The 43,226-nt window shown below is 73.6% G+C and carries 38 protein-coding genes, 1 tRNA gene and 1 riboswitch; of the genes, 21 read left to right on the top strand and 18 right to left on the bottom strand.

What is annotated here, in order from left to right; all coding sequences use genetic code 11:
• Both AC6EXY_RS27495 and AC6EXY_RS27490 read left to right on the top strand, forming a co-directional pair.
• Positions 1 to 1,308, top strand: a 1,308-nt coding sequence (locus tag AC6EXY_RS27495; protein WP_499842432.1) for a peptide deformylase, incomplete at its 5' end; no start/stop codon positions are given.
• Positions 1,309 to 1,858: 550 nt separating this feature from the next.
• A riboswitch (cyclic di-AMP (ydaO/yuaA leader) is annotated at positions 1,859 to 2,007 on the top strand.
• Positions 2,008 to 2,011: 4 nt separating this feature from the next.
• Positions 2,012 to 2,392: a transglycosylase family protein gene (locus AC6EXY_RS27490; RefSeq protein WP_101834083.1), complete on the top strand. Its 381-nt coding sequence runs from the start codon at positions 2,012 to 2,014 to the stop codon at positions 2,390 to 2,392.
• A gap of 195 nt (positions 2,393 to 2,587) precedes the next feature.
• Here the strand turns inward: AC6EXY_RS27490 and AC6EXY_RS27485 are convergent, their stop codons facing one another.
• Both AC6EXY_RS27485 and rlmB read right to left on the bottom strand, forming a co-directional pair.
• Positions 2,588 to 4,741: a hypothetical protein gene (locus tag AC6EXY_RS27485; protein WP_499817027.1), complete on the bottom strand. Its 2,154-nt coding sequence runs from the start codon at positions 4,739 to 4,741 to the stop codon at positions 2,588 to 2,590.
• 161 nt (positions 4,742 to 4,902) lie between these two features.
• Positions 4,903 to 6,033 carry a 23S rRNA (guanosine(2251)-2'-O)-methyltransferase RlmB gene (rlmB, locus tag AC6EXY_RS27480; RefSeq protein ID WP_101834079.1) on the bottom strand — a complete coding sequence of 377 codons (1,131 nt, stop codon included), beginning with the start codon at positions 6,031 to 6,033 and terminating at the stop codon, positions 4,903 to 4,905.
• A 659-nt stretch (positions 6,034 to 6,692) separates the two neighbouring features.
• Between rlmB and AC6EXY_RS27475 the strand changes: the two genes are divergently transcribed.
• From AC6EXY_RS27475 to AC6EXY_RS27465, 3 genes are all read left to right on the top strand, one after another.
• The gene (locus AC6EXY_RS27475) at positions 6,693 to 7,802 is read left to right on the top strand and encodes a PP2C family protein-serine/threonine phosphatase (RefSeq protein WP_101834077.1); all 1,110 of its coding nucleotides are present in this window, start codon (positions 6,693 to 6,695) and stop codon (positions 7,800 to 7,802) included.
• The gene (locus tag AC6EXY_RS27470; RefSeq protein ID WP_499818997.1) at positions 7,802 to 8,107 is read left to right on the top strand and encodes a hypothetical protein; all 306 of its coding nucleotides are present in this window, start codon (positions 7,802 to 7,804) and stop codon (positions 8,105 to 8,107) included. The genes AC6EXY_RS27475 and AC6EXY_RS27470 overlap by 1 nt, the downstream gene beginning before the upstream one ends.
• 67 nt (positions 8,108 to 8,174) lie before the next feature.
• Positions 8,175 to 9,608 carry an FHA domain-containing protein gene (locus AC6EXY_RS27465; protein ID WP_499842431.1) on the top strand — a complete coding sequence of 478 codons (1,434 nt, stop codon included), beginning with the start codon at positions 8,175 to 8,177 and terminating at the stop codon, positions 9,606 to 9,608.
• Positions 9,609 to 9,718: 110 nt separating this feature from the next.
• Here AC6EXY_RS27465 and cysS read toward each other — a convergent pair whose 3' ends face one another.
• The 5 genes from cysS to AC6EXY_RS27440 form a co-directional block, all read right to left on the bottom strand.
• On the bottom strand, positions 9,719 to 11,197 hold the full coding sequence (gene cysS / locus AC6EXY_RS27460) for a cysteine--tRNA ligase (protein ID WP_101834073.1): 1,479 nt from the start codon (positions 11,195 to 11,197) through the stop codon (positions 9,719 to 9,721).
• 47 nt (positions 11,198 to 11,244) lie between these two features.
• Complete coding sequence (locus tag AC6EXY_RS27455) at positions 11,245 to 11,637, bottom strand: PPOX class F420-dependent oxidoreductase (protein WP_101834071.1); 393 nt, start codon at positions 11,635 to 11,637, stop codon at positions 11,245 to 11,247.
• A gap of 103 nt (positions 11,638 to 11,740) precedes the next feature.
• On the bottom strand, positions 11,741 to 12,223 hold the full coding sequence (ispF, locus tag AC6EXY_RS27450) for a 2-C-methyl-D-erythritol 2,4-cyclodiphosphate synthase (protein ID WP_101834154.1): 483 nt from the start codon (positions 12,221 to 12,223) through the stop codon (positions 11,741 to 11,743).
• A gap of 32 nt (positions 12,224 to 12,255) precedes the next feature.
• A complete protein-coding gene (gene ispD / locus AC6EXY_RS27445) occupies positions 12,256 to 13,023 on the bottom strand; it encodes a 2-C-methyl-D-erythritol 4-phosphate cytidylyltransferase (protein ID WP_101834069.1) in 768 nt (255 codons plus the stop codon).
• A gap of 296 nt (positions 13,024 to 13,319) precedes the next feature.
• Positions 13,320 to 13,802: a CarD family transcriptional regulator gene (locus AC6EXY_RS27440; RefSeq protein WP_009741775.1), complete on the bottom strand. Its 483-nt coding sequence runs from the start codon at positions 13,800 to 13,802 to the stop codon at positions 13,320 to 13,322.
• 767 nt (positions 13,803 to 14,569) lie between these two features.
• On the opposite strand from AC6EXY_RS27440, the gene AC6EXY_RS27435 reads away from it, so the two are divergent.
• From AC6EXY_RS27435 to AC6EXY_RS27420, 4 genes are all read left to right on the top strand, one after another.
• A complete protein-coding gene (locus AC6EXY_RS27435; RefSeq protein WP_101834067.1) occupies positions 14,570 to 15,307 on the top strand; it encodes a copper chaperone PCu(A)C domain-containing protein in 738 nt (245 codons plus the stop codon).
• Positions 15,308 to 15,447: 140 nt separating this feature from the next.
• Positions 15,448 to 16,872 (top strand): DNA repair protein RadA, encoded by a 1,425-nt coding sequence (gene radA / locus AC6EXY_RS27430; RefSeq protein WP_207770502.1) that lies wholly within the window; start codon positions 15,448 to 15,450, stop codon positions 16,870 to 16,872.
• 126 nt (positions 16,873 to 16,998) lie between these two features.
• Positions 16,999 to 18,078 carry a DNA integrity scanning diadenylate cyclase DisA gene (gene disA, locus AC6EXY_RS27425; protein WP_101834065.1) on the top strand — a complete coding sequence of 360 codons (1,080 nt, stop codon included), beginning with the start codon at positions 16,999 to 17,001 and terminating at the stop codon, positions 18,076 to 18,078.
• 91 nt (positions 18,079 to 18,169) lie between these two features.
• Positions 18,170 to 19,054: an HhH-GPD family protein gene (locus tag AC6EXY_RS27420; RefSeq protein ID WP_207770501.1), complete on the top strand. Its 885-nt coding sequence runs from the start codon at positions 18,170 to 18,172 to the stop codon at positions 19,052 to 19,054.
• Between the two features lie 107 nt (positions 19,055 to 19,161).
• On the opposite strand, the gene AC6EXY_RS27415 is transcribed toward AC6EXY_RS27420, so the two are convergent.
• From AC6EXY_RS27415 to pstS, 5 genes are all read right to left on the bottom strand, one after another.
• On the bottom strand, positions 19,162 to 20,154 hold the full coding sequence (locus AC6EXY_RS27415; RefSeq protein WP_341477268.1) for a winged helix-turn-helix transcriptional regulator: 993 nt from the start codon (positions 20,152 to 20,154) through the stop codon (positions 19,162 to 19,164).
• A gap of 32 nt (positions 20,155 to 20,186) precedes the next feature.
• Positions 20,187 to 20,963, bottom strand: a complete 777-nt coding sequence (pstB, locus tag AC6EXY_RS27410) for a phosphate ABC transporter ATP-binding protein PstB (protein WP_101834063.1) — start codon at positions 20,961 to 20,963, stop codon at positions 20,187 to 20,189.
• 40 nt (positions 20,964 to 21,003) lie between these two features.
• Positions 21,004 to 22,068, bottom strand: coding sequence for a phosphate ABC transporter permease PstA (gene pstA, locus AC6EXY_RS27405; protein ID WP_101834062.1), 1,065 nt, complete (start codon positions 22,066 to 22,068; stop codon positions 21,004 to 21,006).
• Entirely contained in the window at positions 22,065 to 23,087 is a 1,023-nt protein-coding gene (gene pstC, locus AC6EXY_RS27400; RefSeq protein ID WP_101834148.1) for a phosphate ABC transporter permease subunit PstC, read from the bottom strand. The genes pstA and pstC overlap by 4 nt, the downstream gene beginning before the upstream one ends.
• Positions 23,088 to 23,249: 162 nt before the next feature.
• The gene (gene pstS / locus AC6EXY_RS27395; protein WP_243407953.1) at positions 23,250 to 24,359 is read right to left on the bottom strand and encodes a phosphate ABC transporter substrate-binding protein PstS; all 1,110 of its coding nucleotides are present in this window, start codon (positions 24,357 to 24,359) and stop codon (positions 23,250 to 23,252) included.
• 903 nt (positions 24,360 to 25,262) lie between these two features.
• Between pstS and AC6EXY_RS27390 the strand changes: the two genes are divergently transcribed.
• The 6 genes from AC6EXY_RS27390 to AC6EXY_RS27365 all read left to right on the top strand — a co-directional run bounded on the left by AC6EXY_RS27390 (position 25,263) and on the right by AC6EXY_RS27365 (position 31,048).
• Positions 25,263 to 25,607, top strand: a complete 345-nt coding sequence (locus AC6EXY_RS27390; protein ID WP_243407944.1) for a hypothetical protein — start codon at positions 25,263 to 25,265, stop codon at positions 25,605 to 25,607.
• Positions 25,608 to 25,746: 139 nt separating this feature from the next.
• Complete coding sequence (gene proS / locus AC6EXY_RS27385; RefSeq protein WP_101834058.1) at positions 25,747 to 27,153, top strand: proline--tRNA ligase; 1,407 nt, start codon at positions 25,747 to 25,749, stop codon at positions 27,151 to 27,153.
• Positions 27,154 to 27,357: 204 nt separating this feature from the next.
• Positions 27,358 to 28,260 (top strand): phosphopantetheine-binding protein, encoded by a 903-nt coding sequence (locus AC6EXY_RS27380; RefSeq protein WP_499818612.1) that lies wholly within the window; start codon positions 27,358 to 27,360, stop codon positions 28,258 to 28,260.
• A 164-nt stretch (positions 28,261 to 28,424) separates the two neighbouring features.
• The gene (locus AC6EXY_RS27375) at positions 28,425 to 30,107 is read left to right on the top strand and encodes a long-chain-fatty-acid--CoA ligase (RefSeq protein ID WP_499818611.1); all 1,683 of its coding nucleotides are present in this window, start codon (positions 28,425 to 28,427) and stop codon (positions 30,105 to 30,107) included.
• On the top strand, positions 30,104 to 30,562 hold the full coding sequence (locus AC6EXY_RS27370; RefSeq protein WP_101834054.1) for a hypothetical protein: 459 nt from the start codon (positions 30,104 to 30,106) through the stop codon (positions 30,560 to 30,562). The genes AC6EXY_RS27375 and AC6EXY_RS27370 overlap by 4 nt, the downstream gene beginning before the upstream one ends.
• 57 nt (positions 30,563 to 30,619) lie before the next feature.
• On the top strand, positions 30,620 to 31,048 hold the full coding sequence (locus AC6EXY_RS27365) for a hypothetical protein (RefSeq protein ID WP_101834052.1): 429 nt from the start codon (positions 30,620 to 30,622) through the stop codon (positions 31,046 to 31,048).
• 152 nt (positions 31,049 to 31,200) lie between these two features.
• Here the strand turns inward: AC6EXY_RS27365 and pyrH are convergent, their stop codons facing one another.
• The 3 genes from pyrH to AC6EXY_RS27350 form a co-directional block, all read right to left on the bottom strand.
• Positions 31,201 to 32,022, bottom strand: a complete 822-nt coding sequence (gene pyrH / locus AC6EXY_RS27360; protein WP_499818610.1) for a UMP kinase — start codon at positions 32,020 to 32,022, stop codon at positions 31,201 to 31,203.
• Positions 32,023 to 32,248: 226 nt separating this feature from the next.
• Positions 32,249 to 32,325, bottom strand: a tRNA-Pro gene (locus AC6EXY_RS27355).
• 51 nt (positions 32,326 to 32,376) lie between these two features.
• On the bottom strand, positions 32,377 to 33,264 hold the full coding sequence (locus AC6EXY_RS27350; protein WP_480014734.1) for a metallophosphoesterase: 888 nt from the start codon (positions 33,262 to 33,264) through the stop codon (positions 32,377 to 32,379).
• 209 nt (positions 33,265 to 33,473) lie between these two features.
• Between AC6EXY_RS27350 and AC6EXY_RS27345 the strand changes: the two genes are divergently transcribed.
• Positions 33,474 to 33,950: a GatB/YqeY domain-containing protein gene (locus AC6EXY_RS27345; RefSeq protein WP_499818609.1), complete on the top strand. Its 477-nt coding sequence runs from the start codon at positions 33,474 to 33,476 to the stop codon at positions 33,948 to 33,950.
• Positions 33,951 to 34,019: 69 nt separating this feature from the next.
• Here AC6EXY_RS27345 and AC6EXY_RS27340 read toward each other — a convergent pair whose 3' ends face one another.
• A complete protein-coding gene (locus AC6EXY_RS27340; protein WP_423748148.1) occupies positions 34,020 to 36,668 on the bottom strand; it encodes a penicillin-binding protein in 2,649 nt (882 codons plus the stop codon).
• Positions 36,669 to 37,363: 695 nt separating this feature from the next.
• On the opposite strand from AC6EXY_RS27340, the gene AC6EXY_RS27335 reads away from it, so the two are divergent.
• Positions 37,364 to 37,720, top strand: a complete 357-nt coding sequence (locus AC6EXY_RS27335; protein WP_101834042.1) for a WhiB family transcriptional regulator — start codon at positions 37,364 to 37,366, stop codon at positions 37,718 to 37,720.
• 252 nt (positions 37,721 to 37,972) lie between these two features.
• Here the strand turns inward: AC6EXY_RS27335 and bagB are convergent, their stop codons facing one another.
• Complete coding sequence (gene bagB / locus AC6EXY_RS27330; RefSeq protein WP_243407943.1) at positions 37,973 to 39,331, bottom strand: ArsA family ATPase; 1,359 nt, start codon at positions 39,329 to 39,331, stop codon at positions 37,973 to 37,975.
• Between the two features lie 4 nt (positions 39,332 to 39,335).
• Positions 39,336 to 40,463 carry an ATPase BagA gene (bagA, locus tag AC6EXY_RS27325; protein ID WP_101834041.1) on the bottom strand — a complete coding sequence of 376 codons (1,128 nt, stop codon included), beginning with the start codon at positions 40,461 to 40,463 and terminating at the stop codon, positions 39,336 to 39,338.
• Positions 40,464 to 40,584: 121 nt separating this feature from the next.
• Here bagA and sp36 point away from each other — a divergent pair, with 121 nt between their 5' ends.
• Genes sp36 through AC6EXY_RS27305 form a run of 4 tightly spaced genes read left to right on the top strand, consistent with a single transcriptional unit; the run spans position 40,585 to position 43,067 of the window.
• Complete coding sequence (gene sp36, locus AC6EXY_RS27320) at positions 40,585 to 40,752, top strand: Sp36 family protein (RefSeq protein ID WP_009741752.1); 168 nt, start codon at positions 40,585 to 40,587, stop codon at positions 40,750 to 40,752.
• Between the two features lie 32 nt (positions 40,753 to 40,784).
• Positions 40,785 to 41,225 (top strand): RidA family protein, encoded by a 441-nt coding sequence (locus tag AC6EXY_RS27315; RefSeq protein ID WP_423748147.1) that lies wholly within the window; start codon positions 40,785 to 40,787, stop codon positions 41,223 to 41,225.
• Positions 41,226 to 41,278: 53 nt separating this feature from the next.
• The gene (locus AC6EXY_RS27310) at positions 41,279 to 42,250 is read left to right on the top strand and encodes an NUDIX hydrolase (RefSeq protein WP_101834039.1); all 972 of its coding nucleotides are present in this window, start codon (positions 41,279 to 41,281) and stop codon (positions 42,248 to 42,250) included.
• A 4-nt stretch (positions 42,251 to 42,254) separates the two neighbouring features.
• Positions 42,255 to 43,067, top strand: a complete 813-nt coding sequence (locus AC6EXY_RS27305) for an MBL fold metallo-hydrolase (RefSeq protein ID WP_243407942.1) — start codon at positions 42,255 to 42,257, stop codon at positions 43,065 to 43,067.
• Positions 43,068 to 43,226 lie beyond the last annotated feature (159 nt).

Genomic DNA, 43,226 nt, shown 5'->3' with positions numbered 1-43,226 from the left:
GGCCAGGCGGGCGCGGCCGGCGGGTCCGACCCCGCCGCGCCGCCCGGTGCCGGCGGCCGGGGCGCGGCGGTCGCGGGGGGCCTGGTCGTCGAGGAGGACCGGGCCGAGCTGCGCTACGACGACGGGATGTACGTCGCGCACCAGCGGCGGCTGGTGCTGAACACCGGCGTCGAGCCGGTGACCCGTTACCTCATGCGAATCTCGGTCGACCGGTTCCCCGGCGACCAGGAACGCGCTGCCCGGCTCTACCGCCGCGATCCGCTGAGCTGGGACGAACTGCAGCTCAGCGCGCGCTGCGGCGACGAGCAGATGGCCTGCCAGGTGAAGACCGACTGGGACGCCCTCAAGGAGGTCTGGCTGCTGTTCGAGAACAGCCGCGGCCGATTCCCGCTCTATCCGGGCGAGTCGACCTGGATCGAATACAGCTACCGGGTGCGGGAGGAGAAGTGGGGCCCCTGGTTCCAGCGTGCGGTCCGCGTGCCGACCACCTTTCTCTCCGTGGTGCTGGACTTTCCCGCCGACGTCGACCCGGTGGTGTGGGGTATGGAGACGTCGATGACCGCGGACGCCTTCCCCTTCCGCACCGCGATCGCCCGGACCGACACCGACGACCGGCGGATCTTCACCTGGTCGACGAACAATCCGCCGCTGCACGCCCGTTATCGCCTTGAATGGAACTTCCGGGCCGCGGCGGCCGCCCGGGCCGGCGCCGCCGGTGAACCGGCCGGCGCGGGCGCGGCGGCGACCCCGGCTCCCCGGCCCAGCGAGCAGATGGCCGCCACCGGCATCGTCCAGGCCGGCGAGTCGATCCTGCGCCAGCCGGCGAGGTTCTTCGAGCTGCCGGGCGAGGCCGAGGACGCCCGCCGGGTCGTCGCCGAACTGTCGTCGGCGATGGAACGCGTCTCCGCGCTGCACACCTTCGGGAAGGGGATGGGCATCGCCGCCCCCCAGATCGGGATCAACCGGGCGGCCGCCATCGTGCGGTCCGCCGACGAAGACACGATCACCCTGCTCAACCCGCGGGTCATCGAGTCCTCGCCGGAGACCGACCAGCAGTACGAGGGTTGCCTGAGCTTCTTCGACGTCCGCGGCCTGGTCCCACGCCCGCTGGAGCTGCACGTCGAGCACACCGACATCTCCGGGCGCCAGCACATCACGGTCTACCGCCAGGGCCTCGCCCGGCTGGTGGCCCACGAGATCGATCACCTCTTCGGGCAGCTGTACACCGATCGGATGCGGCCCGGCACCGCGCCCATCCCGGTGGAGCAGTACCGCGGGACCGGCTCGGCCTGGACCTACAGCCCCTGAGAACGGCTCGCGGGGCGCCGCGGCGGCGGCCCCGCCTGCCGGGGCGCCCCGCGTCTCCCGATGTCCTCCGACTGGTCCTCGCAGCCGCCCGACCGGTGACGCTGCGCCCACCTCGCCGGCCGTCCGGAAGAACGGACACATCCCGCTAGTCCGGTTTCCGTCCACCGTGTCGTATAGTTCGGTCTCGCCGGAGAACTGTTTTTCCACGGCCGCGACAGCCACGGTTCACCGCGGCCGCGCCAATGCCACCGGCGATGGTCAAAAAGCACCACGCCGCCACGCCGGGAAAGGGATCTGCCACGGTCCGCGTTATTCTTTCGACTGCGCGCCGGAGCCGTCACAAAAAAGGTATTCCATCGACCTGGAACGACATCTACAATCGAGCGCGTGGGCGCGCGCGAAACCTCGATAACAAGGTCATGAAAAGAAGTTAGACAGCACTGTGTCCATCTTCACTTTCCCTTGCCTTACCGGCGTCACGCTCGGCTATGTTCGTCGCCATGCCGTCAACTGATGGCAGACGTCGGGTGGCACGCCGAATCCTGCCCCCACCCGATGAGAACCAAACCTGTGGCAGGAACGGGGGAACCAATTCCGGGCGTCGAACGCAGGCGTCCTAGGGGTGAAGCCACCAGCGGTGGCCGGGCATTCCCAGCCCGAACCCGACAGCTCACCTCGCAGGCGTGGGGAAGGGCACTACTACATGTCCAACGCTCGTACGCTCGGTCGGGGCCTCAACCGGATCAAGCTCAGCACCCGGGCCGCAGTTCTCGCCACCACTCTCGCTGCCTCCGTGGGCGGCGGCCTCGCGCTGTCCCAGCCGGCCAGCGCGGCCCCGAACGCCGACCACTTCCTGCGCGCCGTCGTTCCCTGTGAGTCCGGCGGCAACCCCCGCGCGGTCAACTCCATCGGCGCCGGCGGACTGTTCCAGTTCCTGCCAAGCACCTGGCACGGTCTCGGTGGCAAGGGCCTGCCGCAGAACGCCAGCGTCGCGGAGCAGTGGCAGATGGCGCGCAAGCTGTACGCACAGGCGGGCACCAGCCCGTGGTACGCGTCGAAGCCCTGCTGGGGTCACCGGATCTGAGGCCCCGAATCACCGCGCCGACATCCGCACTCGGCCGGTTCTGATCCGCACATGATCAATCGGATCGTGCTCGACAGATCGTGAGCCGACCGGCGCGAGGCGACGCGACCCAGCGCGCGGCTCCGGAAGCCCCGTCTCTCCCTCCCGGGAGGCGGGGCTTCCGCTCGTTGCAGCCCGGCACGCCTTTCGCTGGCGTCAGGCCGAGGCGGCGCGCAGCGGGCGCGGTTCGGTCGGCCAGCGCAGCTCCACGCAGAGCTGCCCGTCCTCGACATCGACGATCATGTCGATGTCCCGCCCCGCCGGGGCCGGCGGGAGCCGCCCACCAGGCCAGGGACAGGACAGGAAGAGACTGGCCGCGTCCGCGTCCGCGTTCACCGTGAGCAGCACCCGGCGGCTCGTCATCGCCCACAGCGCGTGGTGCAGCTGCTCGACGAACTCACCGCGCACCGGAGCCGGCAGCTCGTCCAGCCCACCGAGGATCTGGCTCGACACGAGCGTGCCACGCCGCTCGGCCGCGTCGATGACCTCGCCGATCGCCCCGTGCACGGCGACGTCGTCGTACAGCAGCCGCCGGATGGCCACAGCTCGGCGGCCGCAGTCCGTCCGCACCGCCTGCGCGCGCGGGTCAAGCCGGCCCGCGGCCACCTCGGCGAGCAGCGGCACGACGTCGCGCTCAACCGAGTCGAGCAGCCCCCGCCGCCGCCGGCGGGCCTGGTCGAGCAGCCGCGCGCGCCGGGCCAGCTCCTGCCCGGACCGACCCGCCCAGGTCCTGGCCTCGACCGTGTTCGACACCAGCGATCGCAGCACGACCAGGCAGCTCTGCATGAGCCACAGGTAGTAGAGCGCCATCAGCAGGTGGGACAGGGCGAGCGGATCCCCCGGGGCGACGGCCAGCGTCGAGATGATCATGATCGCGGTGACGAGGATGGTCGGCGCCGCCCAGCACCACGCCACGCAGGACACCGTCACCAGCATCATCAGCGGCGCGATCGCGGCCATCGGCCAGACCATCACCTGTCCCCCGCGGCCGCCGGCGTTCCACGCGCCGGCCATCGCGATCATCGCGCAGACGGCGACCACGGCGGCCACCTGGCCTCGCGCCAGCGGCGCCGAGCGCAGCCGCCGGCCCGCCAGGGCGACCGCCGCCAGCGGCAGGAGGAACAGCGCGACCGCGAGCGGCGCCGACCGCACGTACGGCCACACCCGGGCCGCCGGCGCCGCCAGCAGGAGCAGCCACAGCCCGGCCGTGCGGCAGGTGAGCCGGCGCAGCTGCGCGGTGTAGGCAAGCCGCCGCCCACCGGCGCCGGCCGCAGCCTCCACGCCGTTGTCGGCGCCGGCCGCTGTGTTCCCGCTCGTGTCTGGGCCGTCCCCACCGTCTGTGCCGTCTGTGCCGTCTGTGCCGGCGGGGCCATCCCCGTCGTCCGCGGGACCCGCGGCGATCTCGACCGCGACGAGCGACCGCAGCCGCTCCACGGAGATCACGGCGTCGCCGTCGGGGACGGCGCCGACGGCCGTGTCCTGCTCGCCCAGCAGCCCGCGCAGCGCGGCCGCTCCGTCGGCGCAGCGGCGGCGGGCGAGCTCCTCATCCTCGCCGCCGCCCCAGGCGATGCCGGTGAGGGTGTTGAGCACCGCGTTGTGGATCACCAGCTCCCGGTCCCGGCGGGCCCGCAGCAGCCGGCGCAGGTCGATCTCGACCGCCCGCGACTCGGCCACTGCGACGAGCTCGCGCTCCACGCTCTCGGCGAGCGCGCGCAGTTGGGTCAGCAGGTAGCGGGCCAACAGCGAGATCGTCACGATGATCACCGCCGACGCCGGGGACGGCGCGCCGGCCAGGGCCGTTTCGCCGGCCGCCACGCCCCCCGTCAGCGCCACGACCGCGAGGTAGCGACGCGGGGAGTAGCACCAGGCGGCCACCACCATCGCGTGCGACGAGGCGATCAGCACCCAGGACGCCGGGTCGCCGACGAGGTCGGGCGGCAACCACCAGCGCACCCCGGCGAGCAGGAACACCGCGACGACCACGCACGCGCCGGCGAGCGCCCGCCCCACGCCGCGGCGCAGCGCGACGACGATGAAGATCACCGACCAGGCGGCGGTCGCCGAGGCCGCGGCCAGAGCGACGGGATGACCGGCGTACCAGCCCCGCCAGAGCAGCACCAGTGCGACGTTCACGATCAGCGCGCACGCCCGCAGACCGGCGAACATCACCGCCACGGCCCGGCGCAGCGCGGTGGTGGGCAGCGCGGTGGTGGGCAGCGCGGCCGGCCCAGGGCCACCGACGGCCGTGAGCAGCCGCGGCAGCGCACGCGGCCGCGACGCGCCCATCCCCGGCCGCAGCCGCGGCAGCACGCGCAGCCACGCTGCCGGTCGCCACTCGCCTTGCACGTCGACCGTTACCCCCGCGACAGCCCGACGCTCGTCAGTCCGATGAGGCTACAGGGCGGTCGGACCGGGCCCGGTGGCTGCGCGGCACATGGTTCGGCTGCGTGACGGCCACGGCCCGGTTCGGGTCAGGTCTCGCGGCGGCGGCGCGCGATCTCCGCGAGCGCCACCCCGGCGGCGACCCCGGCGTTGAGCGACTCGACGTCCTCGGCCATCGGGATCCGCACCGTCACGTCGCAGCGCTCCTCGACCAGCCGCGACAACCCGCGGCCCTCCGAGCCGACCACCAGCACGAGGGGGTCGGTGGCCATCGCCAGCTCATCGATGCTGAGCCGCGCGTCCGCCGCCAGCCCGACCACGAACAGGCCGGTGCCGGCGTAGGCGGTGAGGGTACGGGCGAGGTTCGTCGCGCGCGCCACGGGCAGCCGCGCGGCGGCCCCGGCGGAGGTCTTCCACGCGGCGGCCGTCATACCGGCCGCCCGCCGCTCGGGCACCACCACGCCGTGCGCCCCGAACGCGGCCGCGCTGCGCACGACGGCGCCGAGGTTGCGCGGGTCGGTCACGCCGTCAAGCGCGACCAGCAGGCCCGCGGCGCCGGCGGGCACCCGCGCGGGCAGATCGTCCGGGTGCGCGTAGCGGAACGGCGGCACAGAGAGGGCGAGGCCCTGGTGCGGCGCGGTGCCGCACATGCGGTCGAGATCCGGCCGGCCCACGTCGACGACCGCGATGCCCGCGCGCGCGGCGAGCCGCCGGGCGTCCTCGAGCCGCTCGTCGAAGTCCAGGCCCGCGGCGACGAACAGCGTCGACGCCGGGACGCCGGCCCGCAGCGCCTCGACGACGGGGTTGCGCCCGACGACGAGCTCGTCCGCCTCGACCCGCCGCGACCGCGCGCCGGCGGGGGCCCCACCCGCGCCGCGGGAGGGCGCACCGCCCCCGCGCGCCTCGGCGCTGGAACCGGCCCCGGCCCGGTCCCGGGCACTGTCACCCCGCCGGGGCGCGTCGGGCCGCCCGCGCTCGGCGGGGCGGCCCGGTGCGGCCCCGGCCTGCGCGGCCCTGGCCTGCGCGGCCGCCCGACGCTGCGCCGGATGGCCGGGCCGCAGCTGCGCCGGCGGGGTCGCCCCGCGACCCTCCAGCGCCTTGCGCCCCTGCCCACCGCTTCCGGCGGCGGCCCCCTTGCGATGCGAACCCGACTTGCCGGCCCGGCCGCCCTGGCCACCGCGGGCGATGCCGCCGCCGCCCCGGCGCGCGGCGCCGGCCATCAGTACCACCGACTTGCGGGCGCGCTGGAAACGACCATGCGACCACGGTATACGGCCAATCTCACCGACCGGGCCCGCGCGCGGCGCCCGGCCCCCACCCGGCCAGGGGCCCCTGGCTGGCAGCGCGGGCCGGCCGGACCCTGCAACCTGCCCCGACATGGTCGTTCACGGGACCGCCGCGCCCTATTCTGAGGCGGCGGTCCTCCGCCGGCGGCCTGAGTGGTCCCGGTTGCCCTCGGCCGTGTCAGGAGGGTCCGGTGCGTGTCGTCGCCCGCTCGTGGTCGCACGGTGACCAGCGGTGTGCCCGATGGCAGATCACGGCCATCGTCCGGCCGATCCCACCTGCCCCGGCGAGGGCATGGCCGGTCCCATCGTCGACACTCGACCCTTACGCTCTCCTAAGCCTGCGCACCGACGAAGGAGGAAACGCCGGACCGTGGCCCACCGGTGGCGATCTCGGTCATCGACGCGGCCCCGGGGAAACTGGGAGAATACATCCCCATGAATCCGTGATGACCATTCCGACCGTTGCGACCGACCGGGCCCGCACGACCGGCCGACGAGTTCCGACGACCGCACCAGCAGGGGCAGGAGGCACCCAGCACATGGCTCTGCGCACACCGCCCGCACGCGAGCGTTCCCTCCCGGCGGCGTGACCCGTGGACCTCAATCCGCACGACGACGCGCCCACCGTGGCCTACCAGCTCACCGGCAGCGGTCCCTTCGAACCGGACGACGATCTCGGCCGCTGCCCGGTCTGCGCGGCGCCCGTCTACGCCGACGACCGCTACTGCGAGGTCTGCGGCCACGCCCTGCAGGGCCCGGACCCGGCGCGCGGTGACGACGACCACAGCGAGGTGGACCTCGGCGAGCTGGCCGGTGTGTGTGACCGGGGCGTGCGCCACACGACGAACGAGGACGCGATGGGCCTCGCCGTCGTCTACGGCACCCTCATCGCGGTGGTCTGCGACGGCGTCTCCACCACCCCCGGCTCCGGCCAGGCGTCGGCCGCGGCGGCCGCCACCGCGATGGCCGTGCTGGCCGACGCGGTGCGCGCGCACGGCCCCGGCCGCACCGTCCATCACGACGGGCGCGCGCCGCGCGGCGGCAGCCGGGCCGAGGAGATGCTCGACATCCTGGAGCCGGAGTACGACGACTACGACGAGCCGCGCACGGCACCCCGCGCGATCGTCGGCGGCTTCTCCCCGGAGGACGCCGAGGCCGCGCTGCACGCCGCCGTCGACGCGGCCCAGTCCACGATCGCCCAGCTCAGCGCGGCCGAGGGGCGGATGGCCCCGTCGTGCACCTTCGCCGCGGCCATCGTCACCCCGCCGACGCCGGACGGCCCGGGCATGGTCACCGTCGGCTGGGTCGGCGACAGCCGCGTCTACCTGCTCGGGCCGCGTTGGTGCGAGCGGCTGACCTCGGACGACACCTGGGCCGCGGAGGCCGCGCGGGCGGGCCTCATCCCGGCCAACGAGGCGGAGACGCACCGGCGGGCGCACACACTGACCCGCTGGCTCGGCGGAGATGTCGAGGACGTCGCCCCGCACACCGAGATCTTCCCCATCGAGACCCCGGCGACCGTCATCGTCTGCTCGGACGGGCTGTGGAACTACGCCTCCCGGCCGGACGTCATGGCCTCCCTGGTCAACCAGTTGCCGGCGCACTGCTCCGCGATCGAGGTCGCCCGCCACCTGGTCGACTTCGCCATCGACGCCGGCGGCCACGACAACATCACCGTGGTCGCGGCCAGAGTGGACACCTGATGCGCTCCCCTGGCACCCGTCCGCCGCGCCGGGCCCCGGGCGTCGCCACGCCGGACCGCCCGCGGCGCGCGCCCGAGGCGCGTCCGGCCGACGCCGGGGCCACTGCGACACTGGTGCCGGGACGTGCGGTGCGAGCCCGCCCGAAACCGGGCAACGCGGACCCCCACCACCTCCTACGGAAGGCGGTTCACATCCACGATGGCACAACAGGTACGGTTCGGTTGAAGACGAACGTCAAGCAGATCGAGAAGACGATCCTTGACTCGGTCGACGACGACCGTCCGGGTGAACCGGTGATCAGGTGAGGGGACGTCGCCCTGCGGGGCACCTGTCTCACGACCCGACAACTGCGATCGGTGCGGAATTGGGATCATGACTGGTCAGGAGAGGTACGAATACCGTCCGGACGACGGCGGTCGGTCTCCCTACGGAACGGACGAGCCCGGCGGTCAGCGCCGGCGCGGGCCGGCACAGCCGGACGGTCCGGACGCGGGGGGCGGGGGCTACGACCCGCTCGGCATCCGGCGGTCGCCAGCCGACCTGGCCGGGGTCTCGGACCCGCCGCGCGGCGGCGACCCCTACGGCGGGTACGACCGCGACGACTACGCCGACCAGCCCCGTGGCGGGCGCGGCTACCAGGCGGACGGGTACGACGCGCCCGCTGGCTACGACCGTGATCCGTACGCCCGGCGACGCGACGACCGGCCGGGCCCGGACGAGCGGGCCGACCGCGGGCGTGATCCCTACGCCCGAGACTGGCCGGCGGACGACCGCGGCGGCTACCCGCCGCCCGGCCGGGACGCGCGTGATGACCGCGCGCCCGCCGGTTACCCCGACGGCGGCGGCCGCGACCCCTACGGCCGCGAGCCGGACGACCGGGACGGCCGCGGCGGCTACCCGACGGCCCGTGATGACCGCGCGCCCGCCGGCTATCCCGACGGCGGCGGCCGCGACCCCTACGGCCGCGAGCCGGACGACCGGGACGGCCGCGGCGGCTACCCGCCGCCGGCGCGCGAGGCCCGTGGCGACGACCGCGGCGGCTACGCCGAGCCCGACCGCGGCGGGTACCCGCCGGCTCGGGACGGCCGCGGCTACGGCGACGAGCTCGACCGGGAGCCGGACGCCCGCCGGGCCCGACGCGACGAGGGCGGCTACGGCTACCAGGCCGACCCGTTGGGCCTCGACCCGAGCGTGGCGCCGGAGCGGGGCTTCCAGGGGCGCGGTGGCGACCCTCGGCACACCACCGACCCGCGCTACGCCCGCCAGGGCGGTGACCCCCGCCTGGACGAGGCGGACCTCGACGACCCGCGCCGCGGCGACCCCCGGGCGGCCGCTCGGCGCGATCCCCGCGACCCCGCCGACGACCCGCGCGGCGCCGGTGGCTGGGACCGGGAACCCGACCGGGCCCCGGCCGGTGCCTCGGTCTGGGAGGCGATCGTCGAGGCCGAGCGGGAGTACTACGACAGCGGTGACGACCACCGCGTGCCGTTCCCGACCTTCTACCCGCGCCGGGTGTTCGCGTTGACCGGGCCGAAGATGCTGATCGGCCGGCGTAGCGAGTCCCGCGGCATCCACCCGGACATCGACCTGTCCGGCGCGCCGGAGGATCCGGGCATCTCCCGCAGCCACGCGATGTTCGAGCAGCTCCCCGACGGCGGGTACGCCGTGCGCGACCCCGGCTCGACCAACGGCACCCGGCTCAACGACGAGCCCGACCCGATCGAGCCCGGTCAGCCCGTCCCGCTGCGGGACGGGGACCGCGTCTACCTGGGCGCCTGGACCCGTATCACGCTGCGCGCCCGCTAGCGGCCCGATCGGCGGCACCGGCCCGTACGTCACGCGGGCCGGTGCCGTCGATCATCGCTGCCCACCTGGGCGGGCCCTGGACCCGGGTACCCCGGACGGGTGCCCAGCCGCTAGGCCAGGTGCCAGCGCTGGCCCTCGGACGTGTCCTCGACGACCAGCCCGGCGGCCGCCAGCCGCGAGCGGATCGCGTCGGCCTCGGTGTAGTCGTGCCTCGACCGGGCCGCCGACCGCAGGTCCAGCACGATCTGCATCACCCCGTCGAGCGCCGAGCGCAGCTCGGCGCCCGCGGACGGCCACTGCTCGTGCGGATCGAGGCCGAAGACGGCCAGCATCCGCCGGGTCACCTCCGCCCAGCCGGCGAGCGCCCGGCTGTGCGCCTTCGACAGCACCTGGTTGCCCTGGCCGACCGCGCCGAAGATGGCGGCGAGCGCCCGGCCCACGGCGAGATCGTCGTCCAGCGCGGCGGCGAAGTCCGCCCACACCCGCGCGGGCGTGGGCGCCTCGGCGCCGCCCGCACCGTGGGATCGGCCCGCGCCGGCGTCGGGCGGGCCGTCGTCGGCGGCCAGCGCCGCGGCCTCACCCGGGCCGCCAAGGATGTCCAGCGCGTTGCGGACGAACGTCTCCACCCGGTCGTGCGCCGCGGTGGACTCGGCGAGCGCCTCCGGGCTGTACTCCAGCGTCGACCGGTAGTGCGCCGAGAGCAGGTGGTAGCGCAGCACCTGCGGCCGGACCGCCTCGAGGGCGTCGGCGACGAGCACCGAGTTCCCGAGCGACTTGGACATCTTCGTCCCGCCGGTGGTCAGCAGGCCGACGTGCATCCAGTAGCGGGCCATCTCGCCCGTGCCCGCCCCGCCGTCCGCGGCGCAGACCGTCTGGGCGCGCTCGTTCTCGTGGTGCGGGAAGACGAGGTCGAGCCCGCCGCCGTGGATGTCGAACGACGGCCCCAGGTACTTGCCGGCCATCGCGGAGCACTCCAGGTGCCAGCCGGGGCGGCCGTCCCCCCAGGGCGAGGTCCACGACGGCTCGCCGGGCCGGGCCGCCTTCCACAGCGCGAAGTCGCGCGGATCACGCTTGCCCGGCTCGGTCTCCGCCGAGGGGAGCATCGCGTCGGGCCGCTGGTGTGACAGGGCGCCGTAATCGGCGAACCGGCCGACCCGGAACCACACCGAGCCACCGCCCGGATAGGCGTAGCCGCCGTCGACGAGCGCGCCGATGAGGGCGATCATCTCCGGGATGTGGCCGGTGGCCCGCGGCTGGATGGAGGGCGGCAGGATACCGACCGTCCGGTACGCGTCGTCGAAGGCCCTGGTCTGCCGGGTCGCGAGCTCCCAGACGGAGGTGCCGTCCCGGTCCGCGTTGACAATGATCCTGTCGTCGATGTCGGTCACGTTCTGGACCAGCGTGACGTCGAGGCCGCCGTGGGTCAGCCACCGGCGCAGCAGGTCGAACGGCAGCGCCGTGCGCAGGTGGCCGACGTGCGGCGCCGACTGCACGGTGGGCCCACACACATAGACGCCCACGTGACCGGGGCGCTGCGGCTCAAATGGCCGCACACGCCGCCTGCGCGTGTCGTAGAGGTGGAGTCCCATCTGTCAAGAGTACGGCGCGGACCGCGGCCGCGGGCAGCCAGGCGGGGTCAGCCGACGGTCAGTACGCGGTCGGCGACCACCCGGATGACGACCCGGACCTCCTCCGGATCGTCCCACCGGTAGATGTCGCCGGTGTACTTCAGCGACAGCCGGTCGATCAGCTCTCGACCACCCTGTTCCGTGAGCGTGGCGGTGCCCCGCACCTCCACGTAGGCATAGGGATCGTTCTGGTCGAAGAACATCAGACCGACCCGCGGATCGCGGGCTATGTCCCGCTCCTTGGCCCGCCCGCGCACCGTGGACAGCAGCAGATCGTCGTTGTCACGGTCCACCCAGAGCACGGTCATCCGCGGCGAGCCGTCCGCCTGCACGGTCGCCAGCACCACGTATGTCCGGGCATCAGCGAGGGCCCGCACCGTCTCGGGAAGGCGGTCAGCCATCAGACTCCTCGGGCAGCGGCCAGTGTCGGAGAGCCTTTCACTCCGCTGCGGCACGCTACCGGCCGATGCCCGATCGGCATACGCAGACGGGCGAACTGCCCGCTCAGGCGCGCACGACGAGGGCCGTGGCGATCGCCGCCAGCCCCTCACCGCGACCGGTCAGGCCCAGCCCGTCGGTGGTCGTCGCCGACAGGCTCACCGCCGCGCCCAGCGCCGCCGCCATCGCCTCCTGGGCCTGTTCGCGGCGGGCGGCCATCCGCGGCCGGTTGCCGACCACCTGGACGGCCACGTTGCCGATCACCCAGCCGGCGGCGCCGAGCAGCCGGGCCGTCTCGGCGAGCAGGACCGCACCGGACGCACCGGCGTATTCGGGCCGGTCGGTGCCGAAGACCTTGCCGAGATCACCGAGGCAGGACGCGGTCAGCAGAGCGTCGCAGGACGCGTGCGCGGCCACGTCGCCGTCGGAGTGCCCGGCGAGCCCGGTCTCGCCCGGCCATTCGAGGCAGGCCACCCAGCAGGGGCGACCGGCCTCGAAGGGGTGCACGTCGACCCCGACGCCGACCCGGGGCAGCAGCGTCGTGGTCACCGAGGCGGAGGCGGGCGGTCGGGTCGGTGAGCTCACCCGGACCTCCGTGCGTCCATGCCCGCGTTGCTTCCACAGGCGTCCGCCCCGGCGCGGGCGTCGCTCGCCGACGGGCGAACCAGCAACGCCTCGGCGAGTACCAGATCGAGCGGTCGGGTCACCTTGAACGCCTCCTGCGCGCCGGGAACGGTGGTGACGGGGACGCCCAGCGCCTCCACCAGGCCGGCGTCGTCGGTCACCGGGACGTCCTGCAGGGCGTAGGCGGCGGCGAGCACGTCCCGGCGGAACCCCTGCGGGGTCTGCACGGCGCGCAGGCCGTCCCGGGGTGGGGTACGGATCACTCGGCCGTCCGGGCCGACCTCCTTGACCGTGTCGCCGAGCCCGAGCACCGGGATCACCGCCGGATGGCCCGCGATGACCGCCGCGGCGACCGCGTCGACGAGCGCCGGCGGGATCAGCGGGCGGGCCGCGTCGTGGACGAGGACGACCGAGACGTCGTCGTCGACCGCGCCGAGCGCGCGGCGGACCGAGTCGACCCGCTCCGCGCCGCCGGCGATCACCCGCACGTCCGGGCCGAGCAGCTGGGCCACGACTTCGACGAGGGTGGGCGGCGCCGCCACGACGATCTGCGTCACGGACTCGGAGCGCCGAAGCGCCTCGACCGATCGCACCAGCATCGGCCGGCCACCGAGGGCGCGCAGCGCCTTGGGGGTGCCGCCACCCAGACGTTCGCCGCGGCCGGCCGCCGGCACGATCGCCGCGACCCGAGGGCCCACCGCCCGCGGCTGGGGACCTTCGCCCATCACCAGACCTCCCGTGTGCCATCCACCACGAGAGCATGGCCTATGTGCTCGACCGGGCGCGAGCCGGCCGACCCGGGCCCGCACGGGCGGGTGGGCACGGTACGGCGGGACGGGCCCGGGCTCCCCCGCGCCGCCCGAACCGCACTGCCGCCGAACCACTCGGGCCCAGAGCCGGTCTGGACGCCGCTGCGTCCGCGCCGGCCCCGCCGGGAAATCCAATTCCGGAGTATCTCGCCGGTCGGTCAGATCGCCCGACGAGGGATCTGTCGGGAGCTCTGCTCGCGGGAGATCCGCGGTCAGCCGGCGAGAACCTCGTCAAGCATCGCCTCGGCCTTGTCCTCGTTGGTGCCCTCCGCGAGCGCGAGCTCACTGACGAGAATTTGCCGGGCCTTGCTCAACATCCGCTTCTCGCCCGCGGAAAGGCCCCGCTCACGATCACGACGCCACAGGTCCCGAACGACCTCTGCGACCTTGTTCACGTCACCCGACGCGAGCTTCTCGAGATTCGCCTTGTAACGCCGGGACCAGTTTGTGGGCTCCTCGGTGTGCGGTGCCCGGAGCACCTCGAACACCCGTTCCAGCCCGTCCTGCCCGACGACGTCGCGCACCCCGACCATGCCGACGTTGTCGGCCGGAACCCGGACAGTCAGATCGCCCTGAGCGACCTTCAGTACGAGATAGAGTCTTTCCTCGCCCTTGATGACCCGAGTTTCAATCGCGTCAATCAGAGCAGCACCATGATGCGGGTAAACAACGGTCTCGCCGACTTGGAACGCCATGTGTCACGTGCCCCTTCCGCCTCTACCAGCGTAACACGCACGCATCGCCGCAGGTCAGACGCGCGCTGCAAGGGCAACGCCCGCAACGCCATGGTGACGGGCCCGACAGCGTCTTCCGTCGGCCGTTCGCCGCCGGGGGGCAGGGCCCGACCCGCATCCACGCGCGGCGCACCACATCGCCGCGCAACCACACCGAACAGCCCTACCAGGTAAAACGGACGACCGGCGGACATGTTGTTGGCCGAACGTTGAGCGCGAAGGGCGTGGCAAACGTAGCGCGCCCGCTCGCCGCCCGCCCGCCGACACGGCGGCCACGTCGCGCGCACGCCGGGCCACGCCCGCCGCGCCGAGCCCCGTCCGGCCCCGTCCGGGGCGTGACTCTGCCCACGTCGCCGACCTGCCCGTCCCGGCCCCCAGCGGGCTCGTCCTCGCCGGTGGCGCCGCTCGGGCGGGGGTCAGGCGCCGCACGGGCACCGCGCCCCGCACCCGCGGGCCCGCCCGCACGGGCCGGGACGACCCCCGCGGGCTCCGCACGTGGCAGTCCCGGATGGCTAGTGTTAGCCCCGCGCGGCGACTCCCACCGACAGTGTGCTGTCCCACCTGGCATCGGCGGCGGGCCGATCCGCGCACCCGGGGGTGACCCGGCAGGCCGGTCGGGACCGACCGCCGGCGCCGGAGCTCCGCCGGGTCGGCCGTCCCCCGCGGCGGCCGTCGACCAGCACCGGCGCCGCCATGCGCCGGTCTTGTGCAGGAGGAGCCACCGAGCTGTGAGCCGCCGTCCGGGTGCCCGTTTCCCGTCAGTCATCACCTCCGCCGGCGTCGCGGCCGAGCCCGCGGCCGCCCGCGACGACGCCGCCAGGCGCGGCGGGTTCCGGCGGCGGATGGCCTCCCGCCGGGTCGGCGTGGCCATGCTCGCCACAGCCCTCGGCGCGGGCGGCGCGGCTGGCTGCGCCTCCGGCACCGACGCGATGACCAACAGCGCCCGCACGACGACGAACAGCGTCGCCGGCGCCGTCGGCCCCATCACGCTGCGCAACGTCTACGTCGCCGGGCCGGTGGCCCAGGGCGAGTCGGCCCAGGTCGTCTCCGCGTTCTTCAACGCGGGCTCCACGCCCGACACTCTGGTCTCGGTGACCTCGCCCGGCGCCGCCGGGGGCCGGCCGCCGACGCCAGCCGAGATCCCGGCGGGCGGCGACCGGATCTTCATCGCCAACGGCTCCGCACCGAGCCTGCAGGGCGTCCGGAAGAACCAGCTGATCGGGTCGCAGCTGCCCATCACGTTCACGTTCGCGCACGCCGGCAGCGTGACCCTGGACGTCCCGGTGGAGCCCGCGGCCCAGGGTGCCTCCGCCGAGCCGGGCGAGGCCAGCCCGAGCGCCGCCGCGCAGACGCCGGGCACGGCCACCCCGGGCTCGACGGCCAGCCCGACGGCCAGCCCGACCGTCCCGGCCGGCACCGCCGCGACGCCGACGGTCTCCGCGAGCCCGCACACCACCACCGGCTGACCCGCGCGCGGGTGCGGGCGCCCGGGGCCGCCGCGGTGGGCGGCCAGGGCGGTCGGCGCCCGCTCGTCCCGGCACCTGGGTGGCGGGACCGGTCGCCGGCCGTCCCCGTGCTGTCGGACCCGCGGGCTAACGTGGCGACCATGACATCTGTGCGGGCGGCCGGGGGCGGCCGCGGCTCCGGGCGGGCCGCGTCGGGCGGCTTCCGCTGCAGCGGGTGCGGCGTGGAGTCGGTCCGCTGGGCCGGGCGCTGCTCGCGCTGCCAGGAATGGGGAACGCTCGAGGCCCAGGCGCCCGCGCCGCGGCGCGGCGCGGGCATCGGCGGCCCGCGGGCGGGGGCCGCGGCGGTCGTCACCGCCCCGGCCCAGCCCGTCGTCGCCGTGGACGTCACGGCCGCGCGCCGGCGCCCGACGGGTGTGGACGAGCTCGATCGCGTGCTCGGCGGCGGCCTGGTGCCCGGGGCGGTGATCCTGCTCGCTGGCGAGCCCGGCGTCGGCAAGTCCACCCTGCTGCTCGAGGTGGCCGCTCGCAGCGCGGCCACCGGCTCCCGGGCCCTGGTCGTCACCGGGGAGGAGTCGGCCGCTCAGGTGCGTCTGCGCGCCGGGCGCACGAACGCGCTGCACGAGGATCTGTGGATCGCCGCCGAGACGGACCTCGGCGCCGTCCTGCACCACGTCGAGGAGGTCCAGCCGGCGCTGCTGGTGGTCGACTCGGTGCAGACGATCTCGGCGGCCGGGGTCGAGGGTGCCGCCGGCGGGGTCACCCAGGTCCGCGAGGTCACCGCCGCGCTCATCCGCACGGCGAAGGCGCTTGGGCTCGCGGTCATCCTTGTCGGGCATGTGACAAAGGACGGCCTGGTGGCAGGCCCGCGCCTGTTGGAGCATCTGGTTGACGTCGTGCTGCACTTCGAGGGTGAGCGGCATTCGACCCTGCGGCTGGTCCGCGCCGGCAAGAACCGGTACGGCCCCGCCGACGAGGTCGGCTGTTTCGAGATGGACGACGGCGGCATCCACGGCATCGCCGATCCGAGTGGACTGTTCCTGTCCCGCTCCGGCGGCGGCGCCGAGGTGGCCGTGCCGGGCACCTGCGTCACGGTGACGATGGAGGGGCGCCGCCCGCTCGTCGCCGAGGTGCAGGCCCTCGTGGCCGAGTCGTCCGCCCAGGTCCCCCGCCGGGCGGTGTCCGGGCTCGACCAGGCCCGGGTGGCGATGATCCTCGCCGTGGTGGAGCGGCGGGCGGGGCTGCGCTACGGCCGGTCGGACGTCTACACGGCGACCGTCGGCGGGGTCCGCCTCGCCGAGCCCGCGGCGGACCTGGCGACGGCGCTGGCGGTCGTGAGTGCCTTCCGGGACCGGCCGCTGCCGGCGGATCTCGTCGCGCTCGGCGAGGTCGGGCTCGCGGGAGAGGTGCGTGCGGTGGGCGGCGTGCCCCGGCGGCTGGCCGCCGCGGCCCGGCTGGGATTCCGCCGGGCGCTGGTTCCGGCCGGCGCGGGGGCGGAGGTGCCGGGTATGACGGTCACCGAGGTGCCTGACCTGATCGGCGCGATTGCTCGAATGTACGACACGTAAATATTCAACAAGTCGACACAACCGGTATTCATTACCCTGTGATCGACGGGACCCCCGGCGCCGGCCGCCCCGATAGCATCGAAGGGCAGGCGCAGACGCGGGGAGCCGAGGAGCTGAGGGAGCCTGATGGCAGGACCACCCGGAGACGACATCTTCCGGGCGACACTGGCCGCGGTCGCCCCCGGAACCCCGTTCCGTGACGGCCTTGAGCGGATCCTGCGCGGCCACACCGGCGCGCTGATCGTGCTCGGCCACGACAAGGTCGTCGAGGGCCTGTGCACCGGCGGCTTCGAGTTCGACGTCGAGTTCTCGGCGACCCGGCTGCGTGAGCTCGCGAAGATGGACGGCGCGATCGTGCTGTCCTCCGACCTGCAGCGCATCGTGCGCGCGGCCGTGCACCTCGTCCCGGACCCGACCGTCCCGACCGAGGAGTCCGGCACCCGCCACCGCACGGCGGAGCGCGTCGCCAAGCAGACGGAGTACCCCGTCATCTCGGTCAGCCAGTCGATGCACATCATCGCCCTGTACGTGGCCGGGCGTCGGTACGTGCTCGACGGCTCGGCGGCGATCCTGTCCCGCGCGAACCAGGCCCTGGCCACCCTCGAGCGATACAAGCTGCGCCTGGACGAGGTCGCCGGCACCCTGTCGGCGCTGGAGATCGAGGATCTCGTCACGGTCCGCGACGCGATCTCCGTCAGTCAGCGCCTGGAGATGGTGCGCCGCATCGCCGACGAGATCGAGGGGTACGTCGTCGAGCTCGGCACCGACGGGCGGCTGCTGTCGCTGCAGCTCGAGGAGCTGATGGCCGGTGTCGAGACCGAGCGTGAGCTCACCGTGCGCGACTACCTGCCGGCAGGCTCCAAGGCCGGGCCGGCCGCCCAGGTCCTCGCCGAGCTGTCCGCGATGTCCCCGACCGACCTGCTCGACCTCACCGTGCTCGCCCGGGTGATCGGCTTCTCCGGCGGGGCGGACATCCTCGACCGGCAGATCAGCCCGCGCGGCTACCGGATGCTGGCGAAGGTGCCGCGGCTGCCGCGGATGGTCGTCGACCGGCTGGTCGACCACTTCGGCACCCTCCAGAAGCTGCTCGCCGCCGGCGTCGACGACCTGCAGACCGTCGACGGCGTCGGCGAGACCCGGGCCCGGGCGGTGCGCGAAGGCCTGTCCCGTCTCGCCGAGTCGAGCATCCTCGAGCGCTACGTCTGACCCGCCGGGCCGGTGACCCACCGCCGGGCCGGGCCCGCGACGCCCGACCCGCGCGCCGGCCGTCTCGGACCCGCCTGGCACGATGACGTGGATGACCACCACCACAACCCCAGAGCTCGGCGGGCTCGTGCTCGACTGGTTCGCCGTCGCCGCGCGGGACCTGCCCTGGCGCCATCCCGGCACGACGCCGTGGGCGGTGCTGGTCAGCGAGGTGATGCTGCAGCAGACGCCCGTCACCCGGGTGCTGCCTGTCTGGGAGGCGTGGCTGGCCCGCTGGCCGACGCCGGCGGCGCTCGCCGCCGAACCCGCCGGGGAGGCGGTGCGCGCCTGGGGCCGCCTCGGCTACCCGCGCCGTGCCCTGCGGCTGCACCAGGCCGCGACCGCCGTCGTCGAGCGGCACGACGGCGTCATCCCGGCCGAGCTTGACGCGCTGCTCACCCTGCCCGGCGTCGGCGCCTACACCGCCCGGGCCGTCGCCGCGTTCGCGTTCCGCCAGCGCCATCCGGTGGTCGACGTGAACGTGCGCCGGCTGTATGCCCGGGCCGTGGAGGGCCGGGCCGACCCGCCCGCCACCGTCAGCCGCCGAGACCTGGCCGCCGTCGCGGAGCTGCTGCCCGCCGACGCCGAGACCGCCGCCATGACCAGCGCCGCGCTGATGGAGCTCGGCGCGCTGGTCTGCGTCGCCCGCACGCCCCGCTGCCCCGCCTGCCCGCTGCTCGGGCAGTGCGCCTGGGTCGCCGCGGGCAGCCCCGCGGGCACCGGTCCGGCGCGCCGGCCGCAGGGCTACGCCGGCACCGACCGCCAGGTCCGCGGCCGGCTGCTCGCGGTGCTGCGCGACGCCGAGCATCCCGTCGACCGCATGCTGCTCGACCAGGTGTGGGACGAACCGGTGCAGCGCGGCCGTGCCCTGGCCGGCCTGATCGAGGACGGCCTGGTCGCCGAACTCTCCCCCGGCGTCTACGCCCTGCCCGCCTGACCCGCCAGCCTGACCCACCGCGCGGGCTCAGCCCAGCTCGAACCCAGCCAAGCTCGGACCCAGCCCAGCTCAGGCTCAGCCCAGCTCGAACCCAGCCCAGCTCAGGCTCAGCCCAGCTCGGGGGCAGCCAGCCGGAAGCGGTAGCCGACGCCGCGGATGCTCTCGATGACGGTCGGCTGGCCGGCGGTCTCGCCGAGCCGGCGGCGCAGGCGACGGACGTGCACTGCGAGGGTGTTCGTCTCGGTGTCCGCCGAGCCCCAGACCTCGCGCAGCAGGGTCTCCCGCGGGACGACCCGCCCGGCCTGTTCGAGCAGCAGCGCGAGCAGCCGGAACTCCCGGGGTGGCACGGCGACCAGCGCGCCGTCCAGGCGGACCTCGTGGGCCGCCCGGTCCAGCATGACGAGCCCGCCGCGCAGCACGTCGGCTCCGGGCGCGCGCGAGGACGGGCCGCCGGGGCGCCCGCTGCCCAGGCCGCCGACCATGGCGAGGACCTCCGGCACCCGATAGGGCTTGCCGACACAGGCACTGGCGCCGGCGTCGAGCCCGGCGGCGGCGGCGGGCCGGTCGTCGGGGCCGACCGCGAGCAGGATGGGCACCTCGTCATGCCCGGGAACGCTGCGTACGGTCCGTACGACGGTCACGCCGTCGACGACGGGCAGGCGGGCGCTGATCAGCAGCGCGGCCGGCTGCTGCAGGCCGATCTCCAGCAGCGCCAGCGCGCCGTCGGCCACCACGCTGACCTCGACGCCGCCGCCGATGATCGCGTCCACCATCTCGTCGTCGACGTCGCAGTCGGCGATCAGCAGCGCCGGCCTGCCGGGCGCGGTGATCGCGGCGGCCCTGACCGTCGCCGTCGGCCGTGGGGCCGAGGCCGGTTGGGCGAGCGTGGCCCGCACGGATGCCGCCGGAGCGGACGACGTCGGCGGCTCGGGCGCTGGCCGCGGGGGCGTTGGCAGGGCCGCGGCCGGCGCTGGTCGGGTGGGCAGTGGCGTGGCCGCCGCGGCCGTCCCCGCCTGGTCGGCGTGGGACGGCCGTGCGGCCGGCACCGTGTCGCGGTCGACTCCCCCGGGTGGACCGGACCCTCGGCGTCCCGGGAGCATCCGCTCGTCCTGTCCGTTCGCTCCGGTGGAGGTCAGCCGAACCGTCCGGAGACGTAGTCCTCGGTTCGCTTCTCCGTCGGGTTGCTGAAGATCTTCGAGGTCTTGTCGAACTCGACGAGACGGCCCGGGTCGCCGGTCTTCTCCAGCGAGAAGAACGCGGTGGAGTCGCTGACACGGGACGCCTGCTGCATGTTGTGGGTGACGATGACGATGGTGAAGCTCGACTTCAGCTTCGTGATGAGGTCCTCGATCGCCAGGGTGGAGATCGGGTCGAGCGCGGAGCACGGCTCGTCCATGAGCAGGACCTGCGGCTCCACCGCGATCGCCCGGGCGATGCAGAGCCGCTGCTGCTGACCGCCGGACAGGCCGGCGCCGGGCCGGTTGAGCCGGTCCTTGACCTCCTCCCAGAGGTTCGCGCCGCGCAGCGACTCCTCGACCCGCTCGTCGAGCAGCGCCTTGTTGCGCACCCCGTTGAGCTTGAGGCCGGCGATCACGTTCTCGCGGATCGACATCGTCGGGAACGGGTTCGGCCGCTGGAACACCATGCCGACCGTGCGGCGGACGTTGACCGGGTCCATGCCGGGGCCGTAGAGGTCCTCCCCGTCGAGCAGGACCTCGCCCTCGACCCGGGCGTTCGGGAGCACCTCGTGCATCCGGTTGAGCGTGCGCAGAACCGTCGACTTTCCGCAGCCGGACGGCCCGATGAAGGCGGTGACGTTCTTCGGCTCGATGGTCAGGTTCACGTCGGCCACGGCCTTGAACTTGCCGTAGTACGCCGTCAGCCCGTTTACGTCAATGCGGGTGGCCATGACAACCTCGACTCGCGATCTGCCTGGAGGACGGTTCGGGTCACTTCAACCGGTTGCGTCCGGCGAACAGCCGGGCGATGAGGTTGAGCAGCATGATGATGATGATCAGCACGAGCGCCGCGGCCCACGCGCGATCGATGGCGAACTGCTGGGGCTGGCCGGCCTGCGAGTAGATGTACAGAGGCAGGGAGCTCTGCTCGCCGGAGAACGGGTTGCTGTTGATGAGGTTCGTACCGAAGACGGTAAGCAGCACCGGGGCGGTCTCGCCGGACACCCGGGCGACCGCCAGCATGACGCCGGTCACGATGCCGGGCAGCGCCGTGGGGACGACGACCTTGAGGATCGTGCGCCACTTGGCCACCCCGAGCGCGTAGCCGGCCTCGCGCAGCTCGTTCGGGACGAGCTTGAGCATCTCCTCCGACGACCGCACGACCGTCGGGATCATGAGGACGACGAGCGCCAGCGCGCCGGCGAACCCGGAGAAGCCGAAGCCGAGCGCGAGCACCCAGAACGACAGCACGAACAGACCGGCGATGATCGACGGCAGACCGGTGAGCACGTCGACGAAGAAGCTGATCACCCGGCTGATCCGGCCCTGGCCGTACTCCACCAGGTAGATCGCGACCAGCAGGCCGAACGGCACCGCGATCGCGCTGGCGATCACGACCTGCTCGACCGTGCCAATGATCGCGTGGTAGATACCGCCGCCGGCGTCGCGAGCGCCGATGTTGTTCATCGAGTGGGTGAAGAAGTCGAGGTCGAGCCGCTTGGCACCCTTGCTGATCACGCTGACCAGGACGGCGACCAGCGGGATCAAGGCGAGCAGGAACGCGGTGTAGACCAGCGTCGTCGCGAACCGGTCACGTGCCCGCCGCGCGCCCTCGACCACGGTCGAGGCCGCCGACATCGCGATCAGGAACAGTATCGCGGCCATCAGCACGATCTGGATCTCGCTGTCGACCGGCGTCACGAAGTAGATCAGCAGCGCGAGGACGACGGACCCGGCGGCCACCGCGAGCGGCGTCCAGCGGGGCAGGGTCTGGCCCCGCAGGTTGAGCCGGTCCTCACCCGTGACGACGGGCTCCGGCGCGGTCGCGGTGCTCATGCGGAGCTCCCCGAGAAGTCACGGCGGCGGGCGACGATGGCGCGCGCGATCATGTTCACGACCATCGTGACGATGAACAGGACGAGACCGGAGGCGATGAGCGCGCCCCGGCCGATCTCGTTGGCCTCACCCCAGCCGTTCGCCACGTTCGCGGCGATCGTGTTGCCGGCGGGCTCCAGCCAGTGGACGGAGATCTTGAACGAGGCGGGCAGCACCAGCGCGACGGCGATCGTCTCGCCCATCGCCCGGCCCAGGCCCAGCATCGACGCGCTGATCACGCCGGGGCGGCCGTAGGGCAGCACCGCGGTGCGGATCATCTCCCAGCGGGTCGCACCGAGCGCCAGCGCCGCCTCCCGGTGGGCGTTGGGCACCTGGAGGAAGACCTCGCGGGACAGCGCGGCGACGATCGGAAGGATCATGATGGCGAGCACCACGCCGGCGACGAGGAACGACCGCCCGACCGCGTCGGCGCTGAACAGCGGGATCCAGCCGAGGACGTCGTTGAGCCAGAGCTGGGTGCCCTTCATGTGCGGGGCGAGGACGATCAGGCCCCACAGGCCGTAGACGACGCTCGGCACCGCGGCGAGCAGGTCGACGACGTAGCCGAGCACCGACGCCAGCTGGCGGGGCGCGTAGACGGTGATGAACAGCGCGATCCCGACGGCCACCGGCACCGCGATGATCATCGCGATGGCGGCGGTCACGATCGTGCCGAACAGGGTCGCCGCGACGCCGAACTTCGGCGGCGTCTGGTTGGGGAACCACTCCTGGGTTCCGAAGAAGTTGCCGGTGTTGGCGCTGAGCGCGTCGGTGGCGCGCAGCACCAGGAACAGCGCGATCGCGGCGATCAGCACCAGCAGCCCGATGCCGGCCGTACGGGTCAGGTTCTTGAAGATGAGGTCGGCCGCACCGATCTTGGCCTTGCTCGTGGTCACGAGCTGGGCGGGGGTCGGGTCCGTCGCCGAAGCGGTTCCCCGTGGCCCGGCGTCGTCCGCCGAGCTGTCCGGCTCCGTCGTCATGGTCCTCTCCTTGGTGCCGTGCGTCAGCTGGATGCCGTGCGTCAGCTGGGTGTCGCCGAGCCGGCGGGGAGCCGGATACCGACGAACCCGCGGTGGGGCGTGGTGCCCCACCGCGGGTACCGGCTGGCCGGTCGGGTGTCTCCTACCGACCGGTTCCGGTCGTCAGGACAGCGTCGCGATGACCGCGCGGACCTTGGTCGCGACCGCGTCGGGCAGCGGCGCGTAGCCGAGGTCGCCGATGGCGGTCTGGGCGGCGTCCGAGGCCGTGTAGGTCAGGAACGACTTGACCAGCGCGGCCTGGTCGGCCGGCAGGCCCTTGGTGCAGGCGATCTCGTAGGTCACCAGGTACACGGGGTAGGCGCCCTTGGTGGCCGTGGTGTAGTCGAAGGTGAGCTTCAGGTCGTCACCATCGGCGATCTTCGCGGTGCTCAGGCCGAGCGAGGCGCCATCGGTGCTCGGCGCGACGTACTCACCGGCGGCGTTCTTGACCTTGACGGTCGACAGGCCCGCGTTCTCGGCGTAGGACAGCTCGGCGTAGCCGATGGAGTTCTCGGTGGACTTCACCGTGGAGGTCACACCGTCACTGCCCTTGGCGCCCTGGCCGCCCGGGGCCTTCCAGTCCGAGCCCGAGTCGAACGTCCAGTCAGCACCGCCCACGGCCTTCAGGAACTTGGTGAAGTTGTCCGTGGTGCCGGAGCCGTCCGAGCGGTGCACCGTCGCGATGGTCGCGCTGGGCAGCGAGGCGCTGGGGTTCTCGGCCTTGATGGCCGGATCGTCCCACTTGGTGATCTTACCGGCGAAGATCTTCGCCAGGGTCGGACCCGACAGCTGCAGGTCCTTGACGCCCGAGATGTTGTACATCAGCGAGACCGGGCCGACGGCCATCGGCAGGTCGACCGCGGTGCCGGGCGCGCAGCGCGCGTCGGCGTCGATCTTCTGCTGGTCCTTGAGCGCGGAGTCGGAGCCCGCGAAGGAGACCTGCTTGCCGATGAACTGCTGGCGACCGGTCGACGAGCCCGTCGACTGGTAGTTGATCGTCGCACCGGAGCAGGCGCTCTGGTACGCCTTCACCCACTCGTCGACGGCGTTCTTCTGCGCGGACGAGCCGGAACCCGTGATCGAGCCCTTCGCGCACGCGATCGCGCTCGCGGTCCCCGACGGCTTCGTCCCGGAGCCGCCGGAGTCGCTGTTGTCATCAGTCCCACACGCCGCCACGGTGAGCAGAGCCACCATCGCGGCCCCGACGGCGGCCTGACGCCTGCCTAGCTTCACAAGCAACCCTTCGTCCTCGCGCCGTTCACGGCGCAGATGTCGTCCGCCCCCCGGACTGGGGTGCCGGCGAGAATCGAAGCGATCCAGCATGAACGAAAGATGAACAACCGCATACGCCAACCCGTCACCAACCGAAACACATCCATGTCGGAGGATTTACGGCCCGTTGACCAAGACGGACCTGCGGAACTTGCGGCAGTGTGTACACAATTCACGACACATGGTTACCAACACGCGGGCGGCGGCCTGGCGGCGAGCCCGGGGCCGGCACCTCGCCGTCCCAAAGCAACCGCAGGCCAGCGGCGGTCGACCGGCACCCCGGCGACCAGCATGGACAACCCCTGGACAAGATAAGGACAAGGGCCGACGGAGCCTCGGACGCGCGGCCGACCACCCGGCAGGATGATGCACGCCCGGTGTAGTCGATCAGCCACCGTCGCGGATGACGGGCGCCCGCCGCTCGATGGTCATCAAAGGACATCAAGCCGGCGGCCGAACGGTGTCCCGGTGATACCGAATGTTCATCGACGCGCCTCGCGGCACGACCCGTGCGGACATGCCCGGACCGTCCGGTGCGCCCGATCACCCCCGCGCGTCCGATGATCACACGCTCTGTCCCGTGGCGCACGGCGTGTCCGGTGCCCTCCCTTGTGCCGGGTGACGCAGTGGGGCGCAGCCGACGAAGCGGCCAACCCGCGCGCGGCGCTACGCAGATGATCAGGACGTTCGCGCGGAGTTACGCGACGTCCACTCTGTCCGGACATCTCCGGTAGTCACGAGCCGCCGATCGTGATTTGCTGGTCAGCAACATCGATATTGCTGACAGTATCGAGGAAGACGCCGAGCGGACAGGGATCGGGAGCGCGACGCCAGATTCTCGCTCGACGCAAGATCTACATTCCGATGAGTGAAGACGCGCAGACAGAGGAGGACGGCCAGAAGATGAGCACCGTCGACAGCGACGATCTCCTGCCGGAGCCCCGGCCGGTCACGGGAGGGCGCCCGCCGTCCCTCGCCGAGGTGGTCATGGTCCACGATGGCCCGGTCGTGCGGCACGAGCTGGTCCTGGCGCCGGGGGCCACCGCGGCCGACCTGACCACCGCCATGATCCTGGTCCCGCCCACCGCCTGCCTGGTCAGCCACCACGGCGATGTCGACGTCTCGCTGGTGTTCCGGGAGACAGGCCGCGACGACCAGCTCGTCGTCGGCACCGACGCGCCGCCCCGGCCGAGCCCGCACCTGACCTGACACCCGGGCACCCGGTCTCCCGGGCCCGGGGCTCCCGGACGTCGGCACCGCCGCCGTTCCCGGCGCCGCCCGCTCCGGCCGCCGGGAACCCGGCGCAGGCGATCGCCGGGATTCCCGGCGCAGGCAATATCGTGGCGGGGTGGCTGTACTCACTCCCCGTGCGACCGACTTCCCGCGCTGGTACCAGGACGTGCTCGCGAAGGCCGAACTGGCCGACAACGGTCCCGTCCGCGGGACCATGGTCATCCGACCGTACGGCTATGCCCTGTGGGAGCGCATGCAGGCCGACGTCGACGCGCGGATCAAGGCGGCCGGCGCGGTCAACGCCTACTTCCCACTGTTCATCCCCGAGAGCTACCTGCGCCGGGAGGCCGAGCACGTCGAGGGCTTCAGCCCCGAACTCGCGGTGGTCACCATCGGCGGTGGCAAGGAGCTCGAGGAACCGGTCGTCGTACGGCCCACGAGCGAGACCGTCATCGGCGAGTACCTGGCCAAGTGGACCCAGAGCTACCGCGATCTGCCCCTGCTGCTCAACCAGTGGGCCAACGTGGTCCGCTGGGAGCTGCGCCCCCGGCTGTTCCTGCGCAGCAGCGAGTTTCTCTGGCAGGAGGGCCACACCGCGCACGCGGACGAGGCCGACGCCGCCGCCTACGCCCGCCGGATCGCGCGGGAGGTCTACCGGGACTTCCTGACGGACGTGCTGGCAATCCCCGTCTTCGTCGGCGCGAAGACCCGCCGCGAGCGCTTCGCCGGCGCCACCAACACCGTGACCTGCGAGGGCATGATGGGCGACGGCAAGGCCCTGCAGATGGCGACCAGCCACGAGCTCGGCCAGAACTTCGCCCGCGCCTTCGACATCGACTTCCTCGGCGCGGACGGCGCACGCCACCTCGCCTGGACGACGTCCTGGGGCTGCTCCACCCGCATGGTCGGTGGCCTGATCATGGCGCACGGCGACGACAACGGCCTGCGGATCCCGCCGCGGCTCGCCCCGACGCAGGTCGTCGTGCTGCCGGTGCGCGACGACGACGCCGTCGTGGCCGCCGCGCGGGAGCTCGCCACGGCGCTGACCGCCGCGGGCGTGCGCACCCAGCTCGACGCTCGCCCGGGCCTGTCGTTCGGCCGCCGGGTCACCGACGCCGAGATCAAGGGCATCCCGGTGCGGGTCGAGGTCGGCCCGCGCGACCTCGCCGCCGGAAACGCCACCCTGGCCCGCCGCGACAACTCGACGAAGTCGCCGGTCGCCCTGGCCGAGGTCTCGACCCGCGTGCCCGCGCTGCTCGACGAGGTCCAGGCCGCCCTGTTCGCCGAGGCGCTGGAGCTGCGGGAGAGCCGCACCGCGGACGTCGGCACGCTGGCGGACGCGGCCGCCGCGGCGCAGACCGGTTTCGCCCGCATCCCCTGGCGCCTCGTCGGCGAGGAGGGTGAGGCCCGCCTCACGCAGGACGCACTGAGCATCCGCTGCCTGCAGACGCCGGACGGCGCGGTTCCCGCCGCCGGCGACCAGGGCGACGACCTCGTCGCCCTGGTCGCCCGTTCCTACTGACCACGGCCCCGGCTCGAGCCGACCCCGATCCGATCCCGGACTGCCGGCGATCGGCGGGTCGGGTCGGGCCGGCCCTGACCCGGCGGGAGGGCGCCGCCGACGCGCGCTAGCCGGAACGGGTCATCGTCGTTGCTGTCCTTCCGCGGGACTTGCTACGGTCCTTCCTGTTCGCACTGCCCGAAATCGTCCTGCAGAACAGGTAGCATGCTCCAACACGACGAATTCGAGCAGCTTGTCGCCCGCAGGCTTGGTTTTCCCGACGCGTCGGTCACGGCCGGCAGCCGGCTTCACGAGGACCTCGGTCTCGATTCCTTCCGCCTTCTCGACCTCTGTCTCTACATGACGGAACTCGGCGCCGACATCTCCGAGGCGAACTGGCTGGACGTCGCCACGGTCGGCGAGCTCTACGGCCATTACCGGGCCGGCTCGACCGCGGCCGGCGCCGGGAGCGCCGCCGTCCCAGGACCACCCGGTCAGGGGCCGGCAGTGGGCGCCGCGCGGGCGGACGGCGGTGCGCAACCGGCACAGTCGCCACCGGCACAGTCGCCACCGGCACAGTCGCCACCGGCACCGCGCTTCGCCGGCCGCTTCCTGCGCCTGTTGCCCGTGCTGCCGGCGTCGACGCCGTTCCTGTACGAGCTGGCCGTGACGCCCGAGGTCGGCTTCCGCTGGCGGTACCGGGGTTCGGTGCCCTCGTACCCTCAGTTCGAGCAGGAGCTGTGGCAGGGGGTACTGACCCAGTTCCTGATCGAGTCGATCGACGCGGGCCGGCCGATCGGGCACGCGATCTGCTACAACCCGGAGTTCTCCCTGGGTTACGCGTACGTGGGCGCGGCCGTCCGCACCGAGTACGCCGGCTCCGGGCTCGCCGTCGAGGCCCTCGATCTGTTCGTCCGGTACATCTTTGACATCTGGCCTTTCCGGAAACTCTACTTCGAGGTTCCGGAATTCAACTATCCGCAGTTCGCCGGGGCCGATCGGGCCAACTCCGCGGATGGTTCCCTGATCCTCGAAGGCCGTCTGCGCCGGCACGACTTCTATCGCGGCCGATACTGGGACCGCCTCATTCTCGCCGTCTATCGGGACGCCGCGGGCGACGATATCTGAGCCCGGGGACCCACCGCCGCAGAAAGCAATGGACAATGGTCAACCTCTGGGAACGGGCCCCCGCCGCCGGGGCCGCCCCGCCGGATCAGGCCATGTCGCCGGATCAGGCCATGTCGCCGGATAAGGCCATGCCGCCGGATCGGGCCATGCCGCCGGATCAGGCCATGTCGCCGGACCGGACCGCGCCATCGGGCCGCGCCTGCGGGCCGGACCCGGTCTATCTGCTGGATCGCATGCGGCGTGCGGCCGGGGGGCGCAGCGGCGTCACCTTCCTCGCGCCTGACGGCGGCGAGCGGGTCAGCTGGTCCGACCTGTACCGCGATGCCCGCCGCGCGGCCGCCGGCCTGCAGGCGCGCGGCGTCGGCCCGGGCCGACCAGTCGTCATCATCGCCGCCGCCTCGCGGGCGACCGTCACCGCCGCGATGGCGGCATGGCTCGCCGGCGGCAGCCTGACGATGGCCCCCGCCCCAGGCCGCACCGTCGACCTCGCCCGCCACCTCGCCGACACCCGCACCCGCCTCGAGACCCTCGGCGACCCGCTCGTGCTGGTCGGCGCCCCGTGGGAGGCGGCGGCCGGACCACTCGCGCGGGGCGGCGCCCGGGTGGTCGCGCTGGCCGAGGCGGTCGGCGCCGCGCCGGCGGTGAGCTGGCACCCGCCGGCGCTCACGCCGGACGATCCGGCGATCCTGCAGCTGACCAGCGGCACGACGGGCGCGCCGAGGACCGCCCGGATCACGCACGCCAACCTGGCCGCGAACATCGAGGGCATCCGGGTGGCGACCAGCCACGAGACGGTGCACGGCCGCATGCTGTCCTGGCTGCCGCTGTCCCACGACATGGGCCTCGTCGGCGGGCTCGTCCTGCCACTGGCCTGTGGCCGCTGCGACACGCTGCTGGCATCCTCCGCCGACTACCTCGCCCGCCCGGCGAGCTGGCTGCGGCAGGTCGCCCAGCACCGCGCGACCACGACCGTCGCCCCCGGCTCCGCCTACGCGCTGGCCGCCCGGCTGTTGCGGACGGGTCCCCGCCTCGACCTGTCCTGCCTGCGCTACGCGCTGTGCGGCGGGGAGCCGATCGACCCCGCGACGGTCGACGAGTTCCTGGCCGCCGCCGGCGAGCACGGGATGCCCGCCACCGCCTTCACCCCCGCCTACGGGCTCGCCGAGGCCACCGTCGCGGTGACGTTCTCCGCTCCCGGCCGTCGGCCGCGCCTGGACACCGTCGACGCGGAGGCGCTGGCCGCCGGATCGGCCCGGGCCGCGACCGCCGGCGCCCGCGCGCGGCGGCTGGTCATGCTCGGCAAGCCGATCCCGGGCCTGTCGGTGCGGGTCACCGATCCGGGCTCGGGCGCCATCCTGCCGGACCGATCGGTCGGCGAGGTGCGGGTCCGCGGCACGTCGGTGTCCTCCCGGTATCACGGCGACCCCGGCTCCGCGGCCCGGCTCGCCGCCGACGACGGCTGGTTCCCGACCGGCGACCTCGGCTACCTCGTCGACGGCGACCTCGTCGTGTGCGGGCGGCGCAAGGATGTGATCGTCCTGGGCGGGCGCAACATCTATCCCGAGGAGGTGGAGCGCGCCGCCGCCCGCGCGCCGGGAGCCCGGCTCGGCAACGTCGTCGCCTTCCACTACGAACGGCCAGGTCACCCGGGCGGGGAAGGCCTCGCCGTGGCTGTCGAGACCCGGGGCACCGATCCGGCGGAGCTGCGGCTCGCCGTCGCCGCCGAAGTGCGGGCCGCGCTCGGCGTGAGTCCGCACACCGTCGTCGTGCTCGCGCCCGGAACGGTGCCGAAGACCCCGTCGGGGAAGCTCCAGCGGGCCGAGGCCCGACGGCGGTTCGCGCCGTGACGCCGCCGGCGCGCCCCTCGGCCGAATCCAGGATCGAGGCCCTCGCCGACCACCTGCACGCGGCCTGGGCGGCGGGCGACCCCACCGTGCGGGCACGGCTGCTGTCGGAGTGCTGCGCCCCGCGGGTGCGGTACGCGAACCCACTCGGCGAGGCGATCGGCGTCGCGGCGCTCACCGACCTCATCGGCCGGTGCCTGGCGCCCTACCCCGGGCACCGGCCGACCCGCACCAGCGCCGTCGACCTGCACCACGGCCGGGCCCGGTGGGAATGGGGCCTGCGCGACGGCATCGGCCAGGTGGTGCTCATGGGCCTCGACGTCGTCACCCTCGCCGAGGCCGCCCCGGACCACCAGCGGGATGCGCCCCGCGGCCCGCTGCTCGCCACCGTCAGCACCTTCTTCGGACCGCCGCCACCGCGGATCCGCACCCATGTCTTCGGGGCCGTGCACGGCTGATCCCCGGGCACGACCCCTGCCCGAGAACCCCGCCCCACTGTCACCCTGGAGGACAGCATGCCCCGTACCCGCGCAGCCCTACGGACCGCGGCCATCGGCGCGACCGGCACGATGGCCGTGACGCTGTTCGGCGCCGCCACGCCAGCCTCCGCCGCGACGCCGATGCCGAAGACCGGTTGCAGCGTCACCGCCTGGCCGCCGACCGGCGGGTCGACCATCTTCGGCAACGGCAACATCGCCTGTGACAGCTGGTACACCGGCAACATGACCATCAGCAACCAGCTGCGCAAGTACGCGAACGGCCAGTGGGTCGACGCCGGCCAGCCGGTCACCAAGTCGTTCTGGGGCGGCACGGCGGTCGGCGACGGCACCTGGGTCCCCTGTGACTTCAGCGGCCAGACCCAGTTCAAGACCGTCACCACCGGCACCGCGGACGGCGTCACCGCGACCGACACCTCGCCGGCCGTCACGTATTCCTGCTCCTGATCCCTGCCGACGCGTGACCCCGGCGCCGGTTCTCGGCGCCGGGAGTCCGCGAATCCGGGAGCCCGGAGGACCAGGGATCCGGAATCCGGGAATACGGGAATACGGCGCCGGTACGCGGAATCGGAAAGAAACGGGCGGCCCGGGCCGCCGGCTCAGACCGCCGATTCGGCCGAGCCCGCGAGCGCCGCCTCGCCCGGCTCCGCGCCGGTGCTGGTGATGACGGTGCCACGGTGTTCACCACGGCAGATCGCCGTCATCGCACCCTTCTGCTCGATGTCAAAGATATGCAGCGGAATTCCGAAGTCGCGGGCCAGGATGAACGCCGACTGGTCCATCACCCGCAGCCCCCGGCTGATCACCTCGTCGTAGCTGAGGTGGGAGAAACGCCGCGCGTCCGGGTTGATCTTCGGGTCGCTGTCGTAGACGCCGTCGACGCCGTCCTTGGCGGCGAGCACCGCGTCGGCGCCGAGCTCCAGCGCCCGCTGCACCGCCGGATAGTCGGTGGTGAGGAAGGGCTGGCCGTTGCCGCAGGCGAGAATCACCGTGGCGCCCTTCTCCAGCAGGTGGGCGGCACGCAGCCGGATATAGGGCTCGGCGACCGCGGGCACCGGCACCGCCGTCATCACCCGCAGGTTGTCCTCGCCGAGCGCGGTCAGTTTGCCGCGCAGCAGCAGGCTGTTGATGACCGTGCCCAGCATGCCGATGTTGTCGGCCTCGACCCGGTCTATGCCCCACCGGTCGGACTGGTTGCCGCGGAAGAGGTTCCCGCCGCCGACGACGATGGCCACCTCGACGCCGGACTGGCGGACGGCGATGATTTCCCGGGCGAGATGCTCGAGCGCACTGGAGTCGAACCCGAATTCTGCCGAGCCGGCAATCGCTCGACCACTCAGCTTTACGACCACTCGACGGTATTTGGCCACAGTCTCCCGCTTCCCCTTTTCCATCGTGCGATCGTAACGTATACGGGCCAATGATCGATCATGAGCCCGGAACTGCTGGCTACACGGTAGAACACCCCGGAGCCGGCGCCACACCACCTCCCGGCCGCCGCGAAATGCCCCCGGCCGGCGGGCGACAAACGGGACAGACCGCTTCGCGGCCGAGCCCTGCCCGGCCTCCGCCCCGTCCCTTGCCCGGCGGGTGAAAAAGATCAGGCCCCGAGCCTCCGACCGGATGCTCAGGGCCTGCCATCGTGCCTGGTCGGGGTGGCGGGATTCGAACCCACGACCTCTTCGTCCCGAACGAAGCGCGCTACCAAGCTGCGCCACACCCCGCGACCGAGGAGAAGCATACCTGACGGATCGACGTGAGCGGCGCGCGGGGCGTCAGGGACCCGCCGGGAGGAGGGTGAGCAGTGTCGCCTCGGGCCGGCAGCCGAGGCGGACCGGCGCGAACGGCGACGTCCCGAGCCCGGGTGACACATGCAGCCAGCAGGAACCGGACGCCGTCTCATGCCGCGAGAGGCCGCGCAGCCGGGACCGCTCCAACCCGCAGTTGCCGACGAGGGCGCCGATCCCGGGCAGCCGGATCTGGCCGCCATGGGTGTGCCCGGACAGGACGAGGCCGACGCCGTCCGCGGCGAACGCGTCGAGCACCCGGGGCTCCGGCGTGTGGGACAGGCCGATCGCCAGGTCGGTGCCCGCCTGGGGCGGCCCCGCCACCAGCTCCGCGCGGTCCCGGCCCAGATGGGCGTCGTCGACGCCGCGCAGGTCGATCCGCAGGCCACCGGCCGCGATCACGCCGCGGGTGTTCGTCAGCTCGGTCCAGCCGAGCCCGGCCGTGAGCTCCTTGGCCAGACCAGGCCAGTCGAGGGGTTCGCCCCGGGGGTCGGCGCGGACATGCGCGCGCAGGTAGCGGTGCGGGCTGCGCAGAGTCGGGGCGGAGTAGTCGTTGTTGCCGGGGACGAACACGCCCGGGAACGAGGCGAGCGGCTCCAGCGCGGTAAGCAGCGGCCCCCGCGCGTCGTCCGCGCACAGGATGTCGCCGGTCAGGGTGACCAGGTCCGGCACTACCCGGGCGAGATCGGCGAGCCAGGCGAGCTTGCCCCGCTGGCGGACGGTGACGTGCAGGTCGGACAGGTGCAGCAGGCGCAGCGGCCGAGCCCCGGCCGGCAGCCCGGGCACCGCGACCCGGCGCAACGTGTAGGCCGTGCGCTCGTACAGCGCGCCGTACGCGAGCACGGCCGAGCCGGCCGCCGCGGTGACGCCCGCCATCGTCCGCACCGCCCCGCGCTGACCGCCCACCACCGGCTCCTCCCGTGGCTCCACCACCATCGCGGCTACCCCGCGACCGTGTCCCACACTCTCACCTTCCCCGCGCGCCGCCGGACCGCCACCCCGGTGCCCACCCGGCGTCGTCCGGCGGCGGTCGGTGCCTGGCGGCCGTGGCCAGTCCGGCGGCGGGACCATAGGCTTGCTGGACTATGAGTACCCCCACGGAACGGAGCCAGCTGGAGCAGCGGCTCCGCGCCGACCTGACCACCGCGATGAAGGCCCGCGACGAGCTGCGGACGTCCACCCTGCGGCTGGCACTGGCCGCCGTGAAGGACGCCGAGGTCGCCGGCGACACGGCGCGCGTTCTCGACGAGGCGGAGATCCTGAAGGTCCTGACCCGCGAGGTCAAGAAGCGCCGCGAGGCGGCCGAGGCGTACGCCGACGCCGGCCGCGGCGAGCAGTCCGCCCGGGAGCGCGCCGAGGGCGAGGTGCTCGATGAGTACCTGCCCAGCCAGCTCGGCGACGACGAACTGGCCGCGATCATCGACCGGGTGCTCGGCGAGCTCGGGCTGTCCGGGCCGAAGGCCATCGGCCCGGCCATGAGGTCGGTGCAGGCCGCCGTCGCCGGGCGGGCCGAGGGCGGCCGGGTCGCCGCGCTGGTGAAGGCCCGCCTCGCCGGCACCTGACCGCCGCCTCCACCCTCCGACCGGGGCGCCGCCGAGCACGACCGCGAGGAACACGATCCGACTACGCGGCTAACGGTCTCGCCCTCGACCTCGGCGAGGTCGGGTGTCATCGGCGGGCTCGGATCCGCCGTCCAGTGCCGCGCCGAGCCCGAGCTGGTCGCGCGGCGACACCTGGAACATGCCGGGGGCGGGCTGGCCGCCCTGCCCGAGGCCGGCCGGCGGCGAGCCGCCCGGCAGGATCTGCGCGCCGGTCAGGCCGCCGGAGATCCCCAGCTGGATCTCCGTGTTCAGGGACACCTGGCTGCCGGGGGCGGGTGACATGGTCACCACCGTCCCCGGCGCCACCGGCGCGGGGACCGGCTGCGAGGAGACGTGGAAGCCAAGCTGGACAAGGACCTGCTCGGCCACGGCCTGCGGCTGGCCGATGACGTTCGGCAGCGCCTTCGTCGGCACCTGTGGCCGGGTCTCGTCCTCCTGCGGCAGCGGCTCGACCGGCAGGCCGAGGCCATTGATCGTCCGCGTCATCGTTCGGGCCCAGATCTGCGCCGGGTAGCCACCGCCGAAGACGTTGCGCCCCAGCACGCCGGTGAGCGGATGCGACGTAGGCCCGCGCGGGTCGGCCAGGGTCACGGCCGTGGCCAGCTGCGGGATGTAGCCCGCGAACGAGGCGGTGCTGAAGCCCTCGGCGGTGCCCGTCTTGCCCGCGGCCGGCCGGCCGATCTGGGCGTTGCCGCTGGCCGTGCCGTGGCTGATGACGCCTTCCAGGACGGAGCTGACCGTGTCTGCGATCTTCGGGTCGAGCACCTGCTCGCAGGGCGCGCCGGCGTTGAAGGGCAGCGGGCGGTCCGCACCCCCGACCCGCTGGGTGATCGCGGTGACCGTGCGGGGGTCGCAGCGGCGGCCGCGCGCGGCCAGCGTGGAGTAGGCGGTCGCCAGATCCATGGTGCTGATCTCGTTGGAACCCAGAATGGACGAGCCGTCAACCCGGCCGATTCCGTCGATCCCCTTGCATTCGGGGTCGTTGTTGCCCTGCTCGCGGATGCGGCAGGAGCTGACGCCCATCCGCCGGGCGATCTGCGCCGTGCGCAGCACGCCGAGCTTCTCGGCGAGCTGGATGTAATAGGTGTTGACCGACCCCCAGGTGGCGGTCGTCAACGAGTAGAAACCGTCCTCGCTCGGGTCGGCGTTGCCGTAGCAGTTCTTGCCGCCGGGATCCGGGTTCGGAAAGACGTCCGAGTGGTAGCAGACGGGGGCGTGCAGTGTCGTCGACAATGGCAGACCCGCCTGCAGCGCCGAGATCAGGGTGAACACCTTGAAGGTCGATCCCGGGCTGAACGAGTCCTCGTCGGCCGGGTAGACCTCCTTCGTGTGCGTGAAGTCGGTCGATTCGCTCGCCGGCTTCCCGTCGGCGGTCGGACCGTACTCCCGGTTGATCGCGACGGCCAGCACCTGCCCGGTGCCCGGCTGCATCGTGACCACACTCGCCGCCACCCGGTTGCCGACCGGGATGACCTCGCTCGCGGCCGACTGCGCGGCCTGCTCGGCGACCGGGTCCAGCGTAGTTCTGATGGTCAGACCGCCTTCGAACAGGAGCCTGCGCGCGTCCTCCTCGGTCGGGGCGAAGGTTCTGTCGCGCAGCAGCTCCTGGCGCACCAGCGCGCAGAAGAACGGCGCGCCCGAGTCCGCGCACGGGTCGGCCGACTGGGAACGACGGTCGAGCACCACCGGGGAGTCGTGCGCGCGGCGGAAGTCCGCCTGGCTGACGTGGTGCAGCTGGTACATGCGGTCGAGGACGACGTTGCGGCGTTCCTGGGCGGCCTGCGGATGCAACGCGGGGTTGAAGGCGGTCGGATTCTTCACCAGCCCGGCGAGCATCGTCGCCTGCGGCAGGGTGAGGGCGTCGACGTCGACGTCGAAGTAGTGCCGCGCCGCCACCTCGATGCCGTACGCGCCGTCGCCGAAATAGGCGATGTTGAGGTAGCGCTCCAGGATCTCGTCCTTGCTGAGGTGCGCCTCCAGGTAGAGCGCGTACCGCGCCTCGCGCAGCTTGCGATCGACGGTCTGCTCGGTGGCGGCCTTCTTCTCCTCCGGCGTGGTCGCCGACATCAGCAGCACGTTCTTGACGTACTGCTGGGTCAGTGTCGACCCGCCCTGGGTCACCTCGCCGTTCTCCCGGTTCGTCAGGTAGGCGCGGATGAGGCCCTTGTAGTCGAGCCCGTCATGCTCGTAGAACCGGGAGTCCTCGATGTCGATGATCGCCTGGCGCATCACCCTGGGTACCCGGCTGAGCGGGACGACCTCGCGGTTCTGCTCACCGGACAGGACGGCGATCTGGTTGCCGCGGGCATCGAGGATGCGGGAGGCCTGCGCGAGCGGCGGGACGGTGAGGTTCTCCGGCAGGTCGAGGAAGGAGTCGGCGCTGTCCTTCGCGGTCAGGCCCACGGCGCCGACCATCGGCAACGCCAGCATCGCGACGAGCAGGCCGGCCAGCATGCTGATCGCCGCAAGGCCGACCAGCCCGCGCGCCCACCGGCGGACCACGCCGCGCGGCCGGCCACCATGGGCGTCGTCACCGCCGCCACGGGTGGCGGCGGTGCGGGTACCGCCAGCGTTCGGGCGCCCGCCGAAGCCCGGCCGGTACAGGTCTCCGACGCCGCCGACGCCGCGCCCGGCGCTCGGCGGCGCGGGTACGGAGGACCGCCTGGCCGACGCCGACATGGGCGATGCGGACGTTGACGAGCCAGCGGACGCGGAGGGCGCGGGCGAGGCCCCGGGCACGCCAGAACCCGGCGACGCCGGCCGCCGCCCCGGAGGCGGCGTCCACCCGCCCGGCGCCCGGGGCCCAGGGGGCGTGGTCATCGGCGGACCTCCGTCCAGCCAGGCTGGGACACCAGTCGCAGCATACGGGCCAACATCCGAGCAACCGGCCTCGCCCCGGGACGCGAGGACGGTAGAACTACGGCCAGATGGCTGTCCAACCGGGTTGATAACGCCCTGACCTGGGGCAGGGCAAATCCGGCGGCCGTCACGCCGCCGACCTGCGCGGGCGAGCCCCGGACGAGGCGTGACGACCTCCACATCGCCTCGCTCCGCCGGTCAGGCGGCCTGCCCACCAACGGGCCACCCCGCGAGGGTGGTCCTTACACAGCGGCTCCCGCGTCCGCCCGGCGTCGGGACCATCGCCGAGCTACGGCGCCAGATGCGGTGATATCTCATTGTCACCCAACGGACATACCGTTGTCACAGACCGCACTACCAAGGCGATCCGGATCAATGGCCCGGACTAGTCATTTGGATAACCACCCGTGTGGGGTCTGTGCCGTGGCCACGCCACTCCGTACGGTTTCGGGTCAACGCCACGTCACCACCCGCACGGGCCCCCTGACCCGGACTCGAGAAGAAAGGCAGGTGGCATGACCAGAAGCCTGGCCCCCGCCGTCAGCACGACCCTGCGTGCCAACCCGACCCAGCTCGTCGGCTCCACCGTCGACGGCGACTGGACGGCTCACGCCGCCTGTCGCGACCTCGACCCGGACGAGCTGTTCGTCCAGGGCGCCGCCCAGAACCGGGTGAAGACCCGGTGCTTCGGCTGCGCCGTCCGCACCGAGTGCCTCGCCGACGCCCTCGACAACCACGTCGAGTTCGGCGTCTGGGGTGGCATGACCGAACGGGAGCGTCGCGCGCTGCTGCGTCGCCGCCCGGACGTCACGTCCTGGCGCAAGCTGCTCGCCGACGCCCAGGCGGATCACCGCTCCGCCTCGGCCGGTTAGCCGGCCCGCTCTCCCGTTCCGTCCGAGGACAGCGTCGTCCCCGCCGGAACCCCCGTTCCCGCTCCAGCCGGCCGCCCGGGACCCCCGCCCGCGGCCGTGCCCGCCGGTGACAGTGCCCGCCGGTGACAGTGCCCGCCGTGTCGCTCGGTGGCCGTGCCGGCCACGAGGCTCAGGCCGGCCGCGCGCCAGGCCGACCCTCTCGCACGACAGACAGCGCCCGCCGCGACCGCAGCCGGAGTCAGCCCGTCCGCGTCAGCCCGCCTGCTCCAGCCGCTCGTCACGAGCGAGCGCGTGACCGATCTCACGCAGGCCCGCCAGGTCGTGCACATCCTCGGACAGCGCCTCCACCTCCACCAGCGCGGTGTCCGGATGGGCGCTGGTGAACCGCTCCCGCAGCCGGGCCTCCCGGCTGGCGAGACGCACCCGCTCGGCATGGATGCGCAGCACCGCCGCGGCCAGGGGATGCTCCCGGTGCTCGTCGAGGTTCTCGGCGGCGGCCAGACTGCGCTCCACGGTGAGCGCGGTGGCATCGCTGTGGTGCATGCGGTTCACCACCAGGCCGGCCAGCGGCATTCCCTCCGCGTCCAGCCGGTCGACGAAGTAGGACGCCTCCCGCAGCGCCGCCGCCTCGGGTGCCGCGACCACGACGAACGATGTGCCCGGGTCCCCGAGCAGCCGGTAGGTCTCCTCCGCTCGAGCGCGGAACCCACCGAACATCGTCTCCAAGGCCGCCACGAACTGGCTGAGGTCCGTGAGCAGCTGCGCGCCCAGCACTTTGGTGATCACCCGGGTGAACATCCCGAGACCGGCGCCGAGGACCCTCGCGTAGGCCCGCCCGCCCGCCTTGGCCGGCGCGAGCAGCACCCGCAGCAACCGGCCGTCGAGGAAGGTGCCCAGCCGCGACGGCGCGTCAAGGAAGTCGAGTGCCGAACGGGTCGGCGGCGTGTCGACGACGATCAGATCCCACTCGCCGGTCGCGTCAAGCTGGCCGAGCTTCTCCATCGCCATGTACTCCTGCGTGCCGGAGAAGGACGACGACAGCGACTGGTAGAAGGGGTTCGCGAGCAGCGCCTGGGCCCGCTCGGGCGTGCTGTGGGCGAGGACGATCTCGTCGAACGTCCGCTTCATGTCGAGCATCATCGCGTCGAGGCGGCCGCCGGCCGACACGTCGACGCCCGCGACCTCGCACGGGGTGTTGTCGAGCGCGGTCAGCCCCAGCGACTGGGCGAGCCTGCGCGCCGGGTCGATCGTCAGCACGACGACGACGCGCCCGCGTTCGGCCGCCCGCAGCGCCAGCGCCGCCGCCGTGGTGGTCTTGCCCACACCGCCCGAGCCGCAGCAGACGACGATGCGCTCGGTGTCGAGCATCTCGTCCACGTCCAGCAGCGGCACACCAGCCGGGTGCGGTCGAACGCGCCGCTGTCCGGCGGCGGCACCGTTCGGCGCCTGCGTGCCCGCGCGGCGACGTGTGGCGCCGGACGACGACCGGGGCTTCGAGCGGGGCGTCCTCGGCCGTGCCGGCGGGGGCGATCCTGACGCGGACGACGCGGACGACGCCGGCGAGGAGGCTGGCGTGACCGGTGAGGCGGGCGACGGCGAGGAGGCGGCCATCGGCTCAGGCCACCATCTGCTGGGCGCGCAGCAGCTCCGCGAACCGGTAGACGGTGCCCAGATCAACCCCGTCCGCGACCAGCGGCACCTCGTAGACGGGACGGCCGAGCGCGGCGATCTCCGCCCGTTCGGCCGTCTCCAGCGCCACCCGGTCGGCGTGCTGGGCCGCCTCCCAGGCGAGCGCCTCGACCAGATCCGGCGTCGGTTCCAGCCCGGCCTCCTTGATCCCGGCGGCGATCTCCTCCCGGTCCAGCTCACCGCGGCGGGCCAGCCGGGACTCCTTGACCTTCAGCAGCGGCGGGCGCGCCATGTTGACGATCACGCCGCCGAGCGGCAGGCCGACCCGGGCGAGCTCGGCGACGCCGTCCACGGTCTCCTGGACGGGCATCTCCTCCAGCAGCGTGACCAGGTGCACCGCGGCCCGCTCGGGCCGCAGCACCGCCATCACGCTGTCGGCCTGCGCGCGGATCGGGCCCATCTTGGCGAGCCCGGCCACCTCGGCGGACACGTTGAGGAAGCGGGTGATCCGGCCGGTCGGCGGGGCGTCGAGGACGACCGCGTCGTAGGCGAGGCCGCTCGGGCGGGTGCCGTCCGGGCGGTTGACCGCCTCCTTGACCTTGCCGGTCAGCAGCACGTCGCGCACTCCCGGCGCGACGGTCGTGGCGAAGTCGACCGCGCCGATGCGGCCGAGTGCCTTCCCTGCCCGGCGCAGGTTGTAGAACATCTCCAGGTACTCCAGCAGCGCCTCGTCCGCGTCGATGGCGAGGGCGAACACCTCACCGCCGCCGGGGGCGCTCGCCACCTTGCGCTCCTGGTAGGGCAGCGGAGGCGTGTCGAACAGCTGCGCGATCTGCTGGCGGCCCTCGACCTCGGTCAGCAGGACCCGGCGCCCGCCGGTGGCCAGCGCCACCGCCAGGGCGCCCGCCACGGTCGTCTTCCCCGTCCCGCCCTTGCCGGTGACGATGTGCAGCCGACGATCCCACGGGCCGTCGAAGCCGTCACCGCGCTCCACTGCGTCACTGTCGTCGAGTCCGCCGCCGGTGCCGTCGGCGTCGTCGCCGGCACGGCCCTCGGTCACGGTGCGCTTGCCGCTCACATGCTCGACCGTACTCGTGCGGCCGGCCGCGGCCACCCGCGCAAGCCCGCGCCCATCGTGCCGCGGTGGCGAACCGGCCCGCTCGCGACATCGCCGACCGGACCGTCCGGACGAGGTGCCCGGGGCCTACCCGGTCGATGCTCTAAGGTCCGGTGTCATGCAGACGAAGTGGGAGTACTTCACGGCTCCGTTGCTGATCCACAACACCAAGCAGATCCTCGACACGTTCGGCGAGGACGGCTGGGAGCTGGTGCAGGTGATCCCCGCGCCCACCAACCCCGAGGGGCTGGTCGCCTACTTCAAGCGGCCCAAGGGGCAGTCCTGACCACGCCCGCGCGGCGCCTCGCCGAGCTCGGCGTGACACTGCCGCCCGTGGCGAGCCCCGCCGGCGCCTACGTGCCCGCGGTGCGTGACGGCGACCTGGTCTGGACCGCCGGGCAGCTGCCGATCGCCGACGGCCGGCTGCTCGCGACCGGTCTGGTCGGCGACCAGGTCACCGTGGAGGAGGCCGCCCGTCTCGCCCGGGTCGCCGCGCTGAACGCGCTGGCCGCCGTCGCGTCCCAGGCGGACGGGATCGACGGGGTCGTCCGGATCGTCAAGGTGGTCGGTTTCGTCGCCAGCGCCCCCGGATTCACCGGCCAGCCGGCCGTCGTCAACGGCGCGAGCGAGCTGTTCGTCGAGGTCTTCGGGGCGGCGGGCCGACACGCCCGGTCGGCGATCGGCGCCGCCTCGCTGCCGCTGGGCGCCCCGGTGGAGATCGAGGTGGTGGCGCGGGTCGCCGCGGCCGCACGCGGCTGACCCGCGGGTCCGATCGGCGGCGGCGGCCGGGGCCCGTCACTAGCATCGGGGACATGCCCGACCACAAAGCTGCCCTGCTCGCCCTGTTCCGCCGGCCGATGGCGGTCGTCGACGGGGTGGCCGGCCCCGGGATCCGGGTGTCGGCTCCCGCCGGGCCGCCCGCGGCGATCCGCGACGCCGCGACCGTGGTGATGCTGCGCGACGCCCCGGACGGTCCGGGCATCGAGGCGTACCTGCTGCGCCGGGCAGCCGGGATGGCCTTCGCGGGCGGCATGTACGCCTTCCCGGGCGGTCGGGTCGACCCGACAGACCGGGGCGCGGACCTGCCCTGGGCGGACCCGCCGTCCGCCGACGCGCTGCGTGCCCTCGCCGCCGACCCGGCGCTCGCTCGGGCACTCATGTGCGCGGCCGTTCGCGAGACCTTCGAGGAGTGTGGCGTCCTGCTCGCCGTGCCGACCACCGGCGGCAGCGACCACGCGGACGGTGGTGGTCGCGCCGGCGTCGAGGGCGCGGCCGGCGCGCCGCCGCTGGCGCCCGCGGCGCGCGACGCCGCGCGCACCGCGCTGGAACGCCACGAGCTGGCACTGAGCGCCCTGCTGAGCGAGCACGGGCTGGCGCTGCGGGGCGATCTGCTGGCCCCCTGGGCCCGCTGGGTCACCCCGGAGGTGGAGCCCCGCCGCTACGACACCCGCTTCTTCGTCGCGGCGCTGCCGCCCGGGCAGTCTCCGGGCCAGCCGAGCCGGGAGGCGTCCTCGATGGAGTGGACACGCCCCGTCGACGCGCTCGCGGGCCACGACGCCGGCACGATGCGGATGCTGCCGCCGACCGCCTTCACCCTCGCCGAGCTGGCCGAGTATGACGACGTCGCCTCGGTGATGGCCGCCGCGCACACCCGCGACCTGTCGCCGATCATCCCGAAGATCCTGGTCACCGGGGACGAGGCGCACATGCTGCTGCCGCACGACGAGGCGTACGACGACCCGGCCGCGGTGCTGCCCGGCGGCCGCGGCGACGTGTCGGCGTAGTCCCGTGGCCTCCCCCCGCCACGCCGCCCCGCGCCAGGTGACACCGCTGGCCGCCGTCCTGCTCGCGCCGAACCCAGGTCCGATGACGCTGGAGGGCACGAACACCTGGCTGCTGCGAGCCCCCGGCGAGGACGGCTGCGCGGTGGTCGACCCCGGGCCGGACGACGCCGGTCACCTGGCCGCGGTCGCCGCCGCCGGCGGCCGCGTCGACGTAATCCTTCTCACCCACGGTCATCACGACCACAGCGCGGGCGCCGCCACGCTGCACGCCCTCACGGGCGCCCCGGTGCGCGCGCTGGATCCGGCCCACCGGCTCGGTTCGGAGGGCCTGGCCGCCGGGGACGTGCTCGGCCTGGCCGGCATGGAGCTGCGCGTGCTGCCCACCCCGGGCCATACCGCCGACTCCCTGTCGTTCCTGCTCGCCGGGGACGAGCGCGCCGCGCCAGCGGTGCTCACCGGCGACACGATCCTCGGCCGGGGCAGCACCGTCGTGGCGCATCCCGACGGCCGCCTCGGCGACTACCTCGACAGCCTGCGGCTGCTGCGGGACCTGGGCGAGGCCACCGTCCTACCCGGGCATGGGCCGGAGCTCCCGGCGGCCGGCGCCGCCGCCGAGCGCTACCTGGCTCACCGTGAGTCCCGGCTGGCGCAGGTCCGCCAGGCGCTGGCCGACGCGGGCACGACCCCCGCCCGGGCGGATCCGGTGGCCGTGGTCCGCCGGGTGTACGCGGACACCGACCGGGCGCTGTGGCCGGCCGCGGAGATGTCCGTCCGGGCCCAACTGGACTACCTCCGGGAGCATTCCGACATGCCCTGATCGAGCCAGGCACTTCGGGCCGGCCACACCCGGGCCGTATCACCTGAGGTGCGCCGCGGACGCGACCGCCGCGCCGCACCGCGCCGGCCGGCCGCGGCCCGGCGCGGCCGGCGGGGCTCGGACGAGCCCCCGTCGGAACGCCAGGGCCAACGTGCCTGC

The sequence above is a fragment of the Frankia sp. RB5 genome, assembly GCF_059816245.1.
Note: the sequence above shows the minus strand (reverse complement) of the source record. Positions and strands in the feature narration are given on the sequence as shown.

Bases quoted from the DNA above. Each gene is read 5' to 3' on its own strand.
- AC6EXY_RS27465 (WP_499842431.1), top strand. From the start codon at position 8,175: ATGACTGGTCAGGAGAGGTACGAATACCGTCCGGACGACGGCGGTCGG.
- AC6EXY_RS27470 (WP_499818997.1), top strand. From the start codon at position 7,802: ATGCGCTCCCCTGGCACCCGTCCGCCGCGCCGGGCCCCGGGCGTCGCC.
- AC6EXY_RS27380 (WP_499818612.1), top strand. From the start codon at position 27,358: ATGCTCCAACACGACGAATTCGAGCAGCTTGTCGCCCGCAGGCTTGGT.
- AC6EXY_RS27420 (WP_207770501.1), top strand. From the start codon at position 18,170: ATGACCACCACCACAACCCCAGAGCTCGGCGGGCTCGTGCTCGACTGG.
- AC6EXY_RS27310 (WP_101834039.1), top strand. From the start codon at position 41,279: ATGCCCGACCACAAAGCTGCCCTGCTCGCCCTGTTCCGCCGGCCGATG.
- disA (WP_101834065.1), top strand. From the start codon at position 16,999: ATGGCAGGACCACCCGGAGACGACATCTTCCGGGCGACACTGGCCGCG.
- AC6EXY_RS27415 (WP_341477268.1), bottom strand. From the start codon at position 20,154: ATGCTCCCGGGACGCCGAGGGTCCGGTCCACCCGGGGGAGTCGACCGC.
- AC6EXY_RS27340 (WP_423748148.1), bottom strand. From the start codon at position 36,668: ATGTCGGCGTCGGCCAGGCGGTCCTCCGTACCCGCGCCGCCGAGCGCC.
- bagB (WP_243407943.1), bottom strand. From the start codon at position 39,331: ATGGCCGCCTCCTCGCCGTCGCCCGCCTCACCGGTCACGCCAGCCTCC.
- AC6EXY_RS27455 (WP_101834071.1), bottom strand. From the start codon at position 11,637: ATGGCTGACCGCCTTCCCGAGACGGTGCGGGCCCTCGCTGATGCCCGG.
- pstA (WP_101834062.1), bottom strand. From the start codon at position 22,068: ATGAGCACCGCGACCGCGCCGGAGCCCGTCGTCACGGGTGAGGACCGG.
- AC6EXY_RS27490 (WP_101834083.1), top strand. From the start codon at position 2,012: ATGTCCAACGCTCGTACGCTCGGTCGGGGCCTCAACCGGATCAAGCTC.
- AC6EXY_RS27375 (WP_499818611.1), top strand. From the start codon at position 28,425: ATGTCGCCGGACCGGACCGCGCCATCGGGCCGCGCCTGCGGGCCGGAC.
- AC6EXY_RS27390 (WP_243407944.1), top strand. From the start codon at position 25,263: ATGAGTGAAGACGCGCAGACAGAGGAGGACGGCCAGAAGATGAGCACC.
- rlmB (WP_101834079.1), bottom strand. From the start codon at position 6,033: ATGGCCGGCGCCGCGCGCCGGGGCGGCGGCGGCATCGCCCGCGGTGGC.
- pstB (WP_101834063.1), bottom strand. From the start codon at position 20,963: ATGGCCACCCGCATTGACGTAAACGGGCTGACGGCGTACTACGGCAAG.
- sp36 (WP_009741752.1), top strand. From the start codon at position 40,585: ATGCAGACGAAGTGGGAGTACTTCACGGCTCCGTTGCTGATCCACAAC.
- AC6EXY_RS27345 (WP_499818609.1), top strand. From the start codon at position 33,474: ATGAGTACCCCCACGGAACGGAGCCAGCTGGAGCAGCGGCTCCGCGCC.
- cysS (WP_101834073.1), bottom strand. From the start codon at position 11,197: ATGGGACTCCACCTCTACGACACGCGCAGGCGGCGTGTGCGGCCATTT.
- AC6EXY_RS27365 (WP_101834052.1), top strand. From the start codon at position 30,620: ATGCCCCGTACCCGCGCAGCCCTACGGACCGCGGCCATCGGCGCGACC.
- AC6EXY_RS27440 (WP_009741775.1), bottom strand. From the start codon at position 13,802: ATGGCGTTCCAAGTCGGCGAGACCGTTGTTTACCCGCATCATGGTGCT.
- radA (WP_207770502.1), top strand. From the start codon at position 15,448: ATGACATCTGTGCGGGCGGCCGGGGGCGGCCGCGGCTCCGGGCGGGCC.
- AC6EXY_RS27350 (WP_480014734.1), bottom strand. From the start codon at position 33,264: ATGGCGGGCGTCACCGCGGCGGCCGGCTCGGCCGTGCTCGCGTACGGC.
- ispD (WP_101834069.1), bottom strand. From the start codon at position 13,023: ATGGGCGAAGGTCCCCAGCCGCGGGCGGTGGGCCCTCGGGTCGCGGCG.
- AC6EXY_RS27335 (WP_101834042.1), top strand. From the start codon at position 37,364: ATGACCAGAAGCCTGGCCCCCGCCGTCAGCACGACCCTGCGTGCCAAC.
- pstC (WP_101834148.1), bottom strand. From the start codon at position 23,087: ATGACGACGGAGCCGGACAGCTCGGCGGACGACGCCGGGCCACGGGGA.